The 57,671-nt window shown below is 55.5% G+C and carries 49 protein-coding genes and 1 tRNA gene (1 of these 50 running past the window's edge); 20 read left to right on the top strand and 30 right to left on the bottom strand.

From position 1 onward, the window contains the following. The 4 genes from mdtC to RZ35_RS15445 all read right to left on the bottom strand — a co-directional run. On the bottom strand, nucleotides 1-980 hold the beginning of the coding sequence (gene mdtC / locus RZ35_RS15460) for a multidrug efflux RND transporter permease subunit MdtC (RefSeq protein ID WP_026744143.1). It extends 2,101 nt beyond the left edge of the window; only the first 980 of its 3,081 coding nucleotides appear in the window; the start codon lies at nucleotides 978-980; its stop codon lies off the left edge, out of view. Beyond that, nucleotides 980-4,102: an MdtB/MuxB family multidrug efflux RND transporter permease subunit gene (locus RZ35_RS15455; protein ID WP_026744142.1), complete on the bottom strand. Its 3,123-nt coding sequence runs from the start codon at nucleotides 4,100-4,102 to the stop codon at nucleotides 980-982. Before RZ35_RS15455 ends, mdtC begins: the two co-directional genes overlap by 1 nt. After that, nucleotides 4,102-5,328, bottom strand: coding sequence for an MdtA/MuxA family multidrug efflux RND transporter periplasmic adaptor subunit (locus tag RZ35_RS15450; protein WP_026744141.1), 1,227 nt, complete (start codon nucleotides 5,326-5,328; stop codon nucleotides 4,102-4,104). Before RZ35_RS15450 ends, RZ35_RS15455 begins: the two co-directional genes overlap by 1 nt. Before the next feature lie 210 nt (nucleotides 5,329-5,538). Then, nucleotides 5,539-6,723: a NupC/NupG family nucleoside CNT transporter gene (locus RZ35_RS15445; protein WP_026744140.1), complete on the bottom strand. Its 1,185-nt coding sequence runs from the start codon at nucleotides 6,721-6,723 to the stop codon at nucleotides 5,539-5,541. A 254-nt stretch (nucleotides 6,724-6,977) separates the two neighbouring features. Between RZ35_RS15445 and RZ35_RS15440 the strand changes: the two genes are divergently transcribed. Next, nucleotides 6,978-7,943, top strand: a complete 966-nt coding sequence (locus tag RZ35_RS15440) for an aldo/keto reductase (protein ID WP_026744139.1) — start codon at nucleotides 6,978-6,980, stop codon at nucleotides 7,941-7,943. 615 nt (nucleotides 7,944-8,558) lie between these two features. Here the strand turns inward: RZ35_RS15440 and ompA are convergent. Both ompA and sulA read right to left on the bottom strand, forming a co-directional pair. Continuing rightward, a complete protein-coding gene (gene ompA / locus RZ35_RS15435; RefSeq protein WP_026744138.1) occupies nucleotides 8,559-9,611 on the bottom strand; it encodes a porin OmpA in 1,053 nt (350 codons plus the stop codon). 358 nt (nucleotides 9,612-9,969) lie between these two features. Then, a complete protein-coding gene (gene sulA, locus RZ35_RS15430) occupies nucleotides 9,970-10,467 on the bottom strand; it encodes an SOS-induced cell division inhibitor SulA (protein WP_026744137.1) in 498 nt (165 codons plus the stop codon). 216 nt (nucleotides 10,468-10,683) lie between these two features. On the opposite strand from sulA, the gene RZ35_RS15425 reads away from it, so the two are divergent. Beyond that, complete coding sequence (locus tag RZ35_RS15425; protein WP_026744136.1) at nucleotides 10,684-11,310, top strand: TfoX/Sxy family DNA transformation protein; 627 nt, start codon at nucleotides 10,684-10,686, stop codon at nucleotides 11,308-11,310. A gap of 120 nt (nucleotides 11,311-11,430) precedes the next feature. On the opposite strand, the gene yccS is transcribed toward RZ35_RS15425, so the two are convergent. Then, complete coding sequence (gene yccS, locus RZ35_RS15420; RefSeq protein ID WP_099049278.1) at nucleotides 11,431-13,587, bottom strand: YccS family putative transporter; 2,157 nt, start codon at nucleotides 13,585-13,587, stop codon at nucleotides 11,431-11,433. A 15-nt stretch (nucleotides 13,588-13,602) separates the two neighbouring features. After that, nucleotides 13,603-14,049: a YccF domain-containing protein gene (locus RZ35_RS15415; RefSeq protein ID WP_026744134.1), complete on the bottom strand. Its 447-nt coding sequence runs from the start codon at nucleotides 14,047-14,049 to the stop codon at nucleotides 13,603-13,605. A gap of 166 nt (nucleotides 14,050-14,215) precedes the next feature. Here RZ35_RS15415 and helD point away from each other — a divergent pair, with 166 nt between their 5' ends. Further along, a complete protein-coding gene (helD, locus tag RZ35_RS15410) occupies nucleotides 14,216-16,273 on the top strand; it encodes a DNA helicase IV (RefSeq protein WP_026744133.1) in 2,058 nt (685 codons plus the stop codon). A 109-nt stretch (nucleotides 16,274-16,382) separates the two neighbouring features. Here helD and RZ35_RS15405 read toward each other — a convergent pair whose 3' ends face one another. Both RZ35_RS15405 and RZ35_RS15400 read right to left on the bottom strand, forming a co-directional pair. Further along, nucleotides 16,383-16,847, bottom strand: coding sequence for a methylglyoxal synthase (locus RZ35_RS15405; protein WP_036153630.1), 465 nt, complete (start codon nucleotides 16,845-16,847; stop codon nucleotides 16,383-16,385). Between the two features lie 124 nt (nucleotides 16,848-16,971). After that, entirely contained in the window at nucleotides 16,972-17,643 is a 672-nt protein-coding gene (locus RZ35_RS15400; protein WP_026744131.1) for a DUF2057 family protein, read from the bottom strand. Nucleotides 17,644-17,865: 222 nt separating this feature from the next. Between RZ35_RS15400 and RZ35_RS15395 the strand changes: the two genes are divergently transcribed. Beyond that, complete coding sequence (locus RZ35_RS15395; protein WP_036153626.1) at nucleotides 17,866-18,282, top strand: CoA-binding protein; 417 nt, start codon at nucleotides 17,866-17,868, stop codon at nucleotides 18,280-18,282. Nucleotides 18,283-18,335: 53 nt separating this feature from the next. Here RZ35_RS15395 and hspQ read toward each other — a convergent pair whose 3' ends face one another. After that, nucleotides 18,336-18,641: a heat shock protein HspQ gene (gene hspQ, locus RZ35_RS15390; protein ID WP_026744129.1), complete on the bottom strand. Its 306-nt coding sequence runs from the start codon at nucleotides 18,639-18,641 to the stop codon at nucleotides 18,336-18,338. Nucleotides 18,642-18,800: 159 nt separating this feature from the next. Between hspQ and yccX the strand changes: the two genes are divergently transcribed. Beyond that, complete coding sequence (gene yccX / locus RZ35_RS15385) at nucleotides 18,801-19,079, top strand: acylphosphatase (RefSeq protein ID WP_026744128.1); 279 nt, start codon at nucleotides 18,801-18,803, stop codon at nucleotides 19,077-19,079. Between the two features lie 2 nt (nucleotides 19,080-19,081). On the opposite strand, the gene tusE is transcribed toward yccX, so the two are convergent. Together tusE and yccA are read right to left on the bottom strand one after the other, a co-directional pair. Continuing rightward, nucleotides 19,082-19,411, bottom strand: coding sequence for a sulfurtransferase TusE (tusE, locus tag RZ35_RS15380; RefSeq protein WP_026744127.1), 330 nt, complete (start codon nucleotides 19,409-19,411; stop codon nucleotides 19,082-19,084). 119 nt (nucleotides 19,412-19,530) lie between these two features. Then, nucleotides 19,531-20,190, bottom strand: coding sequence for an FtsH protease modulator YccA (gene yccA / locus RZ35_RS15375; RefSeq protein ID WP_026744126.1), 660 nt, complete (start codon nucleotides 20,188-20,190; stop codon nucleotides 19,531-19,533). Nucleotides 20,191-20,424: 234 nt separating this feature from the next. Between yccA and RZ35_RS15370 the strand changes: the two genes are divergently transcribed. Continuing rightward, nucleotides 20,425-20,512, top strand: a tRNA-Ser gene (locus tag RZ35_RS15370). Between the two features lie 386 nt (nucleotides 20,513-20,898). Here RZ35_RS15370 and RZ35_RS15365 read toward each other — a convergent pair. Beyond that, nucleotides 20,899-21,600 (bottom strand): S24 family peptidase, encoded by a 702-nt coding sequence (locus RZ35_RS15365; protein WP_099049277.1) that lies wholly within the window; start codon nucleotides 21,598-21,600, stop codon nucleotides 20,899-20,901. A 353-nt stretch (nucleotides 21,601-21,953) separates the two neighbouring features. Between RZ35_RS15365 and RZ35_RS16980 the strand changes: the two genes are divergently transcribed. Further along, the gene (locus tag RZ35_RS16980; RefSeq protein ID WP_051625600.1) at nucleotides 21,954-23,348 is read left to right on the top strand and encodes a glycoside hydrolase family 32 protein; all 1,395 of its coding nucleotides are present in this window, start codon (nucleotides 21,954-21,956) and stop codon (nucleotides 23,346-23,348) included. 144 nt (nucleotides 23,349-23,492) lie between these two features. Here RZ35_RS16980 and RZ35_RS15355 read toward each other — a convergent pair whose 3' ends face one another. Further along, a complete protein-coding gene (locus tag RZ35_RS15355) occupies nucleotides 23,493-23,855 on the bottom strand; it encodes a DUF4186 domain-containing protein (RefSeq protein ID WP_026744124.1) in 363 nt (120 codons plus the stop codon). A 219-nt stretch (nucleotides 23,856-24,074) separates the two neighbouring features. On the opposite strand from RZ35_RS15355, the gene RZ35_RS15350 reads away from it, so the two are divergent. Beyond that, complete coding sequence (locus tag RZ35_RS15350) at nucleotides 24,075-24,503, top strand: universal stress protein (RefSeq protein WP_026744123.1); 429 nt, start codon at nucleotides 24,075-24,077, stop codon at nucleotides 24,501-24,503. 38 nt (nucleotides 24,504-24,541) lie between these two features. On the opposite strand, the gene RZ35_RS15345 is transcribed toward RZ35_RS15350, so the two are convergent. The 10 genes from RZ35_RS15345 to ppiB form a co-directional block, all read right to left on the bottom strand. After that, the gene (locus tag RZ35_RS15345; protein ID WP_026740034.1) at nucleotides 24,542-24,808 is read right to left on the bottom strand and encodes a DksA/TraR family C4-type zinc finger protein; all 267 of its coding nucleotides are present in this window, start codon (nucleotides 24,806-24,808) and stop codon (nucleotides 24,542-24,544) included. 132 nt (nucleotides 24,809-24,940) lie between these two features. After that, nucleotides 24,941-25,132, bottom strand: coding sequence for a YfgG family protein (locus RZ35_RS17510; protein ID WP_235195131.1), 192 nt, complete (start codon nucleotides 25,130-25,132; stop codon nucleotides 24,941-24,943). 193 nt (nucleotides 25,133-25,325) lie between these two features. Then, nucleotides 25,326-26,870, bottom strand: coding sequence for an exopolyphosphatase (ppx, locus tag RZ35_RS15340; protein WP_026744122.1), 1,545 nt, complete (start codon nucleotides 26,868-26,870; stop codon nucleotides 25,326-25,328). A 9-nt stretch (nucleotides 26,871-26,879) separates the two neighbouring features. After that, nucleotides 26,880-28,943: a polyphosphate kinase 1 gene (gene ppk1 / locus RZ35_RS15335; RefSeq protein ID WP_026744121.1), complete on the bottom strand. Its 2,064-nt coding sequence runs from the start codon at nucleotides 28,941-28,943 to the stop codon at nucleotides 26,880-26,882. Between the two features lie 219 nt (nucleotides 28,944-29,162). Continuing rightward, on the bottom strand, nucleotides 29,163-30,446 hold the full coding sequence (locus RZ35_RS15330; protein ID WP_026744120.1) for an HAAAP family serine/threonine permease: 1,284 nt from the start codon (nucleotides 30,444-30,446) through the stop codon (nucleotides 29,163-29,165). An 88-nt stretch (nucleotides 30,447-30,534) separates the two neighbouring features. Further along, nucleotides 30,535-30,660 carry a hypothetical protein gene (locus tag RZ35_RS18475; RefSeq protein WP_268748632.1) on the bottom strand — a complete coding sequence of 42 codons (126 nt, stop codon included), beginning with the start codon at nucleotides 30,658-30,660 and terminating at the stop codon, nucleotides 30,535-30,537. A 258-nt stretch (nucleotides 30,661-30,918) separates the two neighbouring features. Then, the gene (purK, locus tag RZ35_RS15325) at nucleotides 30,919-31,989 is read right to left on the bottom strand and encodes a 5-(carboxyamino)imidazole ribonucleotide synthase (protein ID WP_026744119.1); all 1,071 of its coding nucleotides are present in this window, start codon (nucleotides 31,987-31,989) and stop codon (nucleotides 30,919-30,921) included. After that, nucleotides 31,986-32,495 carry a 5-(carboxyamino)imidazole ribonucleotide mutase gene (gene purE, locus RZ35_RS15320; RefSeq protein WP_026744118.1) on the bottom strand — a complete coding sequence of 170 codons (510 nt, stop codon included), beginning with the start codon at nucleotides 32,493-32,495 and terminating at the stop codon, nucleotides 31,986-31,988. The genes purK and purE overlap by 4 nt, the downstream gene beginning before the upstream one ends. Nucleotides 32,496-32,676: 181 nt before the next feature. Beyond that, the gene (lpxH, locus tag RZ35_RS15315; protein ID WP_026744117.1) at nucleotides 32,677-33,399 is read right to left on the bottom strand and encodes a UDP-2,3-diacylglucosamine diphosphatase; all 723 of its coding nucleotides are present in this window, start codon (nucleotides 33,397-33,399) and stop codon (nucleotides 32,677-32,679) included. A 10-nt stretch (nucleotides 33,400-33,409) separates the two neighbouring features. Further along, on the bottom strand, nucleotides 33,410-33,904 hold the full coding sequence (gene ppiB, locus RZ35_RS15310; protein ID WP_026744116.1) for a peptidylprolyl isomerase B: 495 nt from the start codon (nucleotides 33,902-33,904) through the stop codon (nucleotides 33,410-33,412). 342 nt (nucleotides 33,905-34,246) lie between these two features. On the opposite strand from ppiB, the gene RZ35_RS15305 reads away from it, so the two are divergent. Both RZ35_RS15305 and cysS read left to right on the top strand, forming a co-directional pair. Beyond that, the gene (locus tag RZ35_RS15305) at nucleotides 34,247-34,669 is read left to right on the top strand and encodes a DoxX family protein (protein ID WP_026744115.1); all 423 of its coding nucleotides are present in this window, start codon (nucleotides 34,247-34,249) and stop codon (nucleotides 34,667-34,669) included. 341 nt (nucleotides 34,670-35,010) lie between these two features. Continuing rightward, nucleotides 35,011-36,396 (top strand): cysteine--tRNA ligase, encoded by a 1,386-nt coding sequence (gene cysS / locus RZ35_RS15300; RefSeq protein ID WP_026744114.1) that lies wholly within the window; start codon nucleotides 35,011-35,013, stop codon nucleotides 36,394-36,396. A 297-nt stretch (nucleotides 36,397-36,693) separates the two neighbouring features. Here the strand turns inward: cysS and ybcJ are convergent, their stop codons facing one another. Beyond that, entirely contained in the window at nucleotides 36,694-36,906 is a 213-nt protein-coding gene (gene ybcJ / locus RZ35_RS15295) for a ribosome-associated protein YbcJ (RefSeq protein WP_026744113.1), read from the bottom strand. Between the two features lie 9 nt (nucleotides 36,907-36,915). Next, entirely contained in the window at nucleotides 36,916-37,785 is an 870-nt protein-coding gene (folD, locus tag RZ35_RS15290; RefSeq protein ID WP_026744112.1) for a bifunctional methylenetetrahydrofolate dehydrogenase/methenyltetrahydrofolate cyclohydrolase FolD, read from the bottom strand. A 368-nt stretch (nucleotides 37,786-38,153) separates the two neighbouring features. On the opposite strand from folD, the gene RZ35_RS15285 reads away from it, so the two are divergent. After that, on the top strand, nucleotides 38,154-39,242 hold the full coding sequence (locus RZ35_RS15285; RefSeq protein WP_026744111.1) for an iron-containing alcohol dehydrogenase family protein: 1,089 nt from the start codon (nucleotides 38,154-38,156) through the stop codon (nucleotides 39,240-39,242). Between the two features lie 35 nt (nucleotides 39,243-39,277). Here RZ35_RS15285 and RZ35_RS15280 read toward each other — a convergent pair whose 3' ends face one another. Further along, a complete protein-coding gene (locus tag RZ35_RS15280) occupies nucleotides 39,278-39,910 on the bottom strand; it encodes a LysE/ArgO family amino acid transporter (protein WP_026744110.1) in 633 nt (210 codons plus the stop codon). Nucleotides 39,911-41,224: 1,314 nt separating this feature from the next. On the opposite strand from RZ35_RS15280, the gene RZ35_RS15275 reads away from it, so the two are divergent. The 8 genes from RZ35_RS15275 to RZ35_RS15240 all read left to right on the top strand — a co-directional run bounded on the left by RZ35_RS15275 (nucleotide 41,225) and on the right by RZ35_RS15240 (nucleotide 50,481). Continuing rightward, nucleotides 41,225-42,769 carry an ABC transporter substrate-binding protein gene (locus RZ35_RS15275; protein WP_036153620.1) on the top strand — a complete coding sequence of 515 codons (1,545 nt, stop codon included), beginning with the start codon at nucleotides 41,225-41,227 and terminating at the stop codon, nucleotides 42,767-42,769. 63 nt (nucleotides 42,770-42,832) lie between these two features. Next, entirely contained in the window at nucleotides 42,833-43,750 is a 918-nt protein-coding gene (locus RZ35_RS15270; RefSeq protein ID WP_026744108.1) for an ABC transporter permease, read from the top strand. A gap of 9 nt (nucleotides 43,751-43,759) precedes the next feature. Continuing rightward, the gene (locus RZ35_RS15265; RefSeq protein ID WP_026744107.1) at nucleotides 43,760-44,689 is read left to right on the top strand and encodes an ABC transporter permease; all 930 of its coding nucleotides are present in this window, start codon (nucleotides 43,760-43,762) and stop codon (nucleotides 44,687-44,689) included. Nucleotides 44,690-44,699: 10 nt separating this feature from the next. Next, the gene (locus RZ35_RS15260; RefSeq protein ID WP_026744106.1) at nucleotides 44,700-45,689 is read left to right on the top strand and encodes an ABC transporter ATP-binding protein; all 990 of its coding nucleotides are present in this window, start codon (nucleotides 44,700-44,702) and stop codon (nucleotides 45,687-45,689) included. After that, nucleotides 45,686-46,561, top strand: a complete 876-nt coding sequence (locus RZ35_RS15255; RefSeq protein WP_036153617.1) for an ATP-binding cassette domain-containing protein — start codon at nucleotides 45,686-45,688, stop codon at nucleotides 46,559-46,561. Before RZ35_RS15260 ends, RZ35_RS15255 begins: the two co-directional genes overlap by 4 nt. A 104-nt stretch (nucleotides 46,562-46,665) precedes the next feature. Further along, nucleotides 46,666-48,096: a M20 family metallopeptidase gene (locus RZ35_RS15250; RefSeq protein ID WP_026744104.1), complete on the top strand. Its 1,431-nt coding sequence runs from the start codon at nucleotides 46,666-46,668 to the stop codon at nucleotides 48,094-48,096. 128 nt (nucleotides 48,097-48,224) lie between these two features. Then, entirely contained in the window at nucleotides 48,225-49,157 is a 933-nt protein-coding gene (locus RZ35_RS15245; protein WP_026744103.1) for a LysR family transcriptional regulator, read from the top strand. Between the two features lie 307 nt (nucleotides 49,158-49,464). Continuing rightward, nucleotides 49,465-50,481, top strand: a complete 1,017-nt coding sequence (locus RZ35_RS15240; RefSeq protein ID WP_026744102.1) for a 1-aminocyclopropane-1-carboxylate deaminase — start codon at nucleotides 49,465-49,467, stop codon at nucleotides 50,479-50,481. Nucleotides 50,482-50,565: 84 nt separating this feature from the next. Here RZ35_RS15240 and RZ35_RS15235 read toward each other — a convergent pair whose 3' ends face one another. After that, nucleotides 50,566-51,078, bottom strand: a complete 513-nt coding sequence (locus RZ35_RS15235) for an Lrp/AsnC family transcriptional regulator (RefSeq protein ID WP_026744101.1) — start codon at nucleotides 51,076-51,078, stop codon at nucleotides 50,566-50,568. Between the two features lie 259 nt (nucleotides 51,079-51,337). Further along, a complete protein-coding gene (locus tag RZ35_RS15230; protein ID WP_051625599.1) occupies nucleotides 51,338-53,011 on the bottom strand; it encodes a methyl-accepting chemotaxis protein in 1,674 nt (557 codons plus the stop codon). 1,835 nt (nucleotides 53,012-54,846) lie between these two features. On the opposite strand from RZ35_RS15230, the gene RZ35_RS15225 reads away from it, so the two are divergent. Continuing rightward, nucleotides 54,847-57,627, top strand: coding sequence for a flavocytochrome c (locus tag RZ35_RS15225; protein ID WP_026744100.1), 2,781 nt, complete (start codon nucleotides 54,847-54,849; stop codon nucleotides 57,625-57,627). Nucleotides 57,628-57,671 lie beyond the last annotated feature (44 nt).

The raw sequence follows: 57,671 nt of genomic DNA, 5'->3' as shown, positions 1-57,671 counted from the left end.
ATGGTGGGGGAGCGGTCTTGCGCGACGTTTAAATGCACGGATGCGGGCAGCGTGGCGCTCAGTTCGGGCAACGCGGCGCGGATGCTGTCGACGGTGGAGATGATGTTGGCTTCGGGCGCGCGGCGGATAATGACCAGCACGGCGGGTTCGCCGTTCGTCATCCCCGCGTTGAGCGTGTCCTGCACGGAGTCTTCGACTTTCGCGACATCGCTGAGTCGCACCGGCGCGCCGTTATTGTAGTGAACGATGAGCGGACGATAGACCTTCGCCGTCTTCAGCTCGTCGTTGGTTTCAATCTGCCAGTGGGTCGTCTTGTCATTCACGCTGCCGACGGGCAGGCGCACATTGGCGTTATCGATCGCCTGGCGGACTTCATCCAGCGATACGCCCTGATTGAACAGCGCCAGCGGGTTAAGCGATACCCTCACCGCCGGAAGCGAACTGCCGCCAATGGTGACATCGCCGACGCCCTCCAGCTGTGAAATGCGCGGATAGACCTGATTGGTGGCGATATCGTACAGCTGGCTGGGGGAGTAGGTGTCCGAGGTCAGCGTCATAATCATGATCGGCGCGTCTGACGGATTCACCTTACGGTAGGTGGGGCGGCTAGCCATGCCGGAGGGCAACAGACTCTGGGCGGCGTTGATGGCGGCCTGCACGTCGCGGGCGGCGCCGTTGATATCACGATCCAGCTCAAATTGCAGAATGATGCGGGTGCTACCGAGTGAACTCATGGAGGTCATTTCAGTGATGCCCGCGATGCGGCCGAGCGCCCGTTCCAGCGGCGTCGCCACCGAGGATGCCATGGTTTCCGGCGAGGCGCCCGACAGCGAGGCCGAGACCGAGATCACCGGGAAGTCTACCTGCGGCAGCGGCGAGACCGGCAGCAGTCGGAAGCCGAGCACGCCGCATAGCGCAATCGCCAGCGCCAGCAGCGTGGTCGCGACGGGACGATGAATAAACAGCGCGAACAGCTTCATCAGACTTCTCCCTGCGTTTCAGCCGGTTTGCGGCGCAGACGAAGAGAAAGGCGGTCAAACAGCAGGTAGATCACCGGCGTGGTAAACAGCGTCAGCACCTGGCTCATCACCAAACCGCCGACCATACAGATGCCCAGCGGACGCCGGAGTTCGGCGCCGACTCCGGTGCTCAGCATCAGCGGCAGCGCGCTGAGCAGCGCGGCCATCGTGGTCATCAGGATGGGGCGGAAACGCAGCAGACAGGCCTGATAAATCGCGTCATACGGCGACATGCCCTGTTGGCGTTCGGCGGCCAGCGCGAAGTCGATCATCATGATCGCATTCTTTTTCACGATCCCGATCAGCAGGATGATGCCGATGATAGCGATGATATCCAGATCGCTTCCGGCGACCAGCAAGGCCAGCAGCGCGCCGACGCCCGCCGTGGGGAGGGTGGAGAGGATGGTGATCGGATGGATGAAACTTTCGTACAGCACGCCGAGCACGATATACATCGCGATCACCGCAGCGATAACCAGCCAAACGGTACTGGTCAGTGCGGATTGGAAGGCAAGGGTGCTGCCCTGGAAACGCGTGGTGATTTCCGACGGCAGTTCCATGCTCTGCTGCGCTTTCTCGATGGCTTTGACCGCATCCCCCAGCGCATAACCGGGCGCCAGATTAAAGGAGACCGTCGCCGCCGGGAAGCGGTCGNCGTGGTTGATCGCAAGCGGTCCCTGACGCTGTTCCACCGTGGCGATACTGGCCAGCGGGACGACGCCGCCATCGCTGTTGATCAGCCGGATATCGTCGAGGGCCGCTAATCCGTCACGCTGGCGGGTGTCTTGCTCCAGCACGACGCGGTACTGGTTCGACTGCGTGTAGATAGTGGAAATCAGCCGTTGTCCGAAGGCGTTGTAGAGCGCGTTATCGATATCCGACATCGAAATACCGAGCCGGGTGGCGCTGTCCCGGTCTACCTTCACGTAAGCGACGGCGGCTTCGTCCTGCCAGTCGCTGCTGACGTCCTGCAATTCGGGCAGGGCGGAGAGCTGTTCCACCAACTTTGGCACCCAGGCGCTGAGCGTATCCAGCGACAGCGTTTGGACCGTCAGCTGGTACTGGGTTTTGCTGATCTGGGTATCGATAGTCAGATCCTGAACCGGCTGTAGATACAGCGTAACGCCCGGCAGCTGCGCCGTCTGCTGCTGCAAGCGCGTGATGACCTCGGTCATGCTGTCGCTGCGCTCGCCGTGCGGCTTAAGGTTGATTTGCAGACGTCCGCTGTTGAGCGATGGGTTGGTGCCATCCACGCCGATCAGCGACGAGACGCTTTGTACGTCCGGATCTTTCATGATGATGGAGGCGACCTGCTGCTGCTTTTGCGCCATCGTGGTGAAAGATACGGTCTGGGAGGCGTGTACGGTGCCCTGAATGATCCCGTTATCCTGCTGGGGGAAAAAGCCTTTCGGCATCACCAGATACAGTAATACGGTCAGCACCAGCGTGCTTAACGCCACACAGAGCGTCAGCCAGGGATGTTGCAGTACCCGGGTCAGTCCCCGACCGTAGGCGGCGATCACGCGGTCGAAGAAGCGTTCGCTGGCGCGGGTGAAACGGTTTTGACGACTCAGGCCTTTGTGGCTCAACATGCGGGCGCACATCATCGGCGTCAGAGTGAGCGACACCACGGCGGAAATCAAAATGGAGATCGCCAGCGTCATCGCGAATTCGCGGAACAGCCTGCCGATGATATCTCCCATAAACAACAGCGGGATCAGCACGGCGATGAGCGAGAACGTCAGGGAGATAATGGTAAAGCCGATTTCGCCTGCGCCCTTGAGCGCCGCATTCAGCGGTTTCTCGCCGCGCTCAATGTAGCGGGCGATGTTCTCGATCACCACGATGGCATCGTCCACCACGAAACCGGTGGCGATCGTCAGCGCCATCAGCGTGAGGTTGTTGATGGAGAAACCGAGGAAATACATGGCGGCGAAGGTGCCGATCAGCGACAGCGGTACCACGATGCTGGGGATAAGCGTGGCGACCGCGTTACGCAGAAACAGGTATATCACCATAATAACCAGCGCGATGGCCAGAATCAGTTCGAACTGTACGTCGTCGACCGAAGCACGGATGGTAGTGGTGCGGTCCGTCAGCAGCGACATTTCGACCGACTTGGGCAGGCTGGCCTGTAAAGACGGCAGCAAACGACGGATATTGTCCGCCGTCGCAATGACGTTGGCGCCCGGCTGGCGCTGCACATTGATAATGATGGCCTGCTGACGGTTCGCCCACCCGGACAGATAGGTGTTTTCCGGCGCCTGTTCGACCGTGGCGACGTCGCGCAGCCTGACCGGCGCGCTGTTGCTCCAGCTGATGATCAGCTGGCGATAGTCGTCAATCGAACGCATCTGGTCGTTGGCGGAGAGCGTTACCGAGCGGGCTGGGCCGTCGAAGCTCCCTTTCGGCGCGTTGACGTTAGCGGCGGTGATGGCGGTGCGCACGGTTTCGCTGCTTAGGCCATAGGCCGCCAGCGCGGTTGGATTCAGACGTACCCGAACCGAGGGGCGTTGCCCCCCCGCGAGCGATACCAGTCCGACGCCGGAAACCTGAGAGATTTTCTGGGCGATGCGGGTTTCCACCAGATCCTGCACCTGCGTCATCGGCATGGCGGTGGAGGTCACCGCCAACGTCATAATCGGCGGATCGGCCGGGTTGACCTTACTGTAAACCGGCGGATTAGGCAGATCGCTGGGCAGCAAATTGGTGGCGGCGTTGATGGCGGCCTGAACATCCTGTTCCGCGACGTCGAGCGCCAGATTGAGCTGGAACTGGAGCGTGATGACCGAGGCGCCGCCGGCGCTTTGGCTCGACATCTGCTTTAGTCCGGAGATGNCGCCGAACTGCCGTTCCAGCGGCGCGGTCACCGCAGACGTCATGACGTCCGGGCTGGCGCCGGGATACAGTGTGACCACCTGAATCGTCGGGTAATCGACTTCCGGCAGCGCGGAGACGGGCAGGGCGCGATAGCCGATGATCCCGGCCAGCAGAATCGCCACCATCAACAGCGTGGTGGCGACCGGACGTAGAATGAACAGTCTGGATGGGCCGCCGCCCTGATTCGGCGTGCTGTCCTGCATTAGGGCGTCTCCGCTTTTCTTGCCTGACGATCGTCACCGGCGGTCGTAGACGTTCTTTCGGTGGAGGACGACGGAATGACGTCGACCTGCATGCCTTCCGTCAGACGGTCGATTCCGTCCGTCACTACCTGTTCGCCTGCGTTCAGGCCGCTGTTAATCACCACGTTCTGTCCGTACTGGATACCGATGGTGACCAGATGCTTGCTCGCCTGATTTTTGTCATTCAACAGCCAGACGAAGTGGCCTTCGTTGCCCATCTGCACGGCGGCGGCGGGGGCGAGGACCGCGTTCAGCAACGTATCCACCTTCATCCGGATATTCACGAACTGATTAGGAAACAGGAGGTCGTCGCTATTTTCGAAACGCGCTTTCAATTTGATGGTGCCGGTGGTGGTGTCGATCTGGTTATCCATGCTGAGCAACTGGCCCTGCGACAGCATCTGCTGGTTGGCGCGGTCCCAGGCTTCGACGACGATGGGCTGGCCGGATTTCTGCGCCTTGATAATAGTGGCGATGCTATCTTCCGGTAGCGAGAAAACGGCGTCGATAGGATGCGTTTGCGTCAGCACCAGCAGGTTATCCGTACTGGTGATGTAGTTGCCGATATCCACCTGACGCAGCCCGACGCGTCCGCTGGCGGGCGCGGTAATCTTGCTGTAGTCCAGCTGTAACTGGGCGCTGTCCAGCGCGCCCTGATCTGACTGGACGGTGGCTTCGTACTGTTTCACCAGCGAGGTCTGAGTATCCAGCTCCTGACGGGATACCAGATTGGTTTTTACCAGTCCCTGATAACGTGCCAAATCCTGACGCGCATTGGCAAGCAGCGCTTTGTCTTTCGCCAGCTGTCCTTTCGCCTGCGTCACCTCANCTTCGAACGGGCGCGGGTCGATTTCCGCGAGTAGCGCGCCGGCGGCGACCTGTTGGCCTTCTTCGAAGTGCAGCGCCATCAATTGTCCGCTGACCCGGCTGCGTACGGTGACGGTATTCGCCGATGTGACGGTGCCAAGCCCGGTCAGGTAGTAAGGAACCGAGGAGGTAAATGAGCGCGCCACCTGCACGGGCGGCGTGGTCATGGATCGACGACCTTCTCCTCTGCCGCTGCTGGACGCAGTTTTCGCCGTTGAACCCGCGGGCGGGGTAGTGGAGTGGAAATATCGCCATGCAATGACGGCGATGACGGCAACGGCGATCAATGACAGCCAGCGAAAGAGACGTTTGGTATTCATAGTAATGAAACGAGATCTCCAATGCCCCAAACTGGGGGAGTTAGCAAAGGGTTTAGTGCTTATGCTATCGGGTGAAGTGCGTATAACTATAGAGAGTAAATAAGAAACATAAATGAAGACAATAGGGAAGAGATCTTCATACGGATAAAAATTACCCGGTCAGCGTTTGATGACCGGGTAGCATGACGTCAGATAATCATTAGTCAGGCGCTATAACACCAGTCCAGCGATAGCCGCAGACAGCAGGCTCACCAGCGTGGAGCCGTAAACCAGCTTCAGACCGAAGCGGGATACCGCGTTACCTTGTTGTTCGTTCAGGCCCTTGATCGCGCCGGCCACAATGCCGATGGAAGAGAAGTTGGCGAAGGAAACCAGGAACACAGACAAAATCCCGACGCTACGCGGAGACAGCTGGTCGGAAACTTTCTGCAATTCCATCATGGCGACGAATTCGTTAGACACCAGCTTGGTCGCCATAATGCCGCCAACCTGGAGGGCTTCATTCGCCGGAATACCCATGATCCAGGCAAAGGGGTAGAAGAAGTAGCCGAGAATTTCCTGGAAGCTAAGTCCGAAGAGCGCACTGAACAAGGCGTTAATGGCGGCGATCAGCGCAATAAATCCAATCAACATGGCGGAGACGATGACGGCCACTTTGAAACCGGTGAGAATGTAATCCCCCAGCATTTCGAAGAAGCTCTGATTTTCGTGCATGTTGCTGAGCTGCAGTTCCGGCTCATCGTTGACGCTATAGGGGTTGATCAGAGACAGTACGATGAATGTACTAAACATGTTCAGTACTAGCGCGGCCACGACAAATTTGGCGTCCAACATGGTCATGTAAGCGCCGACGATAGACATGGACACCGTGGACATTGCCGTCGCCGCCATCGTGTACATTCGTTTTTCCGACATTTTGCCCAAAATATCTTTATAGGCGATAAAGTTTTCCGACTGTCCCAAAATCAGCGAGCTAACCGCGTTGAAGGATTCCAGTTTGCCCATTCCATTTACTTTTGACACGACGGTACCGATTACGCGGATGATAAAAGGCAGAACTTTGATGTATTGCAGGATACCGATCAACGCAGAGATGAAGACGATGGGGCAGAGTACCTTGAGGAAGAAAAAGGCCAGGCCTTGAGCATTCATGTTGCCAAAGACGAAGTTGGTGCCTTCAGCGGCAAAACCGAGCAACCTGTCGAACATGCCCGCGAATCTGGTAACGAAACCCAACCCGACGGAAGAGTAGAGGAAGAAATAGGCCAGTATGATTTCGATGACTAAGAGCTGGATGATGTAACGGATACGAATGCTTTTTCGATCGCGGCAGATCAAAAGCGATAGGCCGGCGATAACGATTAACGCCAGGACGAATTGCACGAGATGGGACATGTTTGCTCCAGATATGATACGGGCCAAATTTTCACGTTAGGTTGGTAACGTCGGCGTCAACATTGAGAGTAGATACGCTGGGCGCGAATTATATATTGGAAAATAACCTAAACTAAAGCGTTGGTCTCATAGCATTAACTTTTATTCGGCGCAGTGGTGCCGGGGACCAGCGCGTTGTTGACTAAGCATTGTACAAGCGCGGCCGCTTTTTAGTGGCTACTTTAAGGCGAGTTTAATTAAAAAGGAGATTGCCTATGACTGCTTCCACCCCTTCCCGAGAGCTTGGACGTTCTGGGATCCACGTTCCTCTGATCACTTTTGGCGGTAACGTTTTCGGCTGGACTATCGATGAGCCGACCTCGTTTAACCTGCTGGACGCGTTGGTGGATCAGGGACTTAATTTCATCGATACGGCGGATGTGTACTCCGTATGGGCTGATGGCAACCAGGGAGGCGAATCTGAGACGATTATCGGCAACTGGCTGAAGAAAAGCGGTCAACGCGACAAGGTCATCATCGCGACCAAAGTCGGTATGGAAATGGGAAATGGCGGCAAGGGGCTGGCTCCTGCCTATATTCGACGTGCTGTAGAAGATTCTCTGCGTCGTCTGAACACGGACTATATCGACCTCTATCAGGCGCATACCGACGATAAATCGACGCCGCTGGAAGATACGCTGTCGACGTTCGATGCATTGATTCGAGAGGGCAAAGTTCGTGCTATCGGGGCCTCGAATTATGAAACCGATCGGTTGGCTCAGGCGCTGAAAATCAGTAAAGACCATCAGTTGGCTCGTTACGAAACGCTGCAGCCTGAATACAATCTGTACGACAGACAGCATTATGAGTCGGGTCTGGAAGCGATTGCCAAAGAGCATGGACTGGGCGTGATCAGTTATTACTCGCTGGCTAGCGGATTCTTGTCCGGTAAATATCGCCACCCGGAAGATGCCTCCAAGAGCTTACGCGGTAAAGGCGTCGTGGATCGTTATCTCAATGATCGGGGCATCAAGATTGTTGAGGCTCTGGATCAGGTCGCGAAGGCGCATAACGTATCGTCCAGCCAGGTCGCGCTGGCCTGGTTGATCGCGCGTCCGAGCGTGACTTCGCCCATTGCCAGCGCCACGTCGGTTCATCAGGTCGCCGAACTGGCTGCTGCGACCCGGTTGTCTCTGACAGAGGAAGATATTGCCGTGCTGAATAACGCAAGCCAATATTGATGAGGTAAACATAAGCGCGCGTACTTGTTTTGACAGGACGCGCGTATCACTCTCCATTACGGCGACGCATTTTATCTGACGTCTACAATCGCGTAAAAAAGGAAGAAAACAACCGAAGATTACCTATGTTGTTATTCCTGCTCACTTATTTTTCGTCGTTCCCCCCTTCAATGACAAGCATTACGGTCTTGTCGTAGATTCCATTCTTATTTTTTTGCACTTTATTCTTTTCTCTTTCTTATTCGTTTATTTAGTTTTCGTATTATTTATTGTCACACTAAAAGTGAGCCTAATCCTTCGCTGAGTCAAAAATTAGCAAGAAAAGGAGTTGGTCATCAGGGAATCAAAGCGGCAATGAAAATAAATGGCGTATTTTATTTTAACGTCACTCGATTAATAAAAAGCACACGATTTTTTTGGCAGGTAAAAATAGCTTAGCGTGGGAAGGTGAAATAAAAAAAGCAGCAAGCGAGGCAGTTTACCGAGTCGGTGATTAAGCATGAATCGACATGTAAAAATAAAAAGTGGCCCCCGAAAATCAGGAGCCACTCATCATTCTTGGGATATGACGCAGTGAGTCACTACGTCATTATCTTCCATGAAAGGCGATTGCGATTAAGCCTGCGGCTGAGTCACAACGTCTTTGATACCTTTCACTTCGATTTCTACACGGCGATCCGGGGCCAGGCAGTCGATCAGGGCTTTACGGCCTTTCACGCTGTCACAGGTAGAACCGGTAACCGGGTTGGATTCGCCAAGACCACGGGCAGAAATTTTGTCAGCCGGGATGCCTTTGGCAACCAGGTAGTCAACGACGCTCTGCGCACGGCGAGTGGACAGGCCTTCGTTATACTGTTCTGAACCCAGACGGTCAGTGAAGCCCAGGACAACTACGGAACCGTCTTTAGGATCCATGGTGCTCAGCTGAGTGTACAGCTGGTCCAGAGAGCTCTGGCCTTCAGGACGCAGTTCTGCTTTGTTGAAAGTGAACAGTACGTCAGATTTCAGCGTGAAACGTTTGGTCTGAACTACCGGAGCCGGGGCCGGAGTCGGTGCTACGACCGGAGCCGGAGTTTCCTGACCGAAACGGTAAGAAACGCCAACGCTCAACATACCGTTATCAGGACGACCACCAACGGTGCCTGCGTCACCAATGTTGCTCACCCACTGGTAGTCCAGACGAGTAGCCCAGTTTTTGGTTACTGCGTATTCCAGACCGACTGCACCCATAGGAGAAATGCCGGTGTCGTTGCCGCCGCGGCCAGTCACGTCATCGTGGCTGTCAGCACGCCAGAAGAAACCACCCAGACGAGTATAAACGTCCAGATCGTCAACGATTGGGTAGCTCAGTTTGGCAGCCAGCTGAACGCCCTGTGCTTTGAAGTTACCACGGTTTTCACCGGTGTACTTCATACGGCCCAGCCAGTCATAACCCAGTTCGAAGCCCAGGTATTGGTTAGCCTGGTAACCACCGAAGGCGCCTGCGCCCAGCTGGTTTTCGTGAGGGGAGTTAGTGGTTTGGTAACCGTTGCCGTACAGACCAGTATCATGGAACTGAGACCAGCCCAGTTTGGCGCCTGCGTACCAGGTATTGTCGTTAGGTGCTGCTTGAGCTACGGAAGCCAAGCCAGCCAGTGCCACTGCAACTGCGATAGCTGTTTTTTTCATTTTACGCCTCATTATCATCCAAACAGGTAATTAGCTCTTCGAGATAATAAACCTTTGGTTAAAATCTTTTTGAAGGAGACATTGCTCTTAATTATTCTCACCAGTCAGCTGATGTTATATGAAGAGCAACTCCTGCGAGTAAAGTCTACAACGTGATGCAAAAGTTACAAGTATGATGTTAGAAGCCTCAGACAAAAACCTAGCGTTTCACACATACTTACTAACAAATAATAGATTAATTTGTCAGTTTGAACAGTTTATTTATGGGCGGTGATGAGAGGCGGGGAGTAAAGAACTCAATGCCTGCGGGGGATCTTTAACTTAGCGCTCTTCCCCCGTAGGAATACTCTTAATTTACTTAATGATACAATCTGGAGTGAATTTTTAACGTAGAAAATGGTCTGTTGATGGCTTTTCGCTCTGGTCGCATGATAAATCCGTATGTATTTCCGCTTTCCGCCGCCTCGCGCAGGCGCATTTTTTCTTCGTTTTCCAGCTCCGTCGGCAACCAACACAACACCGCACTGTAGTTTCCCGTTCTCAAGGCTTTTTCCATTGCCTCTAACGTCACCGCCGGATTGATATGATGAAGTTCAATCATTTTATCGAGCGGCAAGCCGGCTTGCTGTAGCCAGGCACGGCTGAGTTTCTGCNGCGGCGCCAGCCATAACAACCAGCGAGACTGCAACCCTAATTGCTGCAATAACGGCAGCAGCAGGGGCGCCAGAATCGGCTGATCGTCGCTGTAGACAATTTCACTGATGATGCCGCCGCCGTTAGGTGCGACCGCAGGCGCATCCTGCGTGCGTAAAGAAGACTGAGAGAAGCGGCGAGCATTGACGAGTTGTGTGCGCATAAGTGAATTCCACCGGCAGAGTTACTGTATGCGCATACAGTAATGCGTGTATAAATAAAGATCAATCGGAATTTGAAAGCGCCTCGCATAATTTACAGGGAATGTCTAGCAACGCGATTTTGTATTTGAGGCAACCGTTTTCGTATGCTTAATTACTTGTTCCCGTTACGTATATTGCGATTTGGCAATCAGGGTGAACATGATAAGGACAATGTTATGAAGCAGCTATGTGAAAAAAGGATTCGGCAGTCTAAGTACGTTTTTTCCCCTTTGGGAACCATTAGTTCCCGGTCTCAATTTGGCGGCTACAGCATCGCAGCAGATAAGATTATCTTCGCGCTGGTATCCAATGGTGAGCTTTATCTACGGGCGTCGCGACAAAATGAAGTGCATTTCCGCGCCCGGGAGATGGCGAGTATGGTTTACACCAACCGCGGGGTACCTGTCCCTCTGAACTATTACGAGGTGGACAACACCTTGTGGAACAACGAGCCGGAACTCCTGCAACTGGCGTCGATATCGCTGGAGGGGGCCAGGAACGATAAGGCCATAAGGACGCGAAGTGTCAGGCTGAAAGACCTTCCCAATCTTAACCACTACACAGAGCGGCAACTGTGGAAAGCGGGGATCCGCAACATCGAACAGTTGCATGAACTGGGGGAGATACAGAGCTTTCTTCGCTTAAGCGCTGTCAGACATGACCTCAATCTCAGCGTGTTGCTGGCGCTGGCGGGCGCCATTCGTGGCGTTCATCAGGCGGCGCTGCCGGAGCATGTTCGTCAGGAGTTGACGCAGTGGTTTAACTACCACCTCGCGAGCCAGGGGAAACGCCCTAAACACTGATTAGGTTGATTATTCAGCCTGGGGACCCGTGCGCGCAGGGATACTCGGCGCGCACGAGTTTTGGCGCGCACGAGTTTTCGCTGAATAGCGATGAAGATGGAACCGCGAGAGTCGACGCGATTAAGCCTGCGCAGGTCCGGCCGGCGCTTCCGCCATCTGGACCTTTAAGGCTTCTAACTCCGGCAATAGCTCGCTCATCAGGCCAATCTGCTGCAAGACCAGCTGATCTTTGCTTTCAGATTCTGGATTGGCGGCGCGAATGCGCGCTTCCAGCGACTCCAGCCGTTGACTTAGTGGTTCCCGATCGTTGCCTTCGTGATGCAAGGCGTCGTCCACGTAGCAAACGGCGTCATCCAGCAGCTGCAACGTTTCAGGCGACGTGAGTTTTTCCCGGTGGGCGCCCAGCGTGGAGATATAGCTCAGCAACGTGTGGTTCAGACACATCAGCCGGAAAGCATGCTCGCGTATCTCTTTAGTGGCATGCGGCTCGGCGGACATATTAGAGACCACTGACGCCAGTTCGGCATCGCTATTATGTGCATCGCGGCGGGCGATACGGTACGCCAGGCTGTTATTTTTCCCCTCATGATACTGCTTCATGATCGCGTCCAGATAACGGCAGTTGGCAAACAGCGTTTTGTTGACGACCGCCGGCAAAGAGCGAAAACGCCAGTCGGGCCAGATAAAGCTGACAGCCGCCCAGGCGATGCCGCAGCCGATCAGCGTATCAAGCACCCTTGGCACGGTCACTTCGTACCCTTCGCCCAGCAGGTTGAAGCACAGCAGCACCAGCAGGGTAATGAATAAGGTCGCATGGGCGTACTGCACGGTACGGAAGGCGAAAAACAGCACGCCGCTGATGACGATCAGCGTCATCTGTCCTTCTACCGACGGGACGAAATAGAGAATGGGCAGCCCGAATAGCACCCCGGCCAGCGTGCCGATGACGCGCAGCTTAAGGCGATGGCGTGTGGCGTTATAGTTCGGTTGGCAGACAAACAGGCTGGTGAGCAAAATCCAATAGCCGTGCTGCAGATGAGTGACCTGAATAAGCGCATAACCGCCGCACAGCAGCACGGACATACGCACTGCATGGCGGAATAGCGCCGACTTGGGCGTCAGATGCCGGCTGATACGCAAGCAGATATCGCTCCAGCCGGTGATTTTATCATCCGCCAGCAACCGGTTTTCCTTTTGACCTTCCTGCTCCACGGACTGCTCGGATTCAATGGTGGCTAGTTGGGCGTCGATGGCGCGCAAATTGTTGATCAAATGGCGCATGGCTTTTAGCTGCACGGCGGCCGTGCCTTGCGTCGCCAGCTTTTCAAGGGTCAACTCCAGATGCGAGAAGGCTTTTTCGATACGCGGATCGTGCTGATACTTCTGGTGCAGCATGATGGACTGGGCTAACTGTTCACAGGCGCGAGACTGCATCGATAGCAGTCGCTGGAAACGAAACAGCGCATCGCTGTAGCGCAGCGTTTCACGTAGCTGTGCATACTGCACATGGGAGGAGCTGGCGCGCTCGTGAATATCCTGCGCGACGAAGTAGTAGTGCAGCGTTCTGCGCGTGCTGCGCTGACCGCGGTCTCCCCGCAGACGGGTCAGCAGCGAAGACTTGGCCTGGTTCAGCGTCTCGACCAGTTNGCTGTTGGCCATCGCTACATCGATCAGTGGTTGATTGTCGTCTTCGATGTCGGGATCAAACAGATTGGATTTGGCGTCGAGGTAGTGCGCAAGCTGATGATAGCAGCGGGCCAGGCTATCCTGTAGAGGACGGATGGGGAAGAGGATGTGCCCAAGCAGCGTGAGCAGGTTGTACCAAAGCGCGCCAACCAGCAGCAAAGCGGGCTGCTGATACCAATTGTCGTAAAGCGAAATCCCGAGCATGGTGTAAATTGCGATCAGCAACGCACCGAATGCAATGGTGGCATAGCGCTGCCCAAGCGCGCCCAGCAGAATAAATCCGCAGGNGGAAAGCGCGAGTCCAAGGCCAAATAGCCACGGGTAGGGAAACAGCAGCTCGATGGAGACGGAGGCGAAAAAAAAGCAGGCCAGCGTGATGAGCAGATTCATCAGGCGTCCAGTCAGACGATCATCCAGATCGGCCAGCGCCGCTGCGACCACGCCGAGCGTGAGCGGGATCGTGGCGGTTGGAATATCCAGCCACCAAGGAACGGCGGCGGCACCGGCCAGCGCCAGAAAAATACGGATGTTATAGAGCCAGTTACTGTTATAGAGGTACCGGCGTATGGAAGCTGTAAGGGTTACAATCACGATACTTCTGCCTGATTACTGGAAACGGCGTCGGGCGTTCGCTTCCCGCGCGGCTCTGGCTTCTTCCACGGAGACCACGCGGCGACCGACAGGCCAGAGTGCGATGGCGGCAATTTTGAAGTTGGCGATACCGACGGGAATGCCGATGACGGTCAGGCACTGTGCAATCCCGCAGGCGATGTGTGAAAGACAAAGCCACCAACCGAAAAAGATCACCCAAAAGACATTCAACAGCGTGCCGCCCGCATTAAGTAAAGGGTTTTTTTCTGAAGGACGCAACTCGTCGACGTGTACGGCTTCATTGCCGTAGGGCAGCAGCGACAGTTTGGTGATTTCCCAGCAGGAGCGAGTCAGGGGAAGCGTAAAAATTAAGATGATGCTAATGCAGGTTGCAGCGAGCCAGGCTAGCGTGGTGAAAAACCCGCCCAGGACAAAATTCAGAATGTTGAGCACGGTGCGCATAGTTACTCCAGGACCAGTATTTTTGAATCAAACGCTATGATGGAGAAAGAATTATCACATTATTGGCAACGATATCCTAACGCGTTTTTATGGCTAGAGCGTGCGGTGAAATAGCGGTTAAACTAGCGGCTAAACAGCAAGAACTCACAAGGTCGGCGCGGAGATAATGGAACTTAAATCAACCTCGATGGGCAAGCATTTGGCGCAGCACCCCTATAACCGGGTGAGATTGCTCAATGCCGGAGTCAAAGTCAGCGGCGATAAACATGAATACCTTATCCCGTTCAATCAATTGATGGCGATCCGCTGCAAAAAAGGGCTGATTTGGGGCGAGCTGGAATTCGAACTGCCCGCGCAAAAAGTGGTGCGCCTCCACGGCACCGAATGGCAGGAAACGCAGCAGTTTTTTCACTATGTCATGAAAGCCTGGCAGGGATGGAGCGAAGAAATGAGCCAGGTCAGCGCCGAGGTGCTGACACGCCAAATTGAAGCGATTCACCGGCTGGAAACACGCGACCGCTGGTTTGGGCGTAAAGAGCTGACGCAGTTGCAGCAGGATATTCGCGATGCATTTTCCGCGCTGCCGTTGCCGCTGGAGAGGCTCCGTGAATTCGACAACTGCCGGGATCACTATTTACGCTGCCAACAGTGGCTGGAAGCGGGAGAACCGCAGCGAGAAAAGGCTAACCAGCACTGGACGGCGCAGACGCTGGAGGCGCAGCAGCATTTTTTCGCCAACGTGGAAAGCTCGCCGCTGAATCCTTCCCAATGCCAGGCCGTCATTAATGGCGAAGACGCCGTGCTGGTTCTCGCTGGCGCAGGCAGCGGCAAAACGTCGGTGCTGGTGGCGCGGGCCGCATGGTTGCTCTATCGCGGCGAGGCGACGCCGGACCAGATTCTGCTGCTGGCCTTCGGCCGGCAGGCGGCGGAGGAGATGAATGAGCGCATTCAGACGCGCCTCAACACCGGCGATATCAAAGCCAAAACCTTCCATGCGCTGGCGTTGCACATTATTCAAAGCTGCAGCCGCAGCGTTCCCACTATCAGTAAACTGGAGACCGACTCCGAGCATCGCCGCCGCTTCCTGATCAAAGAGTGGCAGCAGCAGTGCAACGATAAGAAAGCACAGGCTAAAGGATGGCGGCAGTGGTTGACCGATGAACTGGCGTGGGATGTGCCCGAAGGCGACTTCTGGCGAGATAAATCGCTGTCCTCCCGCCTGTCGGGTCGTCTAGAGCGCTGGCTAGGGTTGATGCGTTCTCACGGCGGTACGCAGAGCGAAATGGTGGAACTGGCGGATGAGGATCGGCGCGCGGTATTCCAACAGCGCATCAGGCTGATGGCTCCGCTGTTGAAAGCCTGGAAGAAGGCGTTGAAAGAGGAAGGGGCGGNCGACTTCCCTGGGTTGATCCATCAGGCCGTCAATTTACTGGATAAAGGGCGTTTTATCAGTCCCTGGAAACACATTCTGGTCGATGAGTTTCAGGATATTTCACCCCAGCGAGCGATGCTGTTGTCTGCGCTGCGACGGCAAAATCGTGAAACCAGTCTCTTCGCGGTAGGGGATGACTGGCAGGCTATCTATCGTTTCAGCGGCGCTGAACTGGCGCTGACGACCGCGTTTGAGCGCCATTTCGGCGTTGGGGCGCAGTGCGTGCTGGATACGACTTACCGTTTCAACCGGCGTATTGGCGAGGTCGCCAGTCAATTCGTTCAGCAGAACCCCAGCCAATTAAAAAAAACGCTCAACAGTCTGCGCGACGGGAACAAGAAGTCGGTTGTGCTGCTGCCTGACGAGCAGTTGGAAGGGCTGCTGGATAAAATGAGTGGTTATGTGAAGCCTGAAGAGCGCATTTTGGTGTTGGCGCGTTATCACCACTTACGACCCGAGGCGCTGCAAAAAGCCTCGACTCGCTGGCCTAAGCTGAATATCGATTTCATGACCATCCACGCCAGTAAAGGGCAGCAGGCCGACTTTGTGATTCTCGTCGGGTTGCAAGATGGCAAGGATGGTTTCCCCGCACCGGGACGAGAGTCGATGCTGGAAGACGTGCTGTTGCCCAAGCCCGAAGATTTTCCTGACGCCGAGGAACGTCGACTGCTTTACGTGGCGCTGACCCGGGCAAAACATCAGGTCTGGCTGCTGTTCTGCAAAGATGAACCGTCTGTCTTCGTCGAACAACTGCATCGTCTGGGCGTGCCCAGGCAGCGGAAGCCGAGTTGAAATCCTACGGGACTGAGATAAAGCAGAGGGCGTCAGTTAAGTGGTTATATCGCGTCTGATAAGGAGGGAAGGGCAGCAGCGGCCCGTATCCCTCCATCTGTCCTGATGCTTATCTCAGGCGCGCCTGCAGGTAACGCTGGTAGTCGGGAATGGCAATGTCGACGGGTTGAGTAAACAAATCGGAGTTCACCAGAAAGTCCGCCGTGGATCGATTCGTGGCGACGGGGATGTTCCAGACGGTGGCCAGACGCAGCAGCGCCTTCACATCCGGGTCGTGCGGTACGGCATTCAGCGGATCCCAGAAGAATATCATCATGTCGATCTTACTTTCCGCGATCAGAGCGCCGACCTGCTGATCGCCGCCCATCGGTCCACTCATCATGCTTTTAACCGGCAGGCCGGTGTGGAGCTCAATCAGGTTTCCGGTCGTTCCCGTCGCATAGAGATGGTGTCCGATGAACTTGGGTTTATTGGCGGTAATCCATTCCAACAGTGATTCTTTGCAGTGGTCGTGGGCGACTAGCGCAATATGCTTGCGTGCTTCGATTTTACGGGTAGTGAGCTTAAGCTCCATCATGACTTCCTTAGCACTGTGTGTCTGTCAGGTGACAAAATCAGATTTTCGATTGAATACAAAAAGGTGAGGGCTTGCACGTACCCCTGGGGGGCGTATCTCAACGTCCGGGAGTGTGTTCCGATTATTGACCGTCTGTGCCCACCGCCCACTGAAGGAAACGCTGTCGGGTTTTCTGGTCGGCTTTTTGAAACCAGTACTGCATCAGGATAAACGGATCGGTTTTATCCGCAGAGGGCGTCAGCGGCTTGGCATTGTCATCGTTTGCAGGCGGCGCCACGGGCTGCGAGGGTGGCAGGACGGTGAGCGCGGGGACGGAGGCTGGGTGCGCTGCGTTGTTGTAGGCGATCATTTTTTTCTCGATGTCGCCGCTTAAATCGGCCTCAGTCAGCGTTATCTGGTCGGTCGTCGCGCTTATGGGGCGGTTATTATCACCCTTTAGCTGAAAGTGCGCTTTTTGCTTGAACTGCTTGCGTGATTTCGGCGTGGAAAGATCCGGTAAGTGGATGGCTATCGCGCTTTGATTATGGGTGTTGAATGTGGCGATCAGCCCATTGCTGTGGAAAACCTCTTTCATACCTTTATGGACGTCGNCCGTTTTGCTCACCCGGAACAGGAGCTGGTGATCGCCGCCATTCAATTCTAAACTGCCCGCGCCTTTGAGCAGCGAGGCGGGCACCTTTCTGCCATCAACGACAATCAGCTCGATATCGGGGCCGAGTTTTAACGTCGTGGCCATTACAGGCGTTGCGCACATGACCAGTGACAGGCAGATAAAGGCAAACTTGAATTTCATCATTTCCCCAGAGTATACGGCAACCGCAATATTGTTTAGTAAGGTGCAGCGTGTGTCAAAGTCTCCACCGAGAAACCTCCGACAGTTTATGTTTCGTTAAGAGACGGCGAAGAATAGCGTTTTGTTGACCCGGCGGAAAATGATATTTCATGGGAGGCGCTGTTTGCTCGGGAGATGAGATACACTAAAACCATCATCTCGTTATCGACGAAGGGGAGCAGGATGTTAAACGACGTTGAGATTCAATCGGTGCTCGGCTCCGTCAAGACCATCGCTCTGGTCGGCGCCAGCGATAAAAGTACACGCCCCAGCTATAGCGTCATGGCTTATCTGCTGGGTCAAGGATATGACGTGATCCCGGTAAGCCCCAAGCAGGCCGGACAGACGCTGTTAGGGCAAATGGCCTATGCGTCGCTGAACGATATTCCTCGGGCGGTGGATATGGTGGATGTCTTCCGCCAGCCCGAAGCGGCGTTCGGCATTGCACAAGACGCCATCGCGATTGGCGCGAAGGTGCTGTGGCTGCAGTTAGGCGTCATTAATGAAGAGGCCGCTGTTCTGGCAAGCGACGCAGGGTTGAAGGTCATCATGGACCGCTGTCCGAAAATCGAAATCCCGCGGTTGGGACTGGAAAAATAGCCTGCCGGGCCTTATGACTTCCGGGGAAGTGATAAGGCTGGCATGCGATGAGGTTAGTGCAGCAGCTTAGGTGCTTGGCTTCTGATGCGGGCCGCTAGCTCATCGAGCGGCGAGTCCGATTCGACATGCTCATCCTGCTGTAACTGTTCTTCCGCCAGATAAGTATGGACCGGCTGCCCTGCTTCATCTTCCATAACCACGTGGTACCACGGTGTTGTGCGCTGCGTCTCGGCAACGGCAAGCTCTTCCCACGCGGGTTTTTCCAGCGAATACTCAGGGTCGATGTCGACCACTACTCCGGGAAATCCCAACAGCTTATGACGAATCTGCTGTCCGATGCCAAATTTACAGATAATCATATAACCTCCCGAGAGACGAATTTGACTTACGATAAATGGGGTACGCCAACGGCAATTTCAAGCGTGGAGAACAGGCGTTTTTCAGGGGGATGTGACACGGCTCAGACGTGTCGCACCAAGGTATAAGGCGTAGCTTTAAGACGAAATTGAGGAGCGCGGATGTCTGAGGTGGCGGTGAAAGTCTACGTTTACGGTCTGGTTCAGGGGGTCGGGTTCCGTTTCCATACGCAGACTCGGGCGCAAATATTGGGGCTGACCGGATACGTCAAAAACTGTGATGATGGTAGCGTCGAGCTGGTCGCGTGCGGCGAATCAGATACGGTGGATGAAATAGTGAAATGGGTGAGAGAAGGTGGACCAAAACATGCCCGCGTTGACCGGGTGTTGACCGAGCCGCACGGCAATACCGATTACCGTGCGTTCGATATACGCTATTAAATTCAGATGCATTTCACCGGCTTGGGCAATCCGGCGATTTTGGTGGCCTGCTTAGCGGGACCTTTGGGGAATAAGCGATAAAGATAGCGGCTATTCCCTTTTTCCTCGCCATATTTCTGCGCCATCGCTTTGACCAACATTCGTATCGCGGGCGAGGTGTTGAACTCCAGATAAAACGCCCGCACAAAGCGCAGCACTTCCCAATGGGCTTCCGTCAGAGCAATCCCCTCTTCCTCCGCCAGCAGTGGCGCCATTTCTTCCTGCCAGTCATGGCTATTTTTCAAATATCCCTGCGCGTCTGTCTCGATGACGCGGCCTTCGAACGTAAACATAACACCTCGGAATGACGTCAAAACGCGCCTAGTTTACCAAACTTTGGCTGAGGGAAGGCGGCGCAAAGGCAAAAGCCCCACCGGAGTGGGGCTTTGACGAGAGGGGAAGACGCTAAAATTTAATTACTGCGGCTCATCCCCAACAAGCTCAGCAGGCTGACGAACACGTTGTAGATGGAAACGTACAGGCTGACCGTGGCGCGGATGTAGTTGGTTTCGCCGCCGTGAATGATGTTGCTGGTTTCCCACAAAATGGCACCGGCGGAGAACAGAATAAACATGACGCTAATCGCCATCTGCAGCGCAGGAATGTGCAGGAACAGGTTGGCGATGGNGGCGACCAACAGCACGACAAAGCCTGTGATCATCATTCCGGACAGGAACGACATATCTTTACGCGTGGTCAATACGTAGGCGGAACAGCAGAAGAACACCAACGCGGTGCCGCCCAAGGCCAGCATGATGATGTCGCCCGCGCCGGACGCGATGAGCGTGCTCAGAATCGGTCCCAGGGTATATCCCATAAAGCCGGTCAGCGCGAAAACAGCCAAAATCCCCGCCGGGCTGTTCGCCAGTTTATAGGTCAGGAACATCAGGCCATAGAATCCCACCAGCATCAGCAGGAGGCCAGGGGCAGGGAGGTTGAAGACGGTGCTGAGCGTCGCGGTGACGGCGGAAAATCCCAGCGTCAGCGACAGCAGGAAGTAGGTATTGCGCAGCACTTTGTGGGTACTGAGCAGTGAATGTTCACGTGATGTTGAGGTAACAATGCGATCCATAATGGCGACTCTCTCTTTAAGGGGTCTTTATTTCACGCCTAGATTAGGTAGTCACGCTGTGTGATTAAAGGTGTTTTACCCTTCTTTACTTGTATTCACCTACGTGTGCAGAAGAAAGAGTGAGCGAAATGATGAATTTGCACCCATTTAATCGCCATCAGCCTATTTTTAAGGCAATTGAATCGGTTGCCGCTTTACAATATCAGGCGCTCTGTTTATAGTTCGCCTCGTTGCGGAGGAGTGGCCGAGTGGTTGAAGGCACCGGTCTTGAAAACCGGCGACGGGAAACCGTTCTAGAGTTCGAATCTCTACTCCTCCGCCATCCATTTCAAGGGGCTGCTTAATAGCAGCCCCTTTTCTTTTTGCGTTATGCTAAACGTGATTCCCCCCTCGCGTTGTTTTTCTTCTTTATCGTAGGAATGCGCAGTGCTATTTAGCCTGAGCTGGCTCATCATCACTGCACTCACTGCACTCACTGCACTCACTGCGCCCAGTTTTTTCGTCTATCGTATGCCCGATTATTGACGAAGCGACGTGGCGCCGGAACGCGCTGAGCTGCCGGGGTTGCGTCAGATGAATAGTTTCTCGGATGGTGAAGGTGGTGAATGCGCCTTGACGAGCATGGAATGCCCCGGCTTTCTCGTGGTGTAGTGCCCTAAGCGGTCAAGGCGCCTCTATCGTTGGGCGGTCTGAACGGCATGATATTACTTACCCGAACCGTTTAAAGTTGACGGACTGACTGAGCAGGACTTTCGCAACGACGTGAAATTCATCTTGCTCGCCATCTTCGATATGCCAGGACTGGTATTTAGCGTTGTCGGAGAGCACCAATAGCCGATGTTTCAGCATTTGCAGACGTTTGACATAAAGCATATTGCCGAAGACAAACACATAGACCCCATCTCCGTCGAAGGTGTCGACGGACACATCGACAAAAATCATATCCCCCGGCTCTATCGTGGGCGCCATGCTGTCGCCTTTGACCGTCACCATTTTAATGGTGTTGGCGGGTTTACCGCCAAACAGCAGCCGCGCCTGTTCATGGGTGTATTCAATGGCTTTTACGGTTTCAACAAATTCGGATGACGACACGCTGCCGTTCCCAGCGCTGACCTGAATGGCGAGCATATCTACGCGATAGCGTTGATTTTCAAGACGCTTAGCGGGGATCTGTGCAGCCGGAGGCGTATTGGGCGAAACCGCGGTGTCAGCGATGCTGTCCTGGGGCATAAAGAACCAATGTGCCGGATAGCCGCTGACCTGAGACAGTTTTTGCAGGTGAGCGCCGCGCGGCACCGTTTTACCCGACACCCAGCCCTGAACGGCCTGAGGCGTAATCGACAGTTTGCGAGCCAGATCAGACTGGCTCCAGCTTTTCTCTGCAAGTAAATCCGCGATGCGCGATGCCATGAGTAGGCGACTCTCTTCATTCATTTTATCTATGTTACAAGTCTATCTTTAAATTTTCATTTAAATTAATACTTGTAATCACCCAAATCTGTTGTAAGTTTAAATTGTCAATAACCAATAGGGAGCCAATATGACAACGTGTATCAATGTACTCATCAACAACGCCGCCACTTCATTACAGAGTGGCTGGCCGCACACGCCCACTGTGAGAGAAAGCGAATCTTGTGCTTTTTGCGTCTTACTGTCAGGGGGGCGCAGCGAATCAGCCAAATTAAATGCGCTGAAACCCTTAAAAAAAATCTTCGTCCGAGTCTGCAAAAGATGGTTCATAAGTAAGCGAGAGGAGGTTCACCATGGCCGAAGTTATTGAACAACGCGTTATCAGCAACGGTTTTCATTTATCCAGTGGAGAACCGGGCTTCATGAATGATATCCAGACGTTTCTGTACGACAGCGAGACCTCTCTGTGGCACGGATACTATCTCTGGAACGGGGACTATGCCTGGGGAGGAAATGGCTCAGAATGGCGACATTTCACGACGTCTGACTGGGTGAAATTCGAAGACCACGGGGTTGCCATCCCGAAATACCAAACGCCTCAGGGAGATATTGCTACCGGTTCGGTGGTCATCGATCAGGACAATCTTGTGGGTTATGGCGAGGGCGCCTGGTTAGTCTATGTCACCAGCTATAGCGATGGACTCCAAACCACGAATCTTTGGTACTCGAACGATAAGGGTTATACCTTCAAATCGTGCGAATCTAATCCCGTACAACCCAATGAGCTGCAACTGGAAAATTATCGTGACCCGTTTGCGTTCATACAGAATGGCTCGGTATACATCTATCTTGCCGAAGGCGACAAGATCGGCATCTATCGTTCCCCTACGGGTAAAGCGCCTTTTACTTATATTGACAGCATAGTGATTGACAACATGGGGTTAGTTGAATGCCCGACGTTGCTGGAAATGCGTTGTAGCGATCTGGGATACAACAAGTCCGTGCTGGTGTTTGGTGCCAATGGTGGAACGTTGGGGACGACGGGGACGTTTATGCATGTGGGAACGGTGGATTACGACACGATGGTATTCGGTAATATCGAAACATCTGCGCCGGTAGTCATCGATCACGGTCCCGATTTCTACGGCGCGCGTGCCGGATATGATGAGATGAAAAGCTTCGATCGTTTGTACTGCCTCGGTTGGGCCTCAAATTGGGGTTATTGGCAGGATGCGGATGCGCAGCCCATCGTCGACAAGTCCAGCAACATCGGCATTGCGACCCTCATGCGTAAACTCAAACTGCGCTACGTGGACAGTGAGTACTACATCGAAAATAAACCGGTATCTTCTTTCTCGGATGCGATTGTTTCAGAAATTACTGAAACCCTCGACAGCGGAGATACTGCGCTGCCCTTAGTGATTGATGGGCGGGGCTATATCGGCTTTGACTTTCAGGGCAGCACCGCCAGCGAGATCAAAATCGAGGTTGGAGGTAGTGACTGGAATTTTGTCGTAACCTATATCCCCGCGACCCGCGATTGCAGCATTGTTCGCCGGTCGGCAAAAGCTGAGGGGATCACCGAGTTTGAAAAACCTCACTCGTTCACGTTAAGCAAAGACATTTCATGGATGAACATGTTTATTGACTTTGGCGTGATCGAGCTGTTTTTCAGTACAGGCGAATCCTGCACATATGTCACTTTTTCTTCGGCAGGAGATGTTCAGGTCAATATCGTGAGTATGTAATCGTTTATACGGTCCGTTTCCCCTTCCAAGACGCGGACCGTAAGAAGATGTTCGACGCTGTCGTTCCTACAGAAATGGCAGCGCTGATAAATCTTAGTCGGACCTTTTCGCTACCTGCCAGCGATTCCCATGTCTGGTGTAACCTTAAGATACCGCGGCTAAATCTCGCTCAATCCACTGCAAAATCACTTCAACGACGTAGCGTTGCTCTTTCGGCGTCAGCGGCCGTTGTTTGGCTATGCCGTGCCATTTCAGCAAACATCCTCGGCAGCAGGTCGCCGTGGCATGCTGGGCGATAAAGACCGGGTGACCGCGCATTGGCGTCTGTTTTCCATCATTGTTCGGCGTCGCGGGCGCCAGCCGCTGCGCGATGAAGTCGGCGGCGTGTGAAGCAACCACGTTTTTGCCTTTGCTGTAGCAATAATCACGCTCTTTGATACCGAGATGAAACCGCTGGCGAAAAGTGGAGCGCGAAAGGCGGAGAAATAAATCGTGATTGGCAGACATGGTGTAATGCTCGTAAACGTCAGTATTTCGAAACACAGGAAGCATAAAGGCTTTTGGATGAGAAGCAAGTGTGCATGGCGTAACTATTTGTATGTTAAGTAAATTTAAATCATGTGACTTATTGTCTCCTCTCTCACAAAAGTAACCCACCGCCATTTATCTCAACGGAAAACAGAGCTACGCTGAAAGTGTCAAAGTACACAGTCTAAGGGGGCTGTTATGTATAAGACTATATTAGTGCCTGTCGATATCGATGAAGAAGAGCTGACCCAAAATGCCCTGTCTCAGGCCACGTTTCTGGCAAAATTATCCGGTGCGAAACTGCATCTTTTCCATGTTCTCCCGGATGTTTCCGCCTATATTTCCGCATATGCGTTCGGTCTGGAGGAGTTTGAAAACGAGGCGGTGGTTAAGGCGGATGAAAAGCTGCATGAACTATTGAGCCAGATCGACCTTCCGGCGGAGCAGCTTGACCACAGTATTACCTTCGGCACGCCGCGTGATGAAGTATTGGCGTTGGCCGAGGAGATCAAGGCCGATCTGATTGTGGTCGGTTCACGCCGTCCTAGCGTTAAAACCTACCTGCTGGGGTCCAACTCCTCGGCGATTGTACGCCATGCCAACACCTCGGTGCTGGTGGCGCGATAACATATTNAAAACGCGCCGCAGCCTGCGGCGTCCGCCACTCAACGAAGCTGGCTGTCTTTACTGCCGCGGCGGTTGTAGCCAGCATTAATGCTGCGCTGTTTGTCGATTTTCCCCTGACAGGCAACGCAGTAGCGCACGCCCGGTAGCGCTTTACGCCGGGCTTCCGGTATGGGCTCCCCACACTCCTCGCAATAGTCGGCGCTTTCGCCGCGATGTAACTGGCTGCGCGCCTGCGCGATGGCATCATCGACGGTGGCGTCGATTTGTTCCTGTACGGAACCGTCACTTGACCAACCACTTGCCATTATTGACCTCCTGCTTGCTGGATGACGCGGTCATCGTTTGCATCGTATGTGACACGAATACACAACGCCCGCCTCGATGCGAGTCGGTAATCATAAAATAGCTGAAATCAGCAGAACGCGTGGGCTAAGCGACTATTCTCGTTGAGCAGGAGTGGTGACGGTAGATGTGGCCAGGGAATGCTCAACACGTATCTGCTGCTGAATTTCCTGGTGATAAAGAAAGGCGCCGACGGCGGAATAAGCAAAGCGACCTAACAGAATGATGAGACTGATCATGAGTACGGTACGGGCTATACGCGTACTACTTCGTCGTTGACGTAACATGATTCTTCGCCTGTGGGTAACCGTAGACATTACCGGATATATTCCTGATGAAAGCGGACATTCGCTGTTGTTTATTTAGGCACAAGCAGACGGCGGGGTCAATGCGCCTGGGGCAAAAAATCACCCTCAGGCGAAAATGTGAAAAATCTCACAATGTGAAGCAGGAGAAGGGCGCCGGGTCAGTCATCCTGCCCTAAATTTGCGTCGGCGACTCTTTTTCCTCTTCAATCAACAATGTCCAGTCGCTGATGCCCTGCCAGTATTCCTGCTCCTTTTCCAGATCAAGCTGCACCAGTGTATTTTGGCTGAAATAGCCGAACGGAAAAAGCAGGGTCCAGGTGCGATCTTCCGTCGCCAGACGGAGCATCTGCGGCGACGTCGTGGCCTGACGCTGGTTGTTCAGCAGCGTAGCCAGCCGCAACAGCAGTATCATCGGCAGATACTGTTTCTTTTTGAACTGGTTCAGGCGCGGCAGCTCGTCCGTTTTTATTGCCTTGCGATGCCAGCGCACCAACAGCGACAGCACCATCTGCTGTTCCTGATTGAACCCTGGCAAGTTGGTATTTTGCAGTATGTAAGCGGAATGGCGGTGCATGCCGCTGTGATTGATGCCGAGGCCCACTTCATACAGCATGGCCGCCCATTTCAGAATGGGCCCCAACTGCGGGTTAACCAGCGAGGGATTCTGTTCTTCCCATTGGGTGTACAGCAGTTCCGCCGTTTCACGTACGCGATTAGCTTGCTCGCGATCGATGTTGTAATGGCTGGCCAGACTTTTCGCGGTGCGGATACGGATATCCTGATGGCGGAAGCGGCCCTCCATTTCATACAGTACGCCTTCGCGCAACGCGCCGTCCGACAGCCTCAGCTTATCGATAGCCAGCGTATCGAAGACTCCGCAAAGGATGGCAAGACCGGGAACCAGCACGTTCTGTCGCTCATCCGTCAGGCCCGGCAGACTTAGCGCCTTAACGTTCTTATGCTTCAGGATCTCATCCCGCAGCATTTCGAGACGTTCCAGCGTAATCTGGCCGTCTTTCTCGCCCATTGCCAGCAGGATCTCGTTGGCCGCTTTGATGGTGCCGGAGGCGCCCAGCGCATAGTCCCACCCGTAAATGCGGTATTGCCAGGCCAGGTTTTCCAGCTGCTGCGCGGCGGCAAGACGGGCGCGTTTAAAGTTGTTGGCGTTAATTTCGCCGTTGGGGAAAAACAGTTGGGCGAAGCTGACGCATCCCATGCGGCGGCTTTCCACCAGCTTAGGCTCGAAATCTTCGCCTATTACCAGCTCCGTCGACCCGCCGCCGATGTCGATGACCAGCTTACGGCCTTTTTCCGGCTGCGTGTGTTCCACGCCCATAAAGATCAGTCGTGCTTCTTCGTGTCCGGAAATAATGGAAATTGGGNAGGGGATGATTTTGGCGGCGCGGTGCAGAAATTCCTGCGCGTTTTGCGCTTCTCGCAAGGCGTGCGTGCCGACAATAGAGACATTGGCTGCTGGAAATCCCTGCAGGCGCTCGGCGAACAGCGTAAGACAGTTCAAACCCCGTTCCATGGACTCCTCGCTCAACCGATTCTGGCTGTCGAGTCCGTCTACCATATGCACCCGTTGTTTCAGGCGGCTAAGCACCTGAAGCGCGCCATTGACCACGCGGGCGACCACCATATGAAAGCTATTGGAGCCCAGATCGATGGCGGCGAATTCCTGGGGTTTTTCAGCGATATTTTCGGTTAAAGGCATGGCTCTGGCCTACTCTTCGGGTTGCTCAAGGACCTTAAGATATTCATAGATCGCATTCTGGGCGCGGACTTTGCGCCGGTTGCCACGGGTGACGTAATGATTGTTCAACTCCTTGTCCAACACACGAGCTTTGACCGTATCGCTGAACAAAATCTCCAGAATGTCGAGGATTCGCGCTTTCAGCGTCTGGTCCAGCACTTCCACCGCGACTTCGATGCGGTAATCGATGTTGCGGGTCATCCAGTCGGCGGAGGAGAGAAACACCTGCTGGTCGCCGCCGTTATGGAAAACGTACAGCCGGTCATGCTCCAGATAACGGTCTATGATGCTGGTGACGCGGATATTATCACTGATCCCCGGGATACCGGGAATCAGTGAGCACATCCCACGGACCAACAGGTTCATTTTCACTCCGGCGCCGGACGCGGCATACAGCCGGTCCACCAGGCCTTTGTCCACGAGGTTATTCACCTTCAGGGTGATTTTCGCCTCCAGCCCGTTCTGCGCGTTGGCAATTTCGCGGTCGATCAGCTCATAGAGGCGGCTACGAGAGTTCTGGGGGGACACCAGCAGGTGATCGAAGGTTACCGGCCGGTACGGGTTTTCGATGAAGTTGAAGACCCGGCGCACTTCGTTGGTGATACGTTCGTCGGCGGTCAGCAGCGAATAGTCGGTATACAGCCGCGCGGTTTTTTCGTTGAAGTTACCGGTGCCGATATGCGCATAGCGCACCACGTTGTCGCCTTCGCGCCGTGAGATCAAAAACAGCTTGGCGTGAATTTTCAGCCCGGGGATGGAGAAGATGACGTGCACGCCGGCTTCCGTCAGTCTTTTCGCCCAGTGAATGTTGGCGGCCTCATCGAAACGCGCCTGCAACTCCACCACTACCGTCACCTTTTTGCCGTTATGCGCGGCGTGGATCATGGAGTTGATAATGCGCGAATCCTTGGCGACACGATAGATGTTGATTTTGATCGCCAGCACGCTAGGGTCGAAGGACGCCTGCCGCAGAATCTCCAGCACATGCTCGAAGGTATGGTAGGGGTAATACAGCAACACATCGCGCTCGCGGATGGCGTCAAAGCCGTTGCGGAAGTGATTGAACCCTAGATGACGCAAGCGCGGCAGCGGCTTGTTGACCAGATTGGCGCGGCCCACGTTCGGGAAGCCGATGAAGTCTTTGAAGTTGTGGTAGCGGCCGCCGGGAATGACCGAGTCGTAAGAGGTGATATCCAGTTTCTTGAGCAGGCACTCCACCATCGCATCCGGCATATCGCGCTGATAGACAAAGCGGACCGGTTTGGCCGTCAGCCGCTGTTTAAGGCTGGACGACATCAGCTCCAACAGGCTGGACTCCATTTCCGTCACCAGATCGTACTCGGCGTCGCGGGTCATCTTCATCGAGTAGGCGTTAAGCTCATCGTAATCGAAGAATCCCCAGAAAATATCATCCAGACAGTAGCGCAGGATATTATCGATGAGAATCATGGTCTTGCGCCGGTGTGGCGCTTCCGGCGGCAGATCGACGAAGCGAGCGACCTTGTCGGACGGGATTTCCAACAGCGCGTAGTCCGTCTTTTCACCGCGAATAATTTCGATAGCCAGATAGGTGTAATCGTCTTTCAAAAACTGAATCAGATTAGTTTCAGGCAGCAGCAGAATCGGGGTGATATGCGGACGCAGGTAGTGCTTGAAATAGTCGCGCAGCCACGCCTGCTGGTTGGGCGACACCTGACGCTCGTTGACCAAAAAAATCTGGTTACGCGCCATCTCCAGCAGCAGCTCGTTATACAGGTTGTCAAACAGCTGATCGGTTTTCAGTACACGCATCTGAATTTTGCTCAGCAGGTGACGCAGTCCGCTGGCGGAGCCTTGCTCTTCGTTAATCAGAATTCGGCGTTTCAGATCGGCGAATCGGACCTTGTAGAACTCGTCCAGATTGCTGGAGTAGATGCCCAGAAAGCGCATACGTTCAATCAGTGGATTATTCTTGTCGGCGGCTTCTTGAAGTACGCGTTCATTGAAAGATAACCAACTCAACTCTTTGTCTATGTAGAGTTTGTCCTGACTCATTCTCACTCCGTTAAATGATTTTACTGAAGTGTTTCTACTATCCATTACCATTATGGCGCGTGAATGACGGGCGTGGCGAGTATTCAAATGGACTTTTTCTTATGCCGTTGAACGGGCGTGAGGAGACGTTCAACAACCTGTTCAAAAAAGCGTCAACGGCATACTGGGTGGTCAATACCAGAGGTGGAGCGTACGGCGTGTAACGCCGTACGCTGCGGCTTATTGACACAGGCTGTAGATAATGGCGGTCATTGCAATCAGTCCCGTCAGCGTCACGAAGAGATTGCTGAGCAGGCCGCTGTAGCGCCGCATCGCGGGGACGCGATGGATCGCATACATCGGCATCAAAAACAGCAGGCAGGCGATAATCGGGCCGCCCAGCGTTTCAATCATCCCCAAAATGCTGGGGTTCCACGTGGCCACCAGCCAGGTGGTCAGCAGCATAAAAAGGGTAGTGATACGGTTCAGCGTGCGAGGAGCCAGCGTTTTGCCGCCCCGCCGCAGCGTTTTCACCATCAGTCCGTTGAATCCCTCGCCCGCGCCAAGATAGTGACCCAGGAACGACTTGGAGATAGCGACGGTCGCGATCAGCGGCGCCGCATAGCCAATGAGCGTGCTGTCAAAATGGTTCGCCAGATACGACAAGATAGAAATATTTTGCGTTTTCGCCGCCATCAGCTCTTTCGGCGACAGCGCCAGCACGCAGCTGAACACGAAGAACATCACCGTCAGCACCATCATCACATGGCTGTAGGACAGAATACGCGCGCACTTCTCCTCCGCCGCATCGCCATACTCCTTGCGCTTGGCGACGGCGAAAGACGAGATAATCGGCGAGTGGTTAAAGGAGAACACCATCACCGGTATCGCCAGCCACAGCGTCGCGGGCAGGCTGCTGCCGTTCACGGTGCCGGACAGGGACAACGTCTGGAATACCGATAGATTCCAGTGCGGCACCAGATAGCAGGCCAGCAGCAACAGCACGGCCAGAAACGGATATACCAGCACGCTCATCGCTTTCACGATAGTGGCTTCTCCGAAGCGCACCACGAACATCAGGCATAGAATCAGCGTCAGCGCGAGCAGCGCGCGCGGCGGCGAAGGCAGGTGCAGCTGGTGGGTGATGAAGCTGTCGACGGTATTGGTGATCGCCACGCTATAAACGAGAAGAATGGGATAAATAGCGAAAAAGTACAGCAGGGTAATGAGATGACCGGCCCGGGTGCCGAAATGCTCCTCCACCACCTCGGTGATGTCCTCCGCGTCCCCTTTGCCTGACAGGACGAAACGGCATAGCGCGCGATGTGAATAGTGCGTCATGGGAAACGCGATAATCGCCATGATGATGAGCGGCAACAAACCGCCGATACCGGCATTAATGGGCAGAAACAGCACCCCGGCGCCGATGGCCGTGCCATACAGTCCCAGCATCCAGACGGTGTCGCTTTTGCGCCAGGTGGCGGCGGTGTCGAAAACCGCGCTGCTTTCCTGAATTGAGCTCATACAACTCTCTCCTGAGCGAGTCATGCATATAAAACAGACGTCCGGCTTACGACGTGGGGCCGGGCGAAATGTGCGAGGGAAGATGACATCAGGACCGCGGTCCTCGCGCGATGCTGACATCCTTGTCACAGGCGGCGGGCGACGCAGCGAACAGGGCAATACGTGACGGCCAGAAGCCGGGGGAAATACCGTTGAACAGAGGAGACATCTTCATTGCGGGAAATACATCCTTAAATACCAGTTTCCGTTAGCGCCACGGTGATAACACGCGATCATTGCATTCAGGCAAAATCTGATGGCCGGAATGACGGCGCTATTATCTCGCGAAATAAATCACGGGTGCAAACCCGGTCGCCTGCCACGAACTCCTGACGAGGCGACGGACAAGCACGGTGTTAAAACGTGGCCTCGACACGCTGTGCCCTTGCCGCATCGGCGCGCGGATCTCCGGGGACATCCGCGCAGCCTCAGATTAGGCCGAGAGCGTTTGCTGCGCCCACGTAAGCCCTGACTGATACTCCGTCGGCAGCATCGGCGCCAGCGCCTGCAACGTCTCGCGGAGGAGAGCGGCGTCCGGATCGCTGAGATTCAGATGCCCGACCTTCCGGCCTGGACGCACTTCTTTCTCATACCAGTGCAGATGCGTCAGCGGCAGCGTCAGCCAGTCGGCATTCACATCGGTGCCGATGAGATTGACCATCACCGACGGAGAACTGACGACGGGCGCGGGCATCGGCAAATCGAGTATCGCCCGCAAATGCAGTTCGAACTGGCTGATAGACGCGCCGTTCTGGGTCCAGTGGCCGCTGTTGTGCACGCGCGGCGCAAGCTCGTTGATCAGCAGTTGGTCGCCGACGATAAAGCACTCCATCGCCATCACGCCGACATAGCCCAGATGATGCAAAATGGCGGACAGCATCTTTTCAGCCTGCCGTTGCAAGGCCGGTTGAGGATGCGGCAGCGCGACGCTGGCGCGCAGAATGCCGTCCTGATGCAGATTGTGGGTCAGCGGATAAAATACGCAGTCGCCCTGCGCGTTGCGCGCGCCGACCAGCGACACTTCGCCGGAGAAGTTGATTCCCTGCTCGACGATGCACTCGCCGTAGCAGTCCGCGGGCAACGTCGCCTCATCACCGGGGCGCACTCGCCACTGGCCGCGGCCGTCGTAGCCGCCGACGCGGCGCTTAACGATGGCCAGCGCGCCCAAGCGGCTAAAAATGTCGGGCCAGGTGTCGGGGCTGCTCAGCAGCTGCCACGGCGCCGTCGCCAGCTGTAGTTCATCCAACAGCTGCTTCTGCGTATAGCGATCGGCAAGACGCGGGAAAATATCGCGGTTAATGAACGCAGGCTGTATCGCCAGCTGGCGAGTGAGGGCGGTTTCCGGCCAGCGTTCGATCTCTGCGGTGATGACGCTGTGCTGGTAGGGGATAGATTCAGGCTCGGCGTCCAGTCCGACAGGATAGACAGCGATGCCCAGCGGTTCGCCAGCTTGACGCAGCATGCGTCCCAGCTGGCCGTTACCCAATACGCATACCGGTTTCATACATCCTCCCGCGGATCGGAATGCTGGAGCACTTCGTCGGTTTGACGCTGACGCCAATCCGTCAAGCGCGTAGACAGTTCCCGGTCATGCAGCGCCAAAATTTGTGCGGCCAGCAGGGCGGCATTGGCCGCGCCGGCTTTGCCTATCGCCAGTGTCCCCACCGGAATGCCGCGCGGCATTTGCACGATGGAGTACAGGCTATCCACGCCGCTCAGCGCTGCGCTCTGTACGGGAACGCCCAGCACCGGCACCAGCGTTTTGGCGGCCAGCATGCCAGGCAGGTGCGCAGCACCACCGGCTCCGGCGATGATGACGTCAAAGCCGTTATCCGCCGCCGTTTCGGCAAAACGGAACAGTTTATCCGGCGTGCGGTGCGCGGACACGATTTCAACGTGGAAAGGGAGATTCAGCGTGGTGAGGATTTCTGCTGCGAACTGCATGGTGGCCCAGTCACTCTTTGAACCCATCACGATGGCGATTTTTGCCGGGGCAGCGTTGGATGACATGCCTGTAGTGCTCCTGTGAGTGTGCCTGACGCCGGTCAGTGCACAGGGTGATAAGACGCATCGCGCCGAGTCGGCGCTCCGGCGACGAGGGCGTAGAGCATACCATGCCCCTAAAGAGAGGAAAACGGTTGCGTCGAGGTGCAAGGCAGGGTTTAACGCCAAAAATGGGGAGGGACAGGATTCAGAACGGAAACGCGTGCAGCGAAATACCGTCGGGAGTGACTTTGATGACCGAGCCTTCCTCATGCCAGGCGCCAAGTACGGCCCGCTGGGCGGTCTCGCCGTCGACGGTCAGCGTATGGATCGCTGGTCGATGCGTATGACCGTGGATCAGGGTCTTGACCTGGAAGTGACGCAGCCGGTCTACGACCTGCTGAGGATTGACGTCCATGATCTCAAGCGACTTGATCTGGTTAGCCTGCTGGCTGGCTGAGCGCATGCGCGCGGCGATGCGTAGCCGCAGTCGCAGGGGCAGCCACAGAAAAAAACGTTGGATCAGCGGGTTGTGAACGCGGCGGCGAAAACGCTGGTAGGCGGCGTCGTCGGTGCACAGCGTGTCGCCGTGCAGCACCAGATACTGGCGACCATACAGCGTAATTCGGTTTTCCTCCGGCAGCAGCGTCATACCGCTCTGGCGGGCGAAGCGCTTGCCGATCAGGAAATCCCGGTTGCCGTGGATGAAGTAGCAGGGCACCCCCTGCTGATGCAACGTCCGCAGCGCAGCGGCGACGGTCTGGTGCAGCGGCTGTGGGTCGTCATCGCCTATCCAGGCGTCGAACAGGTCGCCCAGGATGTACAGCGCGTCGGCCTGCACTGCCTCTTCGCGTAAAAAACGCAGAAAACCGGCGGTAATAGCCGGTTCCTGTTCGCTCAGATGCAAATCGCCAATAAACAGCGTCGCCATGCTGGGAGAATTACTCGCTGACCGTGACGCTGGTCACGACGACATCTTCCTTCGGCACATCCTGGTGCATACCGCTGCGCCCGGTGGCTACCGCTTTGATTTTGTCGACCACGTCCAAACCTTCCACGACTTCGGCGAAAACGCAGTAACCCCAGCCGTCGGCGCGTTCGGAGCGGAAGTTCAGGAAGTCATTGTCCACTACGTTGATGAAGAACTGGGCGGTGGCCGAGTGCGGATCGTTGGTGCGAGCCATCGCCAGCGTGCCGCGGGTGTTTTTAAGCCCGTTGTTGGCTTCGTTTTTGATCGGCGCTTCGGTGATTTTCTGTTCCATACCTGGAGCAAATCCGCCGCCCTGAATCATAAAGCCATCGATCACGCGGTGAAAAATGGTGTTGTTGTAGAAGCCGCTACGGCAGTATTTCAGAAAGTTTTCAACGGTAGCTGGCGCTTTGTCCGCGAAGGTATTGATGACGATATCGCCATGGTTGGTATGAAACGTAATCATAATGATGAATCCTACTTAGCCATAGTACATAGAATAAAAGGGAGGTTTACAGAGGCGGTGTGCCACCAAGAGCGCTCTTATAACATAAGTGAATGCCTGAGTCAGCAAAGGCCGCCTCGCGCGAGCGCCTCGCGGCGGGGGCGGGGGCCATCAGCCAGCGGCGTGACACGCGCTTGGGCTTCAACTTTGCCGTACGATCCGCAACCAGAGAACGGGGTCATTTAACCGTCGCTGCAACAGGGGAAGAAACGATTTTTCAAACGTGACGCGGCGATCGGTAAAAGGCCCCGGATTAAGTGATAATCATTCTCCTTAATCAAGTAATCACAAGGGAGGTGCATGATGCTTAACGGGTTCAATTCACTCTTTGACAGGCCGGATTTCGGCAAGCTGGTACTGCGTGTTTCTTTCGGTGCCATGATGCTGTTCCACGGCGTTCATAAGTTGATCGCGGGTATTGACGGCATCCAGTCGATGGTGATGGCGCATGGGCTGCCCGGTATTGTCGGTTACGGCGTCTATGTGGGTGAAGTGATCGCGCCGGTGTTGATGATTTTGGGCATTCTGACCCGGCCGTCCGCGCTCATTTTTACGCTCACCATGTTAGCCGCGTATGGGCTGACTGACCTGAATGCGGCCCTCACGCTGGACAAGACCGGCGCATGGGGCATTGAGAGCATGGCGGTGTACTTTTTTGCCGGTCTCGCCATCTTGATGCTCGGCGGCGGTCGTTACTCGCTGGCGTCCAATCCCCGTTGGCGGTAACTCGACATCGATCCTGATGCCAGAAGACATAAAGGAAAACCGCGCCTGAGACGAGGCAGTGCGCGCGACTAAGAGACAAAAAGTCTTACCCCTTTCATGTGAGGGGTTATTTTCCCGCCTTACCCTCGCCCGATCCGCCGGTCGGGCTTTTGTTTTTGCACGTAAAAATCTTTTTCTCAGGATGAAATAACTGCCGCCGCTCAATGGTACCGATCTTGCAATAGGTCAGGGTTCGGGGTTCAATACGCAGCCTGGGCCTGAAACTCCGGGCCACCCATACTTTTATGCGCGTACCGCAAAACAGTGATGCTTATATCCTGCGAACACCATGGAATGTCCCGATGCTAAAGATTTTTAATACCCTGAGTCGTCAAAAAGAGGAATTCAAACCCATTCACGCTGACAAAGTCGGTATGTATGTGTGCGGGATAACCGTTTACGACCTGTGTCACATCGGTCACGGGCGGACTTTCGTGGCGTTCGACGTGGTATCGCGTTACCTGCGTTATCTCGGCTACGAAGTCAAGTATGTTCGCAATATTACGGACATTGACGACAAAATCATTCAGCGCGCGGCTAAAAACGGCGAAACCATCGAGCAATTGACCGACCGCATGATCGCCGAGATGCACGCCGATTTCAGTGCGCTGAATATTCTTCCGCCGGACGTCGAGCCGCGCGCCACCCGGCATATCGATGAAATCATCGCGCTGGTGCAGCAGTTGATGGAACGTAATCACGCCTATGTGGCGAAGAACGGCGACGTGATGTTCGCGGTCGAAACCGATGCGGATTACGGCATTCTGTCTCGTCAGGATTTGGACCAGTTGAAGGCGGGCGCGCGGGTTGAAATCGCGGACGTCAAACGCAACCCAATGGATTTCGTGTTGTGGAAGATGTCGAAAGCTGGCGAACCGAGCTGGCCGTCGCCGTGGGGCAACGGTCGTCCCGGCTGGCATATTGAATGCTCCGCTATGAACTGCAAGCAGCTGGGTGAACACTTCGACATCCATGGCGGCGGTTCGGATCTGATGTTTCCGCACCATGAAAACGAAATTGCTCAGTCCACCTGCGCCCATGGCGGCGAATACGTCAACTACTGGATGCACTCCGGCATGGTGATGGTCGATCGGGAAAAGATGTCCAAATCCCTGAACAATTTTTTCACCGTTCGCGACGTATTGGCGCACTACGATGCTGAAACCATTCGCTATTTTTTGATGTCCGGGCACTACCGTAGCCAGTTGAACTACAGCGAAGAGAACCTCAAGCAGGCGCGCGCCTCGCTGGAGCGCTTATACACCGCATTGCGCGGCATGGACACATCGGCGGCCGCCTGCGGCGGCGAAGCCTTCGAAGCCCGTTTCCGCGAGGCGATGGACGACGACTTCAATACTCCGGAAGCCTACTCCGTGCTGTTTGATATGGCGCGCGAGGTCAACCGGATGAAGGTGGAAGATCCTGCGGCGGCAAACGGTCTGGCCGCCGCGCTGCGGCAGTTGGCGAAAGTGCTGGGCCTGCTGGAGCAAGATCCGGAGCTGTTTCTGCAGAGCGGCGCGCAGGCGGACGATGACGAAGTGGCGGAAATCGAAGCGTTGATTAAGCAGCGCAACGATGCGCGTCAGAGTAAAGACTGGGGACTGGCCGATGCCGCGCGCGATCGCCTCAACGAAATGGGGATCGTGCTGGAAGACGGNCCGCAGGGGACAATCTGGCGCCGTAAGTAAGCCGTCGTTCCTCCCTTCGCGGCGGCGCGCTTCGTTTCGCTGCCTCTCACGCAGCATCAACAGGCCGGAAGCTGATTCGCTCCCGGCCTGTTTTCATTGATTCTCGCCGATGCTGAGTTCCTTCCTGAACCCGAATCCTGAGTATCCCGCACGCAGGCGAGGTTAGGCGCATTGCGATGGCGCGTTATGGCAGAGGAAAACGTGACAGGGAGGGGGGAATAAGCGATGACCCCACATCTCCGCGAGGGCGGGATGTGGGTGAAATACGCGATGCCGCGACGGCCTGCGTCGGGCGAACTATGCCTGAACGGTGACCGCGTGGTCAGCGAAACGCACGACCTGACCGGCGACGATTTTGCAGCGCTTACGCGTTTCGATATGGTCGTCGACGCTCACGTCGCCGTTGGCGATGAGCTGTTTGGCGGAGGCGCCGCTGTCGCTCCAGCCGAGGAGTTTCAGCAGATCGCACAGTTCTACGTGCGGATGTTGGTTCAGGTGAAAAATTTCCATAATCTCAGTTTATGCCTTTGCGGGTGTGTCGTGATATTCCTCGCAGGCCTGCAAGGTATTTTGAATCAGGGTGGCGACGGTCATCGGGCCGACGCCGCCGGGGACCGGCGTGATGAAAGAGGCGCGTTCGCTTGCACCGGCAAAATCAATATCGCCCACGACTTTGCCGTCTTCCAGTCGATTGATGCCGACATCAATCACGACCGCGCCGGGTTTGATCCAGTCGCCCGGAATAAAGCCGGGTTTACCGACGGCGACGACCAGCAAGTCCGCGTTCTCAACGTGCTGACGCAAATTCTTCGTGAAACGATGCGTTACGGTCGTGGTGCANCCGGCCAGCAGCAGCTCCAGACTCATCGGACGGCCGACTATGTTTGACGCGCCAATGACGACGGCATTCAGGCCGAACATGTCGATCTTGTACTGCTCCAGCAGCGTGATGATCCCACGCGGCGTACAGGATCGCAGCAGCGGCGCGCGCTGGCAAAGGCGGCCGACATTATACGGGTGGAAGCCATCCACGTCTTTATCGGGCGCGATGCGCTCAATGACGCTGGTGTTGTCGATGCCTTGCGGTAGCGGCAACTGCACCAGAATACCGTCGATGGTTTCATCGGCGTTCAGTCGGTCAATCAGCCCCAGCAGTTCGCCTTCGGAGGNGGTGGAGGGCAGATCGTAAGAGCGGGAAACGAAACCGACTTCCTCACAGACCCGACGTTTGCTGCCGACATAGATCTGAGAAGCAGGATCGTCCCCTACCAGGATAACCGCCAGACCCGGCGCTCGCTTACCGGCGGCCAGACGCTCTTGGACACGTGCAGCAACGTCGCTCTTAACTTGCTGCGCAATCGTTTTACCATCAATAAGTTTCGCAACCATCTACAGAAAATCCATCATTTCACAAACGGGGGATGGCGCGTATTTTGTCAGAAGCGGCGCGTGCTGTCAGGCGTTGTATCGACATTAATTGCTGACGCTCAATCGTTTCCGTCCGTCATCGCCCCTGAGAGAACCCTCGACATACCTCGGATAAAGGGGGAGGCGCAGAGGCGATAAGCCACCAGATGCCACGCCGCCATCCTGTGACGGATCCTGACGATCGACGGAGGATACGCGTTCCATCGCTGCGCGTGCTTACGTAGAAAGAAGTCGTCAAGAACGCCGCTCGGAGGGAGTTCGCTTGGGCGCTCACAGCGCGGTGTTTGAGTAACTCATTGATTCTAAGCTAAAAACAGGTAGGAAGACACATGACACAACAGGTTATTTTCCCCGCAAAAATCGTACGCGGGGCGGACGCCAGCCGTCAGCTGGGGGACATCTGCGCCGGGTTAGGGACACGTGTATTGGTTGTCGGCGGTCATCAGGCAGTGGCGGCGACGGAGGCGATAATCCGCACCCAACTGNCCCTGGCCGGTCTTACGTTAAGCGGCGTTGAGTGGTTCGGCGGGCATTGCAGCGACAAGCAGGTCGAACGACTGTGTGCCCGCGTGGCGGAAACCCATAGCGACGTACTGCTGTCCGTGGGCGGCGGGAAGTCGCTGGATACCGGTAAGTTGGTGGCGCATCAGGCGGGTATTCCCGTCGTCACGTTGCCCACCATCGCCGGCACCTGTGCGGCGGTGACTCCGCTTTCTGTGCGTTACGAAGAGGACGGGCACTTTGTTGACTTGTGCCATCTGCCGTCCGCGCCGAATGCGGTCATCATCGACAGCACGTTGTTAGCGCAAGCGCCCCTGCGTTGGCTCGCCGCCGGGCTGGGCGATACGCTGGCGAAGTGGTACGAGTTTCGGGCGATCGATACCGGACATAATCAAAGCGGTCTGGCTGCCTCTTCCCGCGCTCATAGCGCGATTTGTTTCCAACTGATCGAACGTTTTGGCGCCGAAGCCTGTCGCGCGGTGGCGGAAAATCGCAGCACCGAAGCGCTGGATCAGGTGCTGGATGCGATCTTCCTGTTCGCCGGACTGACCTCCATCATGGCCAGCGGCGCGCATGCCGCTGCGGCGCACGCGTTGTTCGAAGGTTTCACCGTGTGCGACAAAACCCGCGATTTTGGCCACGGCCTGCTGGTGGGCTTCGGCAATCTGTGCCTGCTGGCGCTGGAAGCGCGGAGCGACGAAGCGCTGCTGGAGGCGCTGTCGCTGGCGCATGCCTGCGCCGTGCCGCTGACGTTGGCGGACATCAGTCCCGATCTGACCGATGCCGAACTGCAAGCCATCTTGCAAGCGGCCGTTAAAACAGCGGATATGGACGCCATGCCGTTCACGGTGACGGAAACAATGCTGCGGGAGGCGATTCGCCGCGTCGAGTCGCTGGCGGCCCGCATCGCCCGCTAAGCGCGCGATGGCAGAAGAAGAGGCGGCGGGCGTCATTACGCCGCCGGATACACGATAAGCCGTAGCAGCTGCCAGGCGATAAACAGCATGTACACGCCGATAAAGCTATCCAGCACCCGCCAGGTGCTGTTCTTCTCGAACAAGCGCGCGCAGGCGGAAGAGAGGTAGCCGATGGCGTAAAACCAGAGGCCGGACGCCAGCAGCGCGCCCGCTAAGTAGAAGATTTTGTGCTCATGACTCAGCCCGGACGATATGCCGCCGATGATGGCGACGGTATCCAGGTACACGCTGGGGTTGAGGAGGCTGACCGCCAGACAGGCGGTGACAGCGGAAAGACGGCTGGCGCGCGCGTCGCCGGTCGCGCCAAGGCGCAGACTTTGGTTGCCTCGCCAGGCGCGGCGAAGCGCGCAGAAGCCGTAGTGAATCAAAAACAACACGCCCGCCAGCGTCAGGCATGTCAGCGCCCACGGGTGGGCGCTGAGCAGTTCGCCGACGCCAAAGACGCCCGCGCTGATCAATAAAATGTCTAACATGAAGCAGAGGGTACAGACTAAAAAGACATGTTCCCGACGCACTCCCTGACGCAACACAAATGAATTCTGTGCGCCGATAGAGAGCAGCAATCCGGCACTGGTCATAAAACCGGTGATAAATACGGTCGTAGACATACTCTTTAATTCGCTCTGGTTTGATAGTGAAAAAGAATGAACACGCGTCTGGGCGATATTCAAAAAGGAATAAACGGCCGGTGACGTCAGCATCACTCAATAAAGGCAGCGCTTATTTTATCTTTTATTGAAATATTCCATGCGTTGCGACGGATAAACAATTCGACTCCAATATACCAACGCCGAAATGGTTATGGGATCGGCGATGCATCAATACGCATAGCCACGCTGGCGACAAAATGATTTATGTATTCTCCACCCTGTTTCAATCGGGAGAATTCGATGTCGCTATCATCCCTTTCCGCGACCCATGAGGCCAATTAATAATAGTGATTGTCGATTAGCAAAAGCGATAAAAGCCGAAAAAGCGGTCACTCGATTGTGATTCAGGCGCGATGTGAAATAGTTCATAAGGACAGGCGGTGAGATGTCTGCTCTAAAATTAAATATTAAAAAACAATATGATAGTATGATTTTTCTTTATCCCTGTTTGCGGCGGTTTTGTGCCTTGGGCGTCACTCAGGGCGAGCGGAAATGTTACCTCGCCATAAACTCAGGCATACCCTCCACCACAATACGTCTGCGCGGCGAGATATTTTTCGATACTGTCGCTACCTCGCTAAAATAGCCATGACCCCTAAAATGCAATGGCGTCTGGCAAGGTGGAGGAATAAATACTCGCCGGAGTTTACTGGGTAAATATCAACTCACTATCGCCGAGGTTTATTTTTGCAGCGAATACGTTTAATCAGCTTTAAGGGGCGTTGAATTTGACCATTGGGAGATGAACGTATTTATCTCATCGTGATTAATTCTGGCGTCTATTCATTTTCATCGAATGGTGAATATGATGGTCTGCTTCTCGAACGTCGAGCGGAAATGTCGTCCAGCTACTGCCTGTCGATTTATCGTGGGGCGCACGAAATAAGGTGCGAAGAAAAGGGACAACTTCTGGCGTGAGTGACGATGCTGTGGGGGAGGGGATACGCCTGTATTCGGGTACGCATTGATAACGCCGATGCCGTCATCCGTGGGAGAAAGTCCCTGTGCCTTAAAAGAGTGCGCGTCGATCATGCTGTTGCACCGCCACTAAACGCCAATTGCCAGAACACCTGTCTATCAATAAAACCTATTCCACCGTAATGACCTGTGGTTTGCGCCGAAAGCAGCTCGGGTTAAGCGGTTTCTCATTATTAGAAAGCTTATATCTAAAATCAGTAAGGTTAGGAAGCCGGGGTTGGCTCCACTCTTGCAACTTCCTGTCGGAACGTAGGTGAGATTGTGGCGATTTAATTCTTTCATGAAGTGTATCGAATGGAGAATCCTATGGCTTGTTCACTGACAAGACAGATCAAACGCGGTGNTTTGTCTGCACTCCTCCTCGGCTGCGCATCTTCCAGCTATGCGGGAAAACAGAATGACACGCTGGTTTACGCCTCCGATAACGAGGTGGAAAACGTCAGCCCTTATCATAACAACCTTCGTGAAGGCGTGATCCTGGCCCACCTGGTCTGGGATACCCTGATCTATCGCGATCCCAAAACCGGCGAGTACAAACCTGAACTGGCCTCAGACTGGACTTGGGAATCGCCCACTTCTCTGCTGATACATCTGCGTAAAGGGATCACCTTCCACAACGGCGATCCCTTCACCGCGGAAGATGTGGCTTACACCTTCAACCATATTGCTGGCCCCGGGACGTCGTCGGTGATGCCGCAAAGCGTGGACTGGATCGACACCACCGAAAAGGTGGATGACTACACCGTCCGGCTGAAGCTGAAAAAACCGTTCCCCGCCGCGTTGGAATATCTCTCCGGCCCTACGCCTATCTATCCGTCAGCCTATTACCAGAAGGTGAAGCTGGCCGGATTCAGCCAGGCGCCCATCGGCACCGGCCCTTATAAAATCACCAAAGTCACCCCGGCTCAGGGCGTGAGTATGGAAAAGAACCCCGATTACTTTGCGGATAGCCCGCAGGGACAACCGAAAATCGGCAAGCTACAGTTTGTGGTCATCCGCGATCCGGAAACGCGACTGGCGCAGCTGATGACCGGTCAGGTGGACTGGATCTGGCGCGTGCCCGCCGACCAGATCACCTCGCTGGAGACCATGCCGAACCTTACCGTCAAAAGCGGTGAAACCATGCGCATCGGCTTTATGGCCTTAAACACTCACGCCAAAGGTCCGGGCGGCGAGCCGTTCAAGGATCTGCGCGTGCGTCAGGCGGTGAACTACGCCATCAACCGCGAGGCCATCGTCAACAATCTGGTGCGCGGCGGCAGTCAGCCGGTGTATTCCGCCTGCTTCCGTACCCAAACCGCCTGCGACACCAGCAAGGTCATCAAATATGACTACAACCCGGAGAAGGCAAAGCAGCTGCTGGCGGAAGCCGGTTATCCCAACGGCTTTGATACCGATATCTGGGCCTATCGCGAGCGCGACTATGCTGAAGCGATCATCGGCGATCTGCGCAAGGTCGGTATCCGTGCCCGTCTTCACTACGTTCAGTACACGGTGCTGGCGGCGGATCTCATTTCCGGTAAAGCGCCCATGGCGATCCGCNCCTGGGGATCGTTCTCCATCAACGATGCCGCCGCGTTCACCACGCCGTATTTCGGCGGTCGGGGCGATGATATTTGGAAAGACGCCGAGGTCACCGCCACACTGGCGAAGGCGGATGAAACGCTCGACCCCAAACAGCGCAGCGCCCTGTACGCAGAGGCGTTGGGGCGGATCTCCTCACAGGCTTACCTGGCGCCGATGTTCTCCTACTCCACCCACTACGCCTTCACCTCCGATCTGAACTTCGAGGATTGGCCGGATGAGCTGCCGCGCTTCGCGATGGCCAGCTGGAAATAAGACGTGAAACGAGCCGGAAGACGCGCGACGCCTTCCGGCGACGGCCCGCAGGAGGAGTGACTGATGCTTATCTATATTTTGCGACGGCTGCTGGTGGCGCTGGCGGTGCTATTCACGGTGGCCGTGGTCAGCTTTTCGCTTCTGCACCTATCGGGCGATCTGGCGGCCGCGATTGCGGGTCCGGACGCCTCCGCAGAGGTGATCGAGGGAATACGTCGGCAGTATGGGCTGGACCAGCCGCTGATCACCCAGTTCGGCCAGTGGATGTGGGCGGCGNTGCATCTGGATTTCGGCCGCTCGTTCTATTTCGAAAACACGGTGATGGAGCTGATTGGTCAGCGCATGCCGATCACGCTCAAGCTGGGCGGCGTCTCGCTGCTGCTGGCGCTGGTGGTGGCGATCCCGCTGGGCGTTCTGGCGGCGGTGTTCCGCAATACCTGGGTTGACCGAGGCGCTATGTTCATCGCCGTCATCGGGCAGGCGATGCCGAACTTCTGGTTCGCGCTGATCCTGATTCTGCTGTTCGCCGTCGGGCTGAAATGGCTGCCGGTGGCGGGCAACAGCAGCTGGCAAAACTTCGTCCTGCCCGCCGTCGCGTTGGGCTACTACGCCATGCCGTCGCTGATGCGACTGACGCGCTCCGGCATGCTTGACGTGCTGGGCGCGGACTATATCCGCACCGCCCGGGCCAAGGGGCTAAGCGCGTTTCGGGTGATCGTCAAGCATGGTCTGCGCAACGCCATCATCCCGGTGGTGGCGCTGGCGACGGTGGAACTGGGCTTTATGCTGGGCGGCTCGGTCGTGATCGAATCCGTGTTCGCGTTGCAAGGGCTGGGCCAGCTGGCCTGGGATTCGATCTCCCGCAACGACTTCCCGGTGGTGCAGGCCATCGTGCTGATTATCGCGGTGTTTTACATCGTATTGAGCTTTCTGGCGGATGTGCTGAATGCCGCGCTGGACCCTCGACTGCGGACGCAATAAGGAGCTTTCATGAAACCATCCTCACCGCTTCCCTCCGCCGTCATCGCATCGACGCCGCCCGACACGGTCCTTCTGCCCGAGCCGGGTCCGGCCCGGCGCTGGCTGCGGCGGATGATGGGCCATCACAGTATGGCGATAGGCGTGGTCATCCTCACCGTCATTATCGTGGCCGCGATACTGGCGCCGCTGATCAGCCCGCACGACCCCTATGCGCAAGACATCAGTCAGCGCCTGATCCCGCCGGTGTGGCATGAAAAGGGCGGCTGGGACCATCTTCTGGGCACCGACAAACTGGGGCGCGACTACCTGAGCCGCCTGTTGTACGGCGCGCAGGTCTCGCTGCTGATCGGACTGGTGTCCGTGCTGGTGGCCGGTTTCATCGGTATCACGCTGGGGGTGACGGCGGGCTATTTCGGCGGCCGCGTCGACGCGGTGGTCAGTTATATCCTGACCGTGCGTCTTTCCATGCCGGTCATTCTGGTGGCGCTGGCGATGGCGTCGATGGTGGGCGGTTCCGTCAAAGTCGTGATTATGCTGCTGGGACTGTTGCTGTGGGACCGCTTCCTCATTGTCTCCCGCTCGGTGACGCGCCAGCTGCGTGAGGCGGAGTTCGTGGCGGCGGCGAAAACATTGGGCGCATCATCCCTGTTCATCATGCTGCGCGAGATCCTGCCCAACCTGCTGGGGCCGCTGACGGTGGTCGCGACGCTGGAGATCGCCCACGCCATTCTGCTGGAGGCCACGCTGTCGTTTCTGGGGCTGGGCGTCCAGCCGCCGATGCCGTCGTGGGGGCTGATGGTCGCCGAAGGCAAGGCGTACATGTTTTTTCAGCCGTGGGTCATTCTGATACCGGGCGTCATGCTGGCGATACTGGTTCTGGGCATCAATCTGGTCGGGGATGGTCTGCGCGACATCACCGCGCTGGACGGACGGGGTTAAGGGGGCGGCGATGAATGATGACATTTTGCTGGATGTGAAGAACCTGCGGGTCGACTTGCCGACGCCGCGTGGCATGCTGCATGCGGTGCGCGGCATCGACTTCTCCGTGCGCCGGGGCGAGATGCTGTGTCTGGTCGGGGAGTCGGGCTGCGGCAAATCCATGACGTCGCTGGCACTGATGGATCTGTTGCCGCGAAAAGCCGTTCGCACGGCGGACCATATGCGTTTCAAAGGTCACGATCTGCAAGCGATGACGCCCCGCCAGCGGGCCGCGATGCGGGGCGACGAGATGGCGATGATTTTTCAGGAGCCGATGACGTCGCTCAACCCATCTTTCACGCTGGGCAATCAACTGTGTGAAACGCTGCTGGCGCACCGCAAGGTGTCGATGTCGACCGCGCGAGACCGGGCGGTGTGGCTGATGGAGCGCGTGGGCATTCCGATGGCGGCGGACCGGCTGAATCAATATCCCCATCAGCTGTCCGGCGGCCTGCGCCAGCGCATCATGATTGCGATGGCGCTGATGTGCGAGCCGGAACTGATCATTGCGGATGAACCCACCACGGCGCTGGACGTCACCATTCAGGCGCAAATTCTGCGGATGCTCCGCGCGCTGCAACAGGAGTTCGGCACCGCGGTGATCTTCATTACCCACGACCTGGGCGTAGTGGCCCGCATCGCCGATCGCGTGTCGGTCATGTACGCCGGGCAGATCGTCGAAACCGCCCCCGTGATGCCGCTGTTTCATCAGCCGCAGCACCCTTACACGCGCGGGCTGCTCGACTGCATTCCGGTGCAGGGGAAGACGATGCCGGGGCAACCCCTTCGCGCCATTCCCGGCGTGGTGCCGAGCCTGGTCGGGCCGCAGCAGGGCTGTGCTTTCTTCAATCGCTGTTCGCGCTGTACTGACGCCTGCCGTCGGGACATCCCTTATGTCGATGTCACCGACGCGCACGCGGTGCGCTGTGTTCAGGCCCAAAAGACCGTGGAGGCGCTATGACGATAGATAGTGTAGAAGGGCTGCGGGCGCCCTCGCCGCCGCATATTCCGGGCAATGAGGATCTGGCGCTGGAGCTGTGCGTGCTCAGCCGGGTCTTTCGCCTGAATCGCGGCATCTTCACGAAACCGGGAGAAATCCGCGCCGTGAACAACGTCTCGTTGCGCATCCGGCGGGGAGAAACGCTCGGGCTGGTGGGCGAGTCGGGCTGCGGCAAAAGCACGCTGGCGAAGATGTTGCTGGGACTGCTGCCGCCGACCTCCGGCAACGTGTTGATCGAGGGGCGTGAAATCGACGCGGGCGACCGTAAAGCGCTGGCGTCGCGCATCCAGCCCATCTTTCAGGACCCATACTCATCGCTGAATCCGCGCCGCACCGTGGCGGATATCGTGGAGGTGGCGCTGCGGCTGCACAACATGGGGACGCCGGAGGAGCGCAAAACACGAGTGAAAGAGATGCTGGACGTCGTGGGTATGCCCGCGCGGACGCACCAGCAATATCCTGGACAGCTGTCCGGCGGTCAGCGCCAACGGGTGGCGATCGCCCGGGCATTGATCATGCGGCCGGCCATTCTGATCTGCGACGAGCCGACCTCCGCGCTGGACGTTTCCGTGCAGGCGCAGATCCTCAATCTGCTGCTGGCGCTCAAGCAGGAGTTCGGACTGACCTACCTGTTCATCAGCCACAACCTGTCCGTCGTGGAGCATCTGGTCGACCATGTCGCCGTCATGCAAAAAGGCACGATTGTGGAGCAGGGGACGCGTGAGCAGATCTTCCGTTCGCCGCAGCATCCTTATACCAAAACGCTGCTGGCGTCGGTGCTGACGCCAGAGCCGGGGTTGGGCATCCCGGATATCAGCCAGTTCGGCGAGTAAGGCCAACGACACGNCGCGCGACCGTCAGGGAGCCGGGCCGGGGCCTTGCTCTCCGTGCCGCTGCGTGCCGAATCACTATCATCGAAAGAGAGGACGGACAAATTATGACGCGTGAAGACACGATCCGAGCAGCGGAAGAGTATTTCAACAGCGGCGCGTTCAGCGAGACGCTGGCGCGCCGGGTAGCCTATCGAACGGAGAGTCAGGACGAGGGAACCGGGGCGGTGTTGATGGCCTATCTGACGGAAGAGATGGTGCCGCGTTTGCAGGCCATCGGTTTCGACTGCCGAATTGTGGACAACCCGATAGCGGGGAAAAGTCCCTTCCTGCTGGCCCGGCGGCTGGAAGCCGACGCGCCCTTGACGGTGCTGACCTATGGTCACGGCGATGTGGTGCGGGGCTATGACGATCAGTGGCGCAGCGGGCTGTCGCCGTGGCGGCTGGTGCAGGACGGCAATCGCTGGTATGGCCGCGGGACGGCGGATAACAAGGGCCAGCACACCATTAATCTGGCGGCGCTCGAACAGGTGCTGAAAGGCCGCCACGATCGTCTGGGCTACAACATCAAGCTGATTCTGGAGATGGGGGAAGAAGCCGGATCGCCGGGGTTGAACGACGTCTGCGCGCAGTACCGTGACTGGCTGGCGGCCGATCTGTTCATCGCCTCGGATGGCCCACGCATCTCCGCCGTACGTCCCACGCTGTTTCTGGGATCGCGCGGCGTGTTTAATTTCGAGCTGCGGCTGACGCCGCGCGAGGGCGGTCATCACTCCGGCAACTGGGGAGGACTGCTGAGCAACCCAGGCATTCGACTGGCGCACGCCATCGCCTGTCTGGTCGATGCGCGGGGACGAATTCTGGTGCCGGGGCTGCGGCCTCCGGCGGTGTCGGAGAGTTTGCGCCAGATACTGGCGGATATCGAACTGGGCGGCGGGCCGACCGACCCGGAGGTTGACCCGCAGTGGGGNGAGCCGGGGCTGACGTCGGCCGAGAAAGTGTATGGGTGGAATACGCTGGATGTGCTGGCCTATGTCACCGGCAATCCCGACAAACCGGCGCACGCCATTCCGCCTTCCGCCTCGGCGCATTGCCATATGCGTTACGNGGTCGGCAGCGACGTGGCGCACTTTGCGCAACATCTGCGGCAGCATCTGGACGCCAATGGGTTCGCGGACGTCGAGATCGTCAACGCCGTCAGCTGCTATCAGGCCACCCGGCTCGACCCTAACGNCCTGTGGGTGGAGTGGGGCGCGACGTCAATCGCNCGCACCTCCGGAAAAGCGCCAGCCGTGTTGCCCAACTTCGGCGGCGGGCTGCCGAACGCCTGTTTTTCGGAAACGCTGGGTCTGCCGACGCTGTGGGTGCCGCACTCCTATCCGGCCTGCTCGCAGCATGCGCCCAACGAACACATTCTGGCGGACATGACGCTGGAGGCGCTGCGGATCATGACCGGGCTGTTTTGGGACTTGGCCGAACAGGGTGCGGAGCAGCTGTGCCTACGCCGGCAGGCTGAGTCCACGCAGACCACCGCCTGACGCGCAGCTGACTCATCCCCCGCGGGGTTATCGCGCCTGTTCTGGTTGACGCCGGAGCGGGCGCGGTTCGTTGAGGGAGAGAAAGGGGGTAGACTTTGACAACCCCTTCGAGATGAACGGAGCGACCGATGCACAATAACGAAATTCGTTACTTCATGGCCGTGGCGAGCACCGGATCGCTGAGCGCCGCCAGCCAGCAGCTGTTCGTCGCGGTTTCGGCCATCAGCCGTCAGATCCAGCAGTTGGAGCATCGGCTTGGCGCGCCGTTATTCGAACGGCATCCGCGCGGCATGGTGCTGAACGCGGCGGGCCAGATTCTGGAACATCACGTGCGGCGCAGTATGGCGGATATGGAGCTGGCGGTGGCCGAAATCGAAGGGTTGAAATCGGTTCGCCAAACCACCATTCGGGTCGTTTGCACCGACGGTATCGCCTTTAATTTGATGCCGACGCTGTTGGCGAAGTTTCGTCTGACGCACTCATCGGTCAACTTCGTGCTGACGGTGGGTTCCACGCGGCAGGTGCCGGATCTGGTGCGCAACGGCGAATGCGATGTGGCGCTCAAATTCAGCCTGTCGTTGGAGCACGGCGTCGACATCGTCGCCTCGTATCCGGCGCCGGTGCTGGTGATCATGCAGGACTCGCATCCGCTGGCGCATGTCGGGCTTAAACTGGCCGATCTGAACGGCTATCCGGTCGCGTTGCCGGATCAGGCCGCCACCATCCGTCAACTGTTCGATCTCTCCTGTCGCATGAACGGCGTATTCATCGACCCGATACTGACCTGTAATCACTTTTCCACTCTCTATGAGTTTGTGCTGAATACACCGGATGCCGTCGCTATCTGCAGCCATTTTTCGGTGTTGTACCGAGTGCGTAGCGATGGATTGCAGATGCGCTCGATCGACGGCGAACCCTTCAGTCAGCGGACCATGCAGATTCAAACCGATGCGGCCAAACCGCGCACGGCGGCGCTGAACGACTTCTGCGATTTTCTCAAACGGGAACTGGCCGAGCAGGATGAGCGAATACGCCGGGAGTATGCCATCTCCGCCCGCTGAGCGCAGAGGGTGAGGGCGCCGCGCGTGGGGTTTCACCATGTTCGTCCCCCCGCGAATGCAGAGGATAAAATACGGGGATAGCTCGCTGGGTTTTTGAGGGTGAATTTAATTTCTTTAAGGATATTTTTTGCGGATTTATTAGCGTTTTCACGCTTATTTTTTGAAATTTAGAGCAGGTATTGGGTATTTTTTTGCAATTTTAATCACTCCACATTCGGGTAGTATCTAACGCAAGGGGCAGTCTTTTTCCCGTAAATCGTGACCACCTGTGACTACTATGTTCCCTATTACCTGTCGGAGCCTGATGATGAATTTAGAAAAATTCCCGCGTTATCCGTTAACTTTCGGACCGTCGCCGATTACGCCGATGAAACGACTCAGCGAGTATCTGGGCGGTGAAGTTGAAATCTATGCCAAGCGCGAAGATTGCAATAGCGGTCTGGCCTTCGGCGGCAATAAGACGCGCAAGTTGGAGTATCTGATCCCCGAGGCGCTGGAGAAGGGCTGCGACACGTTGGTCTCCATCGGCGGTATTCAGTCGAACCAGACGCGCCAGGTGGCGGCGGTCGCCGCGCATCTGGGGATGAAATGTATTTTGGTGCAGGAAAACTGGGTGAATTACGCCGACGCCGTCTATGATCGCGTGGGGAACATCGAGCTGTCCCGGATCATGGGGGCGGATGTGCGTCTTGACGCCGCGGGATTCGATATCGGCATCCGTCAAAGCTGGAAGGATGCGATGGACGAATCGGCGAAGAACGGCGGGAAACCCTTCCCAATCCCCGCCGGCTGTTCTGAACATCCTTACGGCGGCCTCGGCTTCGTCGGTTTCGCGGAAGAAGTGCGCGAGCAGGAAAAAGCGCTGGGATTTAAATTCGACTATATCGTCGTGTGCTCGGTCACCGGGAGTACGCAGGCGGGGATGGTGGTGGGGTTTGCCGCCGACGGCCGTGCGCGCAACGTTATCGGGATTGACGCCTCGGCCAAGCCGGAGCAGACCAAGGCGCAGATCCTGCGTATTGCCCAGCAGACGGCCGACCTGGTCGAGCTGGGACAGGCGATTACCGAAGATGATGTGGTGCTGGATACCCGTTACGGCGGCCCGGAATACGGCCTGCCCAATGAAGGCACGCTGGAAGCGATTCGTCTGTGCGGGCGTCTGGAAGGCGTATTGACCGATCCGGTGTACGAAGGAAAATCCATGCAGGGGATGATCGATAAAATTCGCCGCGGCGAATTCCCTAAAGGCGCCAAAGTGCTCTATGCCCATCTGGGCGGCGCGCCGGCGTTGAGCGCCTATAGCTATATATTCCGCAACGGCTAAGGGCACCACGGTGTGGCGATAACAGCCCGCGTGACGCGGGCTTTTTCATGTCAGGCAAACAGGAGACTGCTGGAAAATCGGTATTCAGAACGGTAGCTGAGTGGTGGACAACACTTCCCGCAGGCCGATGAACGACCGAATTTGGCGCACGCCTGGCAGGAACAGCAGTTGTTCGGCGTGCAGGCGGTTAAAACTCTGGTTGTCCTTGGTGCGGATCATCAGCATGTAGTCGAACTCGCCGGTGACGACGTGACACTCCATGCAGCCGCTGATCTGCTGAACCGACGTCTCGAAATCCTTAAATGCGCCGGGGGTAGACCTGTCCAGCACGACGCCGATGATGACGACCATGCCCGCATTCAGCGCCTCGGGGTCGAGCAATGCGACATAACCTTTGATCAGACCCAGCTGTTTCAGCCGCTCCACGCGCCGCAGGGTGGCGGGAGGACTGAGGTTTACGTTCTCCGCCAGTGCGACGTTAGAGATGGACGAGTCGGCTTGTAGTAGCCGCAGAATGGTCACATCGAAGCGATCCAGCTCGTAACGCCTGGTCCTGTTATCCGCATCGACGGGCGACGCATCAGATTTGAATTTCATGAGTTCCTCACAAAAGCCGTCGAAGCGGCGTTGCCGCGTGATTGCGTCAGTTCCGACTTTGTCGGTGAATCACTTCGCCCCGTGGCGCCTGTTCCTATTAAAAACCATAAAAAAAGCCGTGGACAAGCAATATCATTAAATCGAATGGAGAGCCGCGTGGAAAGGGAAACTTGGCAGGATAAAGTAAAACGGCTCCCCGGTGGATCGGAGAGCCGTCACGATGTGACGCGGATGGCGTCAGGGCGTGGTTAGCGTGGGGTTAGAACTTTTCCCAGTTTCCGTCTGACGGCGTGCCCGAGCCTAGTTTTCTCGGCGCGATAGCCGGTGCGGACTGAGCCGGTTTGCCCGGCGCGGGGACTTTGGTACGCGATTCGGACTCTGCTAACTGGAAGATGGAAACCACTTCCGTCAGGCGACGCGCCTGATCTTCCAGCGACGATGACGCGGTGGTGGACTCTTCCACCAACGCGGCGTTCTGCTGCGTCACGCTGTCCATTTCGATGACGGCCTGACCGACCTGAGTAATGCCCTTGCTCTGCTCGTTCGAGGCGGATGCAATTTCACCCATGATGTCGGTGACGTTGGTGATGGCGCGAACAATGTTGCCCATCGCGTCGCCCGCCTGAGTGACCTGCTCAGAGCCGATTTTCACGTTGCTGACGGACTCATCGATCAGCCCTTCGATCTCTTTGGCCGCTTCGGCGCTGCGCTGCGCCAGGCTGCGAACTTCGCTGGCGACGACGGCAAAGCCTCGACCCTGTTCACCGGCACGCGCCGCTTCAACGGCGGCGTTCAGCGCCAGAATGTTGGTCTGGAACGCGATGCTGTTGATGACGTTGATGATATCCGCGATTTTCTTCGAGCTGCCGCTGATGTTGTTCATCGTTTTGATGACATCACTGACGACGCTACCGCCTTCATTTGCCGTTTTAGAAGCGTTCTGCGCCAATACGCTGGCTTGGTTCGCGTTTTCTGCGTTCTGTTTCACCACGGCGCTGAGCTCTTCCATGCTGGCAGCGGTTTGCTCCAGCGCAGAGGCCTGCTCTTCCGTACGAGAGGACAGGTCGGTGTTGCCTGCGGAAATTTCACCCGAGCTGCGATAAATTTCGTCGGCGCTCATGCGAATGTCGGAAACGGTATTGATCCAGTTTCCCTGCATCTGTTGTACGAACGGGATCAGGCTGCCGACGCAGTTTTTGCCGAAGTCTGCAATTTTGGTATGTAGCTGACCTATGGCCAGCACCTGCAGATGTTGTTTGATCTGATCAAGCGGACGCACCACAAACTTGGCCAGGTAACGATCGGTCAGCAGCACGATGATCAGGCCGACAGCCAGCGCCGCCATCAGAATATATTCACACCATTTCACCCAGTTGCCGATGCGGTCCTGAGCTTCGGTCTTCAGCGTGCCGATGACGGTGTTGTATTGAGTGATGGCCGTGGTGAACTCAGCACGCAGCGGGCTGTATGTCTGTTCCGCAATCTGCTTATAGGTATCCAGGCGATCGGCTGCCAGCGCATCGTACATCGGTACAACGGCTTCGCTGTAGAGACGCTGTGAGCTGTTATAGATCGCGTCGATTGTGACTTTATTAATGTTGGCGTGATCGGTCACCTGAAACTGCGCCAGTCCCGCTTTCAAACGCGCGATTTCTGCCGCGGCTTGCTGCATTCCCGACTTAAACCCGTCTGGGTTGTTATTGAGTTTTTGCTCCATGGCTCGGTCCAGGATGTTCTGGACCCGGTAATACTGTCCGCTGGCGCCGTTGATGATATCGCCGTTGTCCTGTTGGACGTTGGTCAGTTCGATTTCTGAGGTCAGCTGGCCCAGAGAGTAAAGTGCGAAGGCTGATACGCCTCCCCATAATAAAGAGAACAGGATAAGGATAAGAACCATCATGGTTCTGATCTTGATGTCACGAATAAAATTCATAGTCGTAGCCCTGGAGTATTGAGTATGAGTTCTTGAATAATCAGAACTATGTTTTATGCATCCATTCATTGGGACGCTTGTGGGGGAACACGCGAGCCAGATATAAATCCATCAACGTTTCATTTCTTCAATGCAGTTATCGGCAAACAGGTAATCGACTTCATCGCTTTTTTTCGAAAAGAAGGTAATTAAATGTCAACGAAAGTTTCAGGATTTAATATATTTCTGGGGTGATGATGATCAGCGAAACTATTATTAAATCCGTAATAGCGTAGCGCTTTTAATCTAATAGTCGAAAGCTTGGTGATTAGGTTGTTCATTGCCGTTTGGTGCAGTAGACGGCCGAGTTTTATAAAAAGTAAAAAAAAAGCCGCAGATAAGGTGGGGAAAGCGTCGACTTCTTGAGGTTTTTTTATATCTCTATGATTATAAAAATTATTTTTTCTTGTGTTTTGGGTCGAAATAAAGATGAGAGAATGCCAGGAAATTAATAAATCACGGTAATGTTTAGGGCTAAACTAAAACGAAAAAATTCAGATGCAGGCTAATCATCAACCTTATTGAGTCTGATCCGAAAATGAACCGAGATGAACAGTTATCCCTTGAGTGTGCCATTACGGCTGGAAATGTTAATTTTTGTGACGGATCTTGGCCAGGCCGGGTTAGCGAGAGAGTGCCGCACGTTTTTTATGAAAAGTTGAGCGGTGAGTAAAAACAGCACAGTTTATGAGGAGGGATTCAAAATGGATTCCACACCTATTTATCTAAAAATGGATAATATAAATTTTAATACATTTAGAGAAGTTGTTAGACGCATGGGGGAGGTATGTCTAAAAATAGGATAAACGGGGAAACAGTAAAGTGCGGAATGACCCTTTATTATCTTGATCGCCTTTTTTAATAATGATAATCCGTTTTTTAAATAAATATCCGGGCAGAGAAGTCATATTCATCTCCGCACCATTCTCAAATAATTGTCGTTCTCATTGAATGCACGGGAAAATGACTCGCTCATTCCTCACCGAGCAGATCTCGTTGCCCTCAAGATGTTCTCTGTGAAAATTTCAATAAAGAGGGACTGACATTCGATCCTTCTGGTCAATGTTCTGCGTCTTGATATAAGCCCTGTGCCGATTTATCAGCAATAAAATACCGTCGAAATAACGACTAATCATACTGAGGAAAATCCATACAAAGGCCTGCTTTTTTATGTTGCCCTCTCAGGAAGGGATTTCGTTGAAAGAATGTACAGAAAGAAAAAACTGGCGTTTATTAAACGCCATCACCATGTTATGCGGCTAATAAATACCCTGTCTTCCGGAGGGGGAATATATTCAATGAAGTCTCGCTTCTCTTTTTTAAAAGATTAACATTATGATTTTTATGTGAAATTTATGGTGTTGTTTGCATCTGAGATCGACTATTGACGTTCAGAATAGGCCAGTTCAAGAGGGGAGTACATAAAACCAGCAGCGCCGGAAATAGCCGTTAATCCTATGTGGGTATGTGGGATGTTGTGAAATAAGCGAATAAAAAACGGCAGGGCGCGCTTAACGAACACGTTGAAGAAATAAATGACATGTCATTTTATCGCCGATAAAACCCTACACTTTATAATGTTTTTACATTAAACACTTTTATTTAAACAGAGTGGTAACATAACTGCAAATACTAAATAATTAAGACATTAAAAAAAAAGTATTATGACATTAAAAAAACCACATAATAAAAGAATAATAATCGTAGGCAAATAAAACACGAACAATAAAAAGGCAGCCTGCCATTTCCGAATTTAAGAATTTGCTAAAAATTTGTGAAAATTAGGTGGTATTTTAATGACAAACATTAACGATAGATTATTGCAGCCGTTCACGTTGCCTAATGGCGTCACCCTGGAAAACCGGGTCGTTATGGCGCCAATGACAACTTGCACCGGCTTTTTTGATGGTTCCGTCACCAGGGAACTCATCGAATACTATCAGGTGCGTTCCGGTAAGATCGGCGCGCTGATTGTGGAATGCTGCTTCATCGACGATCGCGGACGGGCTTTCCCTGGCGCGATCGGTATTGATGACGACAACAAGATTGAAGGGTTGTCCAAAGTCGCGAGCGCGGTCAAAGAACAGGGTTCTAAAGCTATCCTGCAGATCTACCACGGCGGACGCATGGTCGATCCTAAACTCATCGGCGGCGAATCTCCGGTAGGGCCGAGCGCCGNTGCCGCACCTCGCCCCGGCGCGCCGACGCCTATCGAGCTGACGGCGGATGAAGTGGAAGAGATGGTCGCTAAGTTTGGTCGCGCCATTCATCGCGCTATCCAGGCCGGATTCGACGGTGTGGAAATCCACGGCGCCAACACCTATCTGATTCAGCAGTTCTATTCTCCGCACTCCAACCGCCGTGAAGACAAATGGGGCGGCAGCCGCGACAACCGTACTCGCTTCCCGATGGCCGTGCTGGATATCGCACACCAGATGAAAGACAAGTATGCCGATCCGTCTTTCATCATCGGCTACCGTTTCTCGCCGGAAGAGCTGGAAGAGCCGGGTATCCGTTTCGACGATACCCTGTACCTGCTGGAAAAATTGGCAGCGCGCGGTCTGGACTACGTGCACTTCTCCATGGGCCACACTCTGCGTCCTTCTATCGTCGATACCGAGTCCGCGACCCCGCTGATCGAAAAATATATTGCTATGCGTTCCGACACGCTGGCGCAGGTGCCGGTCGTGGGCGTCGGCGGCATCGTCAACAAGGCGGATGCCGATGTCGCGCTGGAGCACGGTTATGATCTGGTTGCGGTGGGTAAAGGTTGCATCGCCTACCCGGACTGGATGGATCGCATCACTGCGCAGGAACACATCGACCTCTACATCGACAGCACCAAGCGTGAAGAACTGACTATCCCGGAACCGCTGTGGCGCTTCTCGCTGGTTGAAAGCATGATCCGCGATATGAGCCTGAACGCTAAAAAGTTCAAGGCGGGTGTCTACCAGGAGAAAGTGCAGGACAACGATAAAGAACTCATCGTTAACGTCAGCCTGGAAAAAGACCACATCAAAGATATCGCGCTGGCCGATACCGCCGGATGGGATGATGAGCTGATCGGCAGCTTTGAAATCATCAGAACCCGTATTCTTGATGCCAATAGTTCGCACGTCGACGCCGTGACCGGCGCCACAGAACAGAGCGAAGCCATCAAAAAAGCGGTGACGAAGGCGATGACGAAGTCGTTTAAAGAAGCGATTATCGAAGAGGGCGGCAACCCGGACGAAGTCCAGCAGTACGACGTGGTTGTCGTCGGCAGCGGCGGCGCGGGTCTGGCGACGGCGATTCAGGCCGCTGATGATGGCGCCAAAGTGCTGATTGTCGAAAAAATGCCGGTGATTGGCGGGAACACGATCAAAGCCTCTGCGGGGATGAACGCAGCGGAAACACGTTTCCAGAAAATAAAAGGGATCGTCGACGATAAAGAGCTGTTCTACAACGAAACGCTGAAAAGCGGCCAGAACAAGAACAACCCTGAACTGGTGAAATACTTCGTTGAACACGCCCACGAAGCCATCGACTGGCTGGCCGATCGCAACATCGAGTTGAGCGACCTGACGACCACCGGCGGCATGAGCGTCGACCGAACTCACCGTCCGGCCAGCGGCGCGGCGGTAGGCGGCTACCTGATCAGCGGACTGGTGAAAAACCTCAACCAGCGCAACATCGACGTGATGTTGGAAACGTCTGTCACCGAGATTTTGCAGGAAGAGGGTAAGGTTTCCGGCGTTCGCACCCTCAACGACGAAAACGAAGAGCGCGTCATTCCGACGAAGACCGTGATCATGGCGACCGGCGGATTCAGCGCCAACCAGGACTTGGTGGTGAAATACCGTCCGGACCTGAAAGGCTTTGTAACGACGAACCACAAAGGCGCCACCGGTAGCGGGATTACCTTGCTGGAAGCGCTGGGCGCGGATACCGTCGACATGGGTGAAATTCAGATCCACCCGACGGTGGAGCAGAATACGTCTTATCTGATCTCTGAATCTATCCGCGGCGGCGGTGCGATTCTGGTTTCCCAAAGCGGTCAGCGTTTCTTTAATGAATTGGAAACGCGTGACAAGGTGTCTGCGAGCATTATCAACCTGCCGGAAAAATACGCCTATATCGTCTTTGACGATCACGTCAAAGAGAAAAACATGGCGGTCGGCGAATATGTTGCTCAGGGCTTCGTCGAAGTCGAAGACTCCATTGCGGCGTTGGCTGACCGGTTGGAAATTGAACCTGCCGAGCTGACCAAAACCATCGAACGTTACAACACGTTTGTTGAAAAACAGCACGATGACGATTTCGGCAGAACGACCGCGTTGCGTAACCCGATCAACAAAGGACCGTTCTACGCCATCAAGATCGCCCCGGGCGTTCATCATACGATGGGTGGCGTGGTTGTAAACACGGCAACCGAAGTGCTGAATAGCAATAAAGAGGTTATTCAGGGCGCCTACGCCGCGGGTGAAGTGGTCGGCGGCATTCACGGCGCCAACCGCATCGGCGGAAACGCCGTGGCCGATATCATCATCTTCGGTATTCAGGCCGGTAAACAAGCGGCGGCATATGCTAAACGGTAACGTCGGGTCATAGCGTACGCAGTCCACAGGCGGGGCAAAGTTGT

It is taken from the genome of Lonsdalea quercina subsp. quercina, assembly GCF_000688655.1.
Lineage (GTDB): Bacteria > Pseudomonadota > Gammaproteobacteria > Enterobacterales > Enterobacteriaceae > Lonsdalea > Lonsdalea quercina.
The sequence above is the reverse complement of the archived record's forward strand: the minus strand, read 5'-3'. Positions and strand labels throughout refer to the sequence as shown.

What these genes read in the sequence shown, in the direction of transcription:
- RZ35_RS15445 (WP_026744140.1), bottom strand. Translation starts at nt 6,723, where the DNA reads ATGTCCCATCTCGTGCAATTCGTCCTGGCGTTAATCGTTATCGCCGGC.
- RZ35_RS15440 (WP_026744139.1), top strand. Translation starts at nt 6,978, where the DNA reads ATGACTGCTTCCACCCCTTCCCGAGAGCTTGGACGTTCTGGGATCCAC.
- ompA (WP_026744138.1), bottom strand. Translation starts at nt 9,611, where the DNA reads ATGAAAAAAACAGCTATCGCAGTTGCAGTGGCACTGGCTGGCTTGGCT.
- RZ35_RS15425 (WP_026744136.1), top strand. Translation starts at nt 10,684, where the DNA reads ATGAAGCAGCTATGTGAAAAAAGGATTCGGCAGTCTAAGTACGTTTTT.
- RZ35_RS15415 (WP_026744134.1), bottom strand. Translation starts at nt 14,049, where the DNA reads ATGCGCACCGTGCTCAACATTCTGAATTTTGTCCTGGGCGGGTTTTTC.
- RZ35_RS15405 (WP_036153630.1), bottom strand. Translation starts at nt 16,847, where the DNA reads ATGGAGCTTAAGCTCACTACCCGTAAAATCGAAGCACGCAAGCATATT.
- RZ35_RS15395 (WP_036153626.1), top strand. Translation starts at nt 17,866, where the DNA reads ATGTTAAACGACGTTGAGATTCAATCGGTGCTCGGCTCCGTCAAGACC.
- hspQ (WP_026744129.1), bottom strand. Translation starts at nt 18,641, where the DNA reads ATGATTATCTGTAAATTTGGCATCGGACAGCAGATTCGTCATAAGCTG.
- yccX (WP_026744128.1), top strand. Translation starts at nt 18,801, where the DNA reads ATGTCTGAGGTGGCGGTGAAAGTCTACGTTTACGGTCTGGTTCAGGGG.
- tusE (WP_026744127.1), bottom strand. Translation starts at nt 19,411, where the DNA reads ATGTTTACGTTCGAAGGCCGCGTCATCGAGACAGACGCGCAGGGATAT.
- RZ35_RS15365 (WP_099049277.1), bottom strand. Translation starts at nt 21,600, where the DNA reads ATGGCATCGCGCATCGCGGATTTACTTGCAGAGAAAAGCTGGAGCCAG.
- RZ35_RS16980 (WP_051625600.1), top strand. Translation starts at nt 21,954, where the DNA reads ATGGCCGAAGTTATTGAACAACGCGTTATCAGCAACGGTTTTCATTTA.
- RZ35_RS15355 (WP_026744124.1), bottom strand. Translation starts at nt 23,855, where the DNA reads ATGTCTGCCAATCACGATTTATTTCTCCGCCTTTCGCGCTCCACTTTT.
- RZ35_RS15350 (WP_026744123.1), top strand. Translation starts at nt 24,075, where the DNA reads ATGTATAAGACTATATTAGTGCCTGTCGATATCGATGAAGAAGAGCTG.
- RZ35_RS15345 (WP_026740034.1), bottom strand. Translation starts at nt 24,808, where the DNA reads ATGGCAAGTGGTTGGTCAAGTGACGGTTCCGTACAGGAACAAATCGAC.
- RZ35_RS17510 (WP_235195131.1), bottom strand. Translation starts at nt 25,132, where the DNA reads ATGTTACGTCAACGACGAAGTAGTACGCGTATAGCCCGTACCGTACTC.
- ppk1 (WP_026744121.1), bottom strand. Translation starts at nt 28,943, where the DNA reads ATGAGTCAGGACAAACTCTACATAGACAAAGAGTTGAGTTGGTTATCT.
- RZ35_RS15330 (WP_026744120.1), bottom strand. Translation starts at nt 30,446, where the DNA reads ATGAGCTCAATTCAGGAAAGCAGCGCGGTTTTCGACACCGCCGCCACC.
- RZ35_RS18475 (WP_268748632.1), bottom strand. Translation starts at nt 30,660, where the DNA reads ATGAAGATGTCTCCTCTGTTCAACGGTATTTCCCCCGGCTTCTGGCCG.
- purK (WP_026744119.1), bottom strand. Translation starts at nt 31,989, where the DNA reads ATGAAACCGGTATGCGTATTGGGTAACGGCCAGCTGGGACGCATGCTG.
- purE (WP_026744118.1), bottom strand. Translation starts at nt 32,495, where the DNA reads ATGTCATCCAACGCTGCCCCGGCAAAAATCGCCATCGTGATGGGTTCA.
- lpxH (WP_026744117.1), bottom strand. Translation starts at nt 33,399, where the DNA reads ATGGCGACGCTGTTTATTGGCGATTTGCATCTGAGCGAACAGGAACCG.
- ppiB (WP_026744116.1), bottom strand. Translation starts at nt 33,904, where the DNA reads ATGATTACGTTTCATACCAACCATGGCGATATCGTCATCAATACCTTC.
- RZ35_RS15305 (WP_026744115.1), top strand. Translation starts at nt 34,247, where the DNA reads ATGCTTAACGGGTTCAATTCACTCTTTGACAGGCCGGATTTCGGCAAG.
- ybcJ (WP_026744113.1), bottom strand. Translation starts at nt 36,906, where the DNA reads ATGGAAATTTTTCACCTGAACCAACATCCGCACGTAGAACTGTGCGAT.
- RZ35_RS15280 (WP_026744110.1), bottom strand. Translation starts at nt 39,910, where the DNA reads ATGTCTACGACCGTATTTATCACCGGTTTTATGACCAGTGCCGGATTG.
- RZ35_RS15265 (WP_026744107.1), top strand. Translation starts at nt 43,760, where the DNA reads ATGAAACCATCCTCACCGCTTCCCTCCGCCGTCATCGCATCGACGCCG.
- RZ35_RS15260 (WP_026744106.1), top strand. Translation starts at nt 44,700, where the DNA reads ATGAATGATGACATTTTGCTGGATGTGAAGAACCTGCGGGTCGACTTG.
- RZ35_RS15255 (WP_036153617.1), top strand. Translation starts at nt 45,686, where the DNA reads ATGACGATAGATAGTGTAGAAGGGCTGCGGGCGCCCTCGCCGCCGCAT.
- RZ35_RS15245 (WP_026744103.1), top strand. Translation starts at nt 48,225, where the DNA reads ATGCACAATAACGAAATTCGTTACTTCATGGCCGTGGCGAGCACCGGA.
- RZ35_RS15240 (WP_026744102.1), top strand. Translation starts at nt 49,465, where the DNA reads ATGAATTTAGAAAAATTCCCGCGTTATCCGTTAACTTTCGGACCGTCG.
- RZ35_RS15235 (WP_026744101.1), bottom strand. Translation starts at nt 51,078, where the DNA reads ATGAAATTCAAATCTGATGCGTCGCCCGTCGATGCGGATAACAGGACC.
- RZ35_RS15230 (WP_051625599.1), bottom strand. Translation starts at nt 53,011, where the DNA reads ATGAATTTTATTCGTGACATCAAGATCAGAACCATGATGGTTCTTATC.